Source organism: Aquibium pacificum, from assembly GCF_040839445.1.
Taxonomy (GTDB): Bacteria; Pseudomonadota; Alphaproteobacteria; order Rhizobiales; family Rhizobiaceae; genus Aquibium; species Aquibium pacificus.
This window is the reverse complement of the sequence record NZ_JBDPGJ010000001.1, coordinates 392,130-447,524: the sequence shown is the minus strand read 5'-3', so window position 1 is coordinate 447,524 and position 55,395 is coordinate 392,130. Positions and strand designations below refer to the sequence as shown.

At 65.1% G+C, this 55,395-nt stretch carries 56 protein-coding genes, 1 tRNA gene and 1 pseudogene (2 of these 58 running past the window's edge); 25 read left to right on the top strand and 33 right to left on the bottom strand.

The window, feature by feature from the left end:
* The 5 genes from ABGN05_RS02210 to ABGN05_RS02190 form a co-directional block, all read right to left on the bottom strand.
* On the bottom strand, positions 1-351 hold the 5' portion of the coding sequence (locus ABGN05_RS02210; protein ID WP_367952358.1) for a UPF0262 family protein. The gene continues 135 nt to the left of window position 1, outside the view; only the first 351 of its 486 coding nucleotides appear in the window; the start codon lies at positions 349-351; the stop codon falls past the left edge of the window.
* A 9-nt stretch (positions 352-360) separates the two neighbouring features.
* Positions 361-1,653, bottom strand: coding sequence for a histidinol dehydrogenase (gene hisD, locus ABGN05_RS02205; protein WP_367952357.1), 1,293 nt, complete (start codon positions 1,651-1,653; stop codon positions 361-363).
* A 4-nt stretch (positions 1,654-1,657) separates the two neighbouring features.
* Positions 1,658-2,092: a DUF2948 family protein gene (locus ABGN05_RS02200; RefSeq protein WP_367952356.1), complete on the bottom strand. Its 435-nt coding sequence runs from the start codon at positions 2,090-2,092 to the stop codon at positions 1,658-1,660.
* Between the two features lie 105 nt (positions 2,093-2,197).
* Positions 2,198-3,487, bottom strand: coding sequence for a UDP-N-acetylglucosamine 1-carboxyvinyltransferase (murA, locus tag ABGN05_RS02195; protein WP_367952355.1), 1,290 nt, complete (start codon positions 3,485-3,487; stop codon positions 2,198-2,200).
* Between the two features lie 155 nt (positions 3,488-3,642).
* Positions 3,643-3,834 carry a hypothetical protein gene (locus tag ABGN05_RS02190; protein WP_367952354.1) on the bottom strand — a complete coding sequence of 64 codons (192 nt, stop codon included), beginning with the start codon at positions 3,832-3,834 and terminating at the stop codon, positions 3,643-3,645.
* Between the two features lie 95 nt (positions 3,835-3,929).
* On the opposite strand from ABGN05_RS02190, the gene ABGN05_RS02185 reads away from it, so the two are divergent.
* Together ABGN05_RS02185 and ABGN05_RS02180 are read left to right on the top strand one after the other, a co-directional pair.
* A tRNA-Thr gene (locus ABGN05_RS02185) sits at positions 3,930-4,004 on the top strand.
* Between the two features lie 364 nt (positions 4,005-4,368).
* On the top strand, positions 4,369-4,785 hold the full coding sequence (locus ABGN05_RS02180; protein WP_367952353.1) for a DUF7282 domain-containing protein: 417 nt from the start codon (positions 4,369-4,371) through the stop codon (positions 4,783-4,785).
* 138 nt (positions 4,786-4,923) lie between these two features.
* Here ABGN05_RS02180 and ABGN05_RS02175 read toward each other — a convergent pair whose 3' ends face one another.
* The gene (locus ABGN05_RS02175; protein WP_367952352.1) at positions 4,924-5,115 is read right to left on the bottom strand and encodes a hypothetical protein; all 192 of its coding nucleotides are present in this window, start codon (positions 5,113-5,115) and stop codon (positions 4,924-4,926) included.
* A gap of 247 nt (positions 5,116-5,362) precedes the next feature.
* On the opposite strand from ABGN05_RS02175, the gene ABGN05_RS02170 reads away from it, so the two are divergent.
* A complete protein-coding gene (locus ABGN05_RS02170) occupies positions 5,363-6,841 on the top strand; it encodes an OpgD/OpgG family glucan biosynthesis protein (RefSeq protein WP_367952351.1) in 1,479 nt (492 codons plus the stop codon).
* Positions 6,838-9,048 carry a glucans biosynthesis glucosyltransferase MdoH gene (mdoH, locus tag ABGN05_RS02165; RefSeq protein ID WP_367952350.1) on the top strand — a complete coding sequence of 737 codons (2,211 nt, stop codon included), beginning with the start codon at positions 6,838-6,840 and terminating at the stop codon, positions 9,046-9,048. The genes ABGN05_RS02170 and mdoH overlap by 4 nt, the downstream gene beginning before the upstream one ends.
* Positions 9,049-9,156: 108 nt before the next feature.
* Here mdoH and ABGN05_RS02160 read toward each other — a convergent pair whose 3' ends face one another.
* The 9 genes from ABGN05_RS02160 to guaB form a co-directional block, all read right to left on the bottom strand.
* Positions 9,157-10,617, bottom strand: coding sequence for a GMC oxidoreductase (locus ABGN05_RS02160; RefSeq protein ID WP_367952349.1), 1,461 nt, complete (start codon positions 10,615-10,617; stop codon positions 9,157-9,159).
* Between the two features lie 6 nt (positions 10,618-10,623).
* Positions 10,624-10,860 carry a hypothetical protein gene (locus tag ABGN05_RS02155; RefSeq protein ID WP_367952348.1) on the bottom strand — a complete coding sequence of 79 codons (237 nt, stop codon included), beginning with the start codon at positions 10,858-10,860 and terminating at the stop codon, positions 10,624-10,626.
* Positions 10,861-10,936: 76 nt separating this feature from the next.
* Positions 10,937-11,305, bottom strand: a complete 369-nt coding sequence (locus ABGN05_RS02150) for a DUF1622 domain-containing protein (protein ID WP_367952347.1) — start codon at positions 11,303-11,305, stop codon at positions 10,937-10,939.
* 390 nt (positions 11,306-11,695) lie between these two features.
* Positions 11,696-13,321, bottom strand: coding sequence for a chaperonin GroEL (gene groL, locus ABGN05_RS02145; protein WP_367952346.1), 1,626 nt, complete (start codon positions 13,319-13,321; stop codon positions 11,696-11,698).
* Between the two features lie 53 nt (positions 13,322-13,374).
* Positions 13,375-13,689, bottom strand: coding sequence for a co-chaperone GroES (locus ABGN05_RS02140; protein WP_367952345.1), 315 nt, complete (start codon positions 13,687-13,689; stop codon positions 13,375-13,377).
* A gap of 251 nt (positions 13,690-13,940) precedes the next feature.
* Positions 13,941-14,159, bottom strand: a complete 219-nt coding sequence (locus tag ABGN05_RS02135) for a hypothetical protein (protein ID WP_367952344.1) — start codon at positions 14,157-14,159, stop codon at positions 13,941-13,943.
* 124 nt (positions 14,160-14,283) lie between these two features.
* Positions 14,284-15,276 carry a UDP-glucose 4-epimerase GalE gene (galE, locus tag ABGN05_RS02130; RefSeq protein ID WP_367952342.1) on the bottom strand — a complete coding sequence of 331 codons (993 nt, stop codon included), beginning with the start codon at positions 15,274-15,276 and terminating at the stop codon, positions 14,284-14,286.
* A gap of 123 nt (positions 15,277-15,399) precedes the next feature.
* On the bottom strand, positions 15,400-16,566 hold the full coding sequence (locus ABGN05_RS02125) for a pyridoxal phosphate-dependent aminotransferase (protein WP_367952341.1): 1,167 nt from the start codon (positions 16,564-16,566) through the stop codon (positions 15,400-15,402).
* 61 nt (positions 16,567-16,627) lie between these two features.
* Entirely contained in the window at positions 16,628-18,130 is a 1,503-nt protein-coding gene (guaB, locus tag ABGN05_RS02120) for an IMP dehydrogenase (protein ID WP_367952340.1), read from the bottom strand.
* A gap of 316 nt (positions 18,131-18,446) precedes the next feature.
* Here guaB and ABGN05_RS02115 point away from each other — a divergent pair, with 316 nt between their 5' ends.
* Positions 18,447-19,862, top strand: a complete 1,416-nt coding sequence (locus tag ABGN05_RS02115; protein WP_367952339.1) for an MFS transporter — start codon at positions 18,447-18,449, stop codon at positions 19,860-19,862.
* A gap of 10 nt (positions 19,863-19,872) precedes the next feature.
* Here ABGN05_RS02115 and ABGN05_RS02110 read toward each other — a convergent pair whose 3' ends face one another.
* Together ABGN05_RS02110 and ABGN05_RS02105 are read right to left on the bottom strand one after the other, a co-directional pair.
* Positions 19,873-20,586: an RlmE family RNA methyltransferase gene (locus tag ABGN05_RS02110; RefSeq protein WP_367952338.1), complete on the bottom strand. Its 714-nt coding sequence runs from the start codon at positions 20,584-20,586 to the stop codon at positions 19,873-19,875.
* A complete protein-coding gene (locus ABGN05_RS02105; RefSeq protein WP_373695889.1) occupies positions 20,583-22,049 on the bottom strand; it encodes a Ppx/GppA phosphatase family protein in 1,467 nt (488 codons plus the stop codon). Before ABGN05_RS02105 ends, ABGN05_RS02110 begins: the two co-directional genes overlap by 4 nt.
* A gap of 149 nt (positions 22,050-22,198) precedes the next feature.
* Between ABGN05_RS02105 and ABGN05_RS02100 the strand changes: the two genes are divergently transcribed.
* The 8 genes from ABGN05_RS02100 (at position 22,199) to ABGN05_RS02065 (ending at position 29,098) form a co-directional block, all read left to right on the top strand.
* Complete coding sequence (locus ABGN05_RS02100) at positions 22,199-22,843, top strand: TetR/AcrR family transcriptional regulator (protein WP_367952335.1); 645 nt, start codon at positions 22,199-22,201, stop codon at positions 22,841-22,843.
* Positions 22,844-22,871: 28 nt separating this feature from the next.
* On the top strand, positions 22,872-23,939 hold the full coding sequence (locus tag ABGN05_RS02095; RefSeq protein WP_367952334.1) for a C4-dicarboxylate TRAP transporter substrate-binding protein: 1,068 nt from the start codon (positions 22,872-22,874) through the stop codon (positions 23,937-23,939).
* Between the two features lie 63 nt (positions 23,940-24,002).
* A complete protein-coding gene (locus ABGN05_RS02090) occupies positions 24,003-24,533 on the top strand; it encodes a TRAP transporter small permease subunit (RefSeq protein WP_367952333.1) in 531 nt (176 codons plus the stop codon).
* Positions 24,530-25,843, top strand: coding sequence for a TRAP transporter large permease (locus tag ABGN05_RS02085; RefSeq protein WP_367952332.1), 1,314 nt, complete (start codon positions 24,530-24,532; stop codon positions 25,841-25,843). Before ABGN05_RS02090 ends, ABGN05_RS02085 begins: the two co-directional genes overlap by 4 nt.
* A 10-nt stretch (positions 25,844-25,853) precedes the next feature.
* The gene (locus ABGN05_RS02080; RefSeq protein WP_367952331.1) at positions 25,854-26,630 is read left to right on the top strand and encodes a cyclase family protein; all 777 of its coding nucleotides are present in this window, start codon (positions 25,854-25,856) and stop codon (positions 26,628-26,630) included.
* Positions 26,631-26,641: 11 nt separating this feature from the next.
* Positions 26,642-27,580 (top strand): 3,5-dioxohexanoate:acetyl-CoA acetone transferase, encoded by a 939-nt coding sequence (gene kce / locus ABGN05_RS02075; RefSeq protein ID WP_367952330.1) that lies wholly within the window; start codon positions 26,642-26,644, stop codon positions 27,578-27,580.
* Positions 27,580-28,074 carry an OsmC-related (seleno)protein gene (locus ABGN05_RS02070; RefSeq protein WP_367952329.1) on the top strand — a complete coding sequence of 165 codons (495 nt, stop codon included), beginning with the start codon at positions 27,580-27,582 and terminating at the stop codon, positions 28,072-28,074. Before kce ends, ABGN05_RS02070 begins: the two co-directional genes overlap by 1 nt.
* Position 28,075: 1 nt before the next feature.
* A complete protein-coding gene (locus tag ABGN05_RS02065; RefSeq protein WP_367952328.1) occupies positions 28,076-29,098 on the top strand; it encodes an SMP-30/gluconolactonase/LRE family protein in 1,023 nt (340 codons plus the stop codon).
* Between the two features lie 71 nt (positions 29,099-29,169).
* Here the strand turns inward: ABGN05_RS02065 and ABGN05_RS02060 are convergent, their stop codons facing one another.
* The 8 genes from ABGN05_RS02060 to ABGN05_RS02025 form a co-directional block, all read right to left on the bottom strand.
* The gene (locus ABGN05_RS02060) at positions 29,170-29,376 is read right to left on the bottom strand and encodes a hypothetical protein (RefSeq protein ID WP_367952327.1); all 207 of its coding nucleotides are present in this window, start codon (positions 29,374-29,376) and stop codon (positions 29,170-29,172) included.
* Positions 29,377-29,549: 173 nt separating this feature from the next.
* The gene (locus ABGN05_RS02055) at positions 29,550-30,314 is read right to left on the bottom strand and encodes a tyrosine-protein phosphatase (RefSeq protein WP_367952326.1); all 765 of its coding nucleotides are present in this window, start codon (positions 30,312-30,314) and stop codon (positions 29,550-29,552) included.
* Positions 30,314-31,132 carry a carbohydrate ABC transporter permease gene (locus ABGN05_RS02050; RefSeq protein ID WP_367952325.1) on the bottom strand — a complete coding sequence of 273 codons (819 nt, stop codon included), beginning with the start codon at positions 31,130-31,132 and terminating at the stop codon, positions 30,314-30,316. Before ABGN05_RS02050 ends, ABGN05_RS02055 begins: the two co-directional genes overlap by 1 nt.
* A complete protein-coding gene (locus ABGN05_RS02045) occupies positions 31,122-32,057 on the bottom strand; it encodes a carbohydrate ABC transporter permease (protein ID WP_367952324.1) in 936 nt (311 codons plus the stop codon). The genes ABGN05_RS02050 and ABGN05_RS02045 overlap by 11 nt, the downstream gene beginning before the upstream one ends.
* A gap of 73 nt (positions 32,058-32,130) precedes the next feature.
* Positions 32,131-33,435 (bottom strand): ABC transporter substrate-binding protein, encoded by a 1,305-nt coding sequence (locus ABGN05_RS02040; RefSeq protein WP_367952323.1) that lies wholly within the window; start codon positions 33,433-33,435, stop codon positions 32,131-32,133.
* A 29-nt stretch (positions 33,436-33,464) separates the two neighbouring features.
* Entirely contained in the window at positions 33,465-34,313 is an 849-nt protein-coding gene (locus ABGN05_RS02035) for a metallophosphoesterase (protein WP_367952322.1), read from the bottom strand.
* A complete protein-coding gene (locus tag ABGN05_RS02030; RefSeq protein ID WP_367952321.1) occupies positions 34,283-35,428 on the bottom strand; it encodes an ABC transporter ATP-binding protein in 1,146 nt (381 codons plus the stop codon). Before ABGN05_RS02030 ends, ABGN05_RS02035 begins: the two co-directional genes overlap by 31 nt.
* A gap of 123 nt (positions 35,429-35,551) precedes the next feature.
* Entirely contained in the window at positions 35,552-36,178 is a 627-nt protein-coding gene (locus ABGN05_RS02025; RefSeq protein WP_367952320.1) for a TetR/AcrR family transcriptional regulator, read from the bottom strand.
* A 533-nt stretch (positions 36,179-36,711) separates the two neighbouring features.
* Between ABGN05_RS02025 and ABGN05_RS02020 the strand changes: the two genes are divergently transcribed.
* From ABGN05_RS02020 to ABGN05_RS01970, 11 genes and pseudogenes are all read left to right on the top strand, one after another.
* Complete coding sequence (locus tag ABGN05_RS02020; protein WP_367952319.1) at positions 36,712-37,533, top strand: GntR family transcriptional regulator; 822 nt, start codon at positions 36,712-36,714, stop codon at positions 37,531-37,533.
* Positions 37,469-38,503 carry a BMP family lipoprotein gene (locus tag ABGN05_RS02015; RefSeq protein WP_367952318.1) on the top strand — a complete coding sequence of 345 codons (1,035 nt, stop codon included), beginning with the start codon at positions 37,469-37,471 and terminating at the stop codon, positions 38,501-38,503. Before ABGN05_RS02020 ends, ABGN05_RS02015 begins: the two co-directional genes overlap by 65 nt.
* A gap of 68 nt (positions 38,504-38,571) precedes the next feature.
* Entirely contained in the window at positions 38,572-40,053 is a 1,482-nt protein-coding gene (locus ABGN05_RS02010) for an ABC transporter ATP-binding protein (RefSeq protein ID WP_367952317.1), read from the top strand.
* Positions 40,050-41,102: an ABC transporter permease gene (locus ABGN05_RS02005; RefSeq protein ID WP_367952316.1), complete on the top strand. Its 1,053-nt coding sequence runs from the start codon at positions 40,050-40,052 to the stop codon at positions 41,100-41,102. Before ABGN05_RS02010 ends, ABGN05_RS02005 begins: the two co-directional genes overlap by 4 nt.
* The gene (locus ABGN05_RS02000; RefSeq protein ID WP_367952315.1) at positions 41,099-41,998 is read left to right on the top strand and encodes an ABC transporter permease; all 900 of its coding nucleotides are present in this window, start codon (positions 41,099-41,101) and stop codon (positions 41,996-41,998) included. The genes ABGN05_RS02005 and ABGN05_RS02000 overlap by 4 nt, the downstream gene beginning before the upstream one ends.
* Positions 41,998-42,561, top strand: a complete 564-nt coding sequence (locus ABGN05_RS01995) for a cysteine hydrolase family protein (protein WP_367952314.1) — start codon at positions 41,998-42,000, stop codon at positions 42,559-42,561. Before ABGN05_RS02000 ends, ABGN05_RS01995 begins: the two co-directional genes overlap by 1 nt.
* Positions 42,558-43,436 carry a carbohydrate kinase family protein gene (locus ABGN05_RS01990; protein WP_367952313.1) on the top strand — a complete coding sequence of 293 codons (879 nt, stop codon included), beginning with the start codon at positions 42,558-42,560 and terminating at the stop codon, positions 43,434-43,436. Before ABGN05_RS01995 ends, ABGN05_RS01990 begins: the two co-directional genes overlap by 4 nt.
* Position 43,437: 1 nt before the next feature.
* Entirely contained in the window at positions 43,438-44,196 is a 759-nt protein-coding gene (locus tag ABGN05_RS01985) for a nucleoside phosphorylase (RefSeq protein WP_367952311.1), read from the top strand.
* A gap of 35 nt (positions 44,197-44,231) precedes the next feature.
* Positions 44,232-45,002: a sugar isomerase domain-containing protein gene (locus ABGN05_RS01980; protein ID WP_367952310.1), complete on the top strand. Its 771-nt coding sequence runs from the start codon at positions 44,232-44,234 to the stop codon at positions 45,000-45,002.
* A 5-nt stretch (positions 45,003-45,007) separates the two neighbouring features.
* On the top strand, positions 45,008-46,462 hold the full coding sequence (locus tag ABGN05_RS01975) for an aldehyde dehydrogenase family protein (RefSeq protein WP_367952309.1): 1,455 nt from the start codon (positions 45,008-45,010) through the stop codon (positions 46,460-46,462).
* A 98-nt stretch (positions 46,463-46,560) separates the two neighbouring features.
* Positions 46,561-46,834, top strand: a pseudogene (locus ABGN05_RS01970) (IS481 family transposase); the annotation flags it as partial.
* On the opposite strand, the gene ABGN05_RS01965 reads toward ABGN05_RS01970, so the two are convergent.
* From ABGN05_RS01965 to ABGN05_RS01930, 8 genes are read right to left on the bottom strand one after another with little or no spacing between them, the layout of a single operon-like run.
* Positions 46,797-47,288, bottom strand: coding sequence for a RidA family protein (locus ABGN05_RS01965; RefSeq protein WP_367952308.1), 492 nt, complete (start codon positions 47,286-47,288; stop codon positions 46,797-46,799). The pseudogene ABGN05_RS01970 and the gene ABGN05_RS01965 overlap by 38 nt on opposite strands.
* A 51-nt stretch (positions 47,289-47,339) precedes the next feature.
* On the bottom strand, positions 47,340-48,305 hold the full coding sequence (locus ABGN05_RS01960; RefSeq protein WP_367952307.1) for an ABC transporter ATP-binding protein: 966 nt from the start codon (positions 48,303-48,305) through the stop codon (positions 47,340-47,342).
* On the bottom strand, positions 48,302-49,294 hold the full coding sequence (locus ABGN05_RS01955; protein ID WP_367952306.1) for an ABC transporter ATP-binding protein: 993 nt from the start codon (positions 49,292-49,294) through the stop codon (positions 48,302-48,304). The genes ABGN05_RS01960 and ABGN05_RS01955 overlap by 4 nt, the downstream gene beginning before the upstream one ends.
* Positions 49,291-50,412: an amidohydrolase family protein gene (locus tag ABGN05_RS01950; RefSeq protein ID WP_367952305.1), complete on the bottom strand. Its 1,122-nt coding sequence runs from the start codon at positions 50,410-50,412 to the stop codon at positions 49,291-49,293. Before ABGN05_RS01950 ends, ABGN05_RS01955 begins: the two co-directional genes overlap by 4 nt.
* A 9-nt stretch (positions 50,413-50,421) precedes the next feature.
* A complete protein-coding gene (locus tag ABGN05_RS01945; protein ID WP_367952304.1) occupies positions 50,422-51,270 on the bottom strand; it encodes an ABC transporter permease in 849 nt (282 codons plus the stop codon).
* Complete coding sequence (locus tag ABGN05_RS01940; protein WP_367952303.1) at positions 51,263-52,183, bottom strand: ABC transporter permease; 921 nt, start codon at positions 52,181-52,183, stop codon at positions 51,263-51,265. Before ABGN05_RS01940 ends, ABGN05_RS01945 begins: the two co-directional genes overlap by 8 nt.
* 11 nt (positions 52,184-52,194) lie before the next feature.
* Positions 52,195-53,799: an ABC transporter substrate-binding protein gene (locus tag ABGN05_RS01935; protein WP_367952302.1), complete on the bottom strand. Its 1,605-nt coding sequence runs from the start codon at positions 53,797-53,799 to the stop codon at positions 52,195-52,197.
* Positions 53,800-53,855: 56 nt separating this feature from the next.
* Positions 53,856-54,872: a pyridoxal-phosphate dependent enzyme gene (locus ABGN05_RS01930; protein ID WP_367952301.1), complete on the bottom strand. Its 1,017-nt coding sequence runs from the start codon at positions 54,870-54,872 to the stop codon at positions 53,856-53,858.
* On the opposite strand from ABGN05_RS01930, the gene ABGN05_RS01925 reads away from it, so the two are divergent.
* Positions 54,846-55,395, top strand: the 5' portion of a protein-coding gene (locus ABGN05_RS01925) for an IclR family transcriptional regulator (protein WP_367952300.1). The gene runs 416 nt beyond the window's last position; 550 of the gene's 966 nt are visible here — the first part of the coding sequence; the start codon lies at positions 54,846-54,848; the stop codon falls past the right edge of the window. The genes ABGN05_RS01930 and ABGN05_RS01925 overlap by 27 nt on opposite strands.

Sequence of the window (55,395 nt, the reverse complement as noted above, 5' to 3'; positions counted from 1 at the left end):
GATCGCCTCGATCTGGGAGGGAGTGGAGGAACGGATTGCGTCGTAGTAGCTCTCGCAGATCATGAAGTAGTCCTTCACGATGCGCCGGAACGGGGTCAGCGACAGGATGTGGGTCACCACCGGTGCGCCGTCCTCGCGGCTGATGGCGAAGACGAGCCGCGAATCGGAGAGCGAGAGCTTCAGCCTGTAGGGTCCGTCGCCCTCGTCCCCGACGGGACGGAAGCTGTTCTCCTCGATGAGATCGAATATAGCGACCGCGCGCTCGTGCTCGACGTCCGGCGTGGAGCGGCCGATCGTCTCGTCCAGTTCGACGTCGATCAGCGTCTGCCTGCGATCGCGGTCGTGCCCCACCCGCGCCTCTCACATGTTGAGCCGGATCGTCACGGAACGCGCATGGGCGGCGAGACCTTCCGCCTCTGCGAGCGCGACGGCCGCGGGCGCCAGCATGCGCAACTGGTCGGGTCCGAGCTTCAGGATCGAGGTCCGCTTGACGAAATCGAGCACCGAGAGCCCCGACGAAAAGCGCGCCGAACGCGCCGTCGGCAGCACGTGGTTCGAGCCTCCGACATAGTCGCCGATGACTTCGGGCGTATGGCGGCCGATGAAGATGGCGCCCGCGTTGCGGACGCGGCGGGCGAAATCCTCCGCCGCGTCGAAGGCGAGTTCGAGGTGCTCCGGCGCTATCCGGTCGGCGAGCGGGATGGCGGCTTCGAGGTCCGGCACGACGATCAGTGCTCCGAAGTCGCGCCAGCTCGCCGACGCGGTTTCCGCACGCGGCAGCGCCTGGAGCTGTCTCTCCACCGCCGCCGCGACGGCCTTGGCGAAACCGGCATCGTTTGTCATCAGGATCGACTGCGCGGCGGTGTCGTGCTCAGCTTGCGCCAGGAGGTCCGCGGCGATCCAGTCGGGATCGTTGTCGCCGTCGGCGATGACCAGCACCTCGGACGGGCCGGCGATCATGTCGATGCCGACAGTCCCGAAGACCTGCCGTTTCGCTGCCGCGACATAGGCGTTTCCCGGGCCGACGATCTTGACTACCGGGCGGATGGTCTGCGTGCCATGGGCGAGTGCGGCGACTGCCTGCGCGCCGCCGACGCGGTAGATCTCGGACACGCCTGCGAGCCGCGCGGCGACCAGCACCAGCGGATTGAGAATGCCGTCGGGCGCGGGCACCGCGATGACGATGCGCTCCACCCCCGCGACTTTCGCCGGCACGGCGTTCATCAGCACCGAACTCGGATAGCTGGCCGTGCCGCCGGGCACGTAGAGCCCCACCGATTCGATCGCCGTCCAGCGGGAACCGAGCTCGACCCCGATCGCATCGCGATAGCGGTCGTCGACGGGCTTCTGGCGTTCGTGATGCGAGGCGATCCGGTCGCGCGCCAGCGTGAGCGCCTCGACGGTACGCGGATCCGCGCCTGCGACCGCCGCCTCGATCTCTTCGGCGGGCACTGCGAGTTCGGCCGCCGATAGGGCGTTCCTGTCGAAGTGGTTGGTGTATTCCACCAGCGCCCTGTCGCCCTCCGCGCGCACCCGGGCGATGATCTCACGCACGGTCTGGTCGACGTCCTCCGACACCTCGCGCTTCGACGCGAGCAAGGCCGCGAAGCGGGCTTCGAAGTCCGGAGCGTCGTGATGCAGCGTCAGGGCCATCGGCCTACACCCGGTGCGCCGGACGGGAGGTTGCCTCCCAGGCTCCGCCCACATCCGCGAGCCTCGCCTCGATACATTCCACATCGAGACGGATGGTGGCGTCTCCCGAAAACAGGAGGTCGACGAATCCGGCCGGAGCTTCGGTGGCGGTAAACTCCATCGCGAGAAGCGACAGGACCTCGTCCGGCTTGCTCCGGTCGATGCCGGCGGTCCTGATCCCCATCACGCGGTCGAAATGCAGGACGCTGCGGCGGCGTTCGTCGTGCCTGCGGAAAAGCCGGCGAGGCGCCTCCCAGACGAAGCGGTTCATCGCCAGGACTATGCGCTTCTCGGCCGGCCGGTAGTCGATGTCGGCCACGCGCAGGACGGCGTCCTGCACGTGTGCGGAGACGACCCGAAGGTCTTCATCGTCGAGGGCCAGCAGTTTCAGCGGCGGCATTGGGCTGCTCGGATCCGGTGCGGTTCGGCGTCGGGCCTGTGTTAGGGGCTATCGGCTGACAGCGCAATGCAGCAATCAGCCAGGCGCTGTCAGGTTCCGTGACGCTCAGCCGGAAATCCGCTCGATCGTCGCCCCGCAACGGGAGAGCTTCTCCTCGAGCCGCTCGAAGCCCCTGTCGAGATGGTAGACCCGGTTGACCGTTGTCTCGCCGTCGGCCGCCAGGGCGGCGATGACGAGCGACACCGATGCGCGAAGGTCGGTGGCCATGACCTGGGCGCCCTTCAGCCTCGGAACGCCGTCGACGATCGCCGACTGCCCGGCCAGGCTGATCTTGGCGCCGAGCCGCGCCAGTTCCTGCACGTGCATGAAGCGGTTCTCGAAGATGGTCTCGGTGATCTTCGATCGACCGTTCGACATGGTCATCAAGCCCATGAACTGCGCCTGGAGGTCGGTCGGGAACCCGGGGAACGGCTCCGTGGTCACATCGACCGGGGAAATTCCGGCACCGTTGCGCGCGATGCGGATGCCTTCGTTGGTCTGGGTCACCTGCGCGCCGGTCTGCGCCACGATGGCGAGTGCCTTGTCGAGAAGGTCCATGCGCGCGCCTTCGAGAAGGACGTCGCCTCCGGTCATCGCCACGGCCATGGCGTAGGTGCCGGTCTCGATCCTGTCCGGGATGATGCGGTGCCGCGCGCCCGAAAGCGCCGTGACGCCTTCGATCGTGATCGTCGACGTTCCCGCGCCGGAAATCCGCGCGCCCATGGCATTGAGGCAGTCGGCCAGATTGACGACCTCCGGCTCTCGGGCGGCATTTTCCAGGATCGTCTCGCCCTTGGCCAGCGAAGCCGCCATCATCAGCACGTGGGTGGCACCGACCGATACCTTCGGGAAGACGAATCGGTTTCCGACGAGCCCCCTGGGCGCCTTCGCGACCACGTAGCCGCTCTCGATCTCGATCTCCGCCCCGAGCGCCCGCAAGCCGTCGATGAAGAGGTCGACGGGGCGCGTGCCGATGGCGCATCCGCCCGGCAGGGACACCTTCGCCTCGCCCATGCGCGCCAGAAGCGGCCCGATGACCCAGAAACTCGCCCGCATCTTGGAGACGAGCTCATAGGGCGCGACGGTGTCGACGATGTTGCGCGCGGTGAAATGGATTGTCCGGGAATAGCCGGCATCCTGCCGCTCGCGCCGTCCGTTCACCGAATAGTCGACCCCGTGATTGCCCAGGATGCGGATCAGCTGCTCGACGTCTGCCAGGTGCGGCACGTTCTCGAGCGTCAGCGTGTCGTCGGTCATGAGCGACGCGATCATCAGCGGCAGCGCCGCGTTCTTGGCGCCGGAGATCGGGATCGCGCCGCGCAGCTCGTTTCCCCCGACGATCCTGATCCGATCCATAGAAACCCTTTTCCGGCCGAGAAGCCGTTCGCGCGTGGAATGGTTGGCCGGCTCACCGCCGGAACCGGCAGCTCCTAGAGCAATGCCGGGCTTCATTCAAGGTTGACGGGTCCCCGCATCCATCCTGCCCATCAAAGCGGCGGAAATCTGGCCGCTCATTCCGGCTCGCCGCCGGTTCTCGCGTCGATTCCCTGCCTCTGATCGGCCTCGCCGGCCCGGCGCGCCCTCGACTGCTGCTTGCGCCGCTGCAAATTGGCGCGCAGCTGCTCTGCGAGCCGCGCCTTGCGCGCAGTCTCGGTACGGCTCTCCAGAGCCGGTTTCCCGCTGTTTCCGCCGTTCCGGGCCATGCCGTCCGATCCCCGATCCGCTTCCGTCCCAACATGCCATACTTCGCTTGCGCTTCGAAGTCCGATATGTCAGAAGACCGCCGCATCCGAGGCACGCTGCGGTAGCTCAGTGGTAGAGCACTCCCTTGGTAAGGGAGAGGTCGAGAGTTCAATCCTCTCTCGCAGCACCATCGTTTTCTCCTGCGAAATAGACGGCCACGAGCCTCCTTCGCGCTCGCCCCCGTTCGTACGTTACATGTTGGCTGTGGATTAGTCGGCAGGATGCAGCATATCGACGCCGGGCGTCCGCGAGGTATAGAGGGTTAGGTCGCTTGACGCGAACCGCCTGCATCTGGGCGAGACGGCCCTCAGGCAGTCGCGAGGACAAACTTTCAAACATGTCTTGAGAATGCCTTTGGCATCCGAAGGCGCGGCGTCCGCCGGTCACGCTCCACTCACGCATCCGTGTTGAAGCCATCCTCCCCACTTGCCGTTGACCCTTTGCCAAGGGACGAAACAATCACAAGGAAGGGAAATTTCCCAATGCTTAAGTATATGACCGCTGCCGCGTTGATCGCGATCTCCGGCACCGCGATCGCCCAGAACTCGAGCAAAAACGGCGATGGCACCAACGCGCCGAAGATCGACGCGACGAGCGCGATGATCGAAGGAAACAAGATCACGAACGTTTCCGCTTCGATCGATAAGCCCGGCTATATCGTCATACACAGCGAGGGTGCCGGCGCTCCTCCAGCTTCTCTGGGAAACCTGCGCCTGGAGCCGGGTATGACGGGCGATCTCAGCATCGAAGCAGACGGCCCGCTGGATCCAGCGACCAATCTTACGTTGATGCTGCACTACGAGACCAACGACAATGATACGTACGATTTCGGTCCCGGCATGACCGATGTCGACACGCCGGTCTCCGTCGGCGACGCCGTCATCAGCGTTCCGGTGAAGGCCGGCATGTAGTGAACTGGCCGACGCGAAGCGCGCGCTACGGCGCCCGCCTTCTTCTCGGCACGAATTCGCAGCCCCGCCTGGCAACTGTCGGCGGGGCTGTATCCGTTTCGAAATAAGGTGCGGATCGGACCGCGAGGAGATTCCCGGTCAGAACCTGACTGACAGCGTCGCCGACAGGGCATGCCCCATGGTGTCGGACGTGATGGTCCTGCTGAAAGGAAAGCCCACACCGCCGGGCCCGATCGGGTCCGCGAATATCAGCTTCCTCTCGCCCCCGATCAGCGCGAAATAATCGAGCCCCAGTGAGACCTTCTCGGTCATGGTGAGAGGAACGGCCAAGTCGTCGCCGATCGCTACCCGCCCTAAAATTTGCCTACTTTCGCTCCTTCTACCGGACCGAGGACCTGACGAACGACAGGGAACAATTTTCCTTCCGCTGCGTTTGTCCCGCGCTGCAACAATCCCGTAGTGCGTCGCAACAAAAACCTCTAGACATAGGACATCCGGCTGAGGGTGCGAAATCGTGGTGATTGATAGGCGTGCGTTCATTGGCTCCGTCATTGCGGGAGCCGTCGCCGGAAGAGGATTGTCAAGCGAGGCCTTCGCGCAACAGCAGCCGGAGGATTCCGCAGCCGCGAACTTCTCGTTCGACCAGGTCGTGGCCGAGGCGAAGCGGCTTGCGTCCGTCGCCTATGAGCCGCCGCCGGATACGCTTCCAAGCTTCTACGAGGACCTCAGCTACGATCAGTATCGGACGATCTGGTTCGATCCGAAGGCGGCGATATGGTCTGACGCGCCGACCGATTTCCGGCTCGATTTGTTCCATCCAGGCTTCCTCTACAAGCACCCGGTCTCGATTTCGCTGGTCTCGGATGGCAAGGCCGTGGAGCTCCCCTTCTCGGCGGATCTGTTCGAATACGGGGAACCCGAGCTGCGGCCCCAGAACACCGAAGGAATGGGTTTCGCAGGGTTCAGGGCACGCTATCCCATCAACTCTCCCGAAGCACATCAGGAGTTCCTGGTGTTTCTCGGCGCCAGCTATTTCCGAGCCGTTGCTCGCAACCAGGTCTATGGCCTGTCCGCGCGCGGGCTGGCGATCGACACGGGCGAAATGAGCGGCGAGGAGTTCCCGGCTTTTCGTCGATTCTGGATCGAGCAGCCCGGTCCCGGTGACGACACTCTCGTCATCAACGCCCTGCTCGACAGCAACTCTGTCGCGGGCGCGTACCGGTTTGCTGTCACTCCCGGCGCCGAAACGACCACCGAAGTGACATCGGAGCTTTTCTTTCGGCGAAGTTCGATGAAGGTCGGGCTCGCGCCTTTGACTTCGATGTTCATGTTCGGCGGAATAAATCGCGGCGCTTTCGACGACTATCGCCGCGCGGTCCACGACACGGAAGGCCTCCAGATGCTGACTGGCATGGGCGAATGGATCTGGCGGCCGCTCGACAATCCTGCACAACTCCAGATCTCCGGTTTTGCGGATGTCGATCCGCGCGGATTCGGGCTCATGCAGCGTTCGCGCGCATACGAGGACTATTTGGACGCGGAAGCCAAGTACGATCGGCGACCCAGTCTCTGGATCGAGCCGATCGGCGACTGGGGACAAGGCTCGGTCGAACTGGTCGAGATCCCAACCGACACGGAGTTCAACGACAACATCGTCGCATACTGGCGGCCAGCCGCGGAGGCGAAGGAAGGTGGCCACTGGACGTTCGCCTACCGGATGCGCTGGACCAGCGATGTGACGCCCGGACCGGAAGTGCTCTACGTCGCCTCGTCGCGGGCTGGAAAGAACCTCCGGCAGGAACGGCCTCTCTTCGTGCTCGATTTCGGATCGAGCGGCGAGGCTGCGATTTCCTCCGACGGGATGGAACTCCAGGTTTCGGCTTCGACGGGCAAGATCTTGAACCCGATCTTCCATGCCGGCCAGCCGACGGGCTTGTTGCGCGTCTCCTTCGAACTTGATCCCGAGGGTGCGGAACTTTCCGAACTGCGGCTTCTTCTCACCAAGGCCGGGAAGCCGGCGAGCGAGACGTGGCTCTACAGATGGACCAGCGAATGACACTCTTTTCCGCCATGCCCAGCTATCCGGGCATGCCTCCCGAGCAGGGATTGGCGACACCGTCGCAAAACCTGCGCCAGGCGCCCGCGCGCCAGCCAGCGGCAACGCCCCACTCCGTACACCTTGCACGCCTCCTGGCCTTCGGCGGGGCATTGGGACTGGGGGCATTTGGCACCTACGAGATGACGCAGGTGGTCTCCGCCGGCGGTACGACGGTGCTTGAAGGTATCATCACCGCCCTCTTCGCGATTACCTTCACCTGGATCTCCTTTGCCGCGAGCTCGGCGATCACCGGCGTATTGGTGCGGCCCGACCGGCGGATGCCGACGGACAGGGGGGCGCCGGAACTCTCCAGGCGTACCGCGCTCGTCATGCCGGTCTACAACGAGAACCCCGTGGAAATTGCAGCGGCCCTACGCGTCATGGGACGCGGGCTCGCCGAAGCCGGCCGCAAGCGCAATTTCGAAATCGTCATCATCTCCGACACGTCCGATCCCGACGCATGGGTGGCCGAGACGACCGCGGTCGATCAACTGCAGCGCGCTCTGGCGGGCCTCATCCCGGTCTGGTACCGCCGCCGGTGGAACAATGACGGCAAGAAGGCCGGAAACGTCCGCGAGTTCATCGAACGGTGGGGCGGTCGCTACGACCACTTCATCGTGCTCGACGCAGACAGCCTCATGGCGCCCTCGACCCTGATCGAGCTCGCCGCCGCGATGGAAAGCGACCCACAGATCGGCATCCTCCAGACGGTCCCAACGCTGGCCGGGGGACGCACGCTGTTCCAGCGGATGCAGCAGTTCGCAAACCGCATCTACGGCCCGGTCGTCGCCAACGGCCTTGCCGCCTGGCAGGGAGGCGACGGCAACTACTGGGGCCACAACGCCATCATCCGCACATCTGCATTCGCGCAGTGCTGCGGACTGCCCGACCTCCCCGGCCGGCAGCCGTTCGGCGGCCAGATCCTCTCGCACGATTTCGTGGAGGCCGCGCTCATGCGGCGCGCCGGCTGGAAGGTGGAGATCGCGACGGATCTTCCCGGTTCGTGGGAAGACAGCCCTCCCTCGCTGGTGGACACCGCGGTGCGCGACAGGCGCTGGGCGCAGGGCAACCTCCAGCATCTGCGCATCATCGGCGCCAAGGGCCTGGCCTGGCCGAGCCGCGTCCATTTCTTCGCCGGCATCATGAGCTATTGCGCATCGCCGATCTGGCTCCTGCTGATCGTCGCCGGCTTCGCGCTCGCCTTGCAGGCGCATTTCGTCAAGCCGGAATATTTTCCGGACGGGTTCCAACTGTTTCCGACCTGGCCAGTCCTCGATTCGGAACGCATGATTCGCCTCTTCGTGCTGACGATGGCAGTCCTTCTTCTGCCAAAGTTCATCGGATTAACCCGCGCGCTGCTGTCTTCCCATCTCCGGCGCAATTGCGGCGGCGGGCTGGCGCTCGTGGGGAGCGCGCTAGGCGAACTGGTGCTGTCGGCGCTCTACGCGCCGGTCATGATGGTCGTCCACAGCCGGCACGTCTTCGAGATACTGGCTGGCAGGGACGCAGGCTGGGCGCCGCAGCGGCGCGGCCATGGCGCCATGACCTGGAGCGATGCTGTCCGCTACCATTATGGGCACACGCTGATCGGACTCGGAACCGCCGCCGTGGCATGGATGCTCTCTCCCGGGATCCTCGCCTGGCTGGCACCGACGCTCGCGGGTCTCGTCTTGTCGGCCCCGCTGTCGTTTGCAAGCGGGAGCGAGGCGGCCGGGCGAACTCTGCGCCGGTTCAACCTGCTGCTCACGCCGGAGGAGCGATCGCCCTCGCGTATCCTGAGGGAGCATCGCGCCGCGATCGTGGACATAAATCGGCCGCTGCACGGCATCGTGGCGCTGGTACGGATGGCGTCGGTGCGCGAAGCGCACATGCGCTGGGCACACGAGGCGCCGAGGCGGCGCGGAAATCCGGACGCCGCCCAGCTCACTGCGACCCAGAAGCTTTCCGAAGCCGAGACTCTGGAAGAAGCCCTCTCCTGGCTGGACAAGCGCGAGCGCATGCACGTCATCAGCCAGCCGACGCTGATAGGACGGCTGATCGATCTCGATGCCCGCACGGCCCTTCGCTTTCCTGAAGCTCAGCGATCCCTGCCCGCTCAGGTCCCTTCGGCGGATTCGCAGCGCGACGACCGCGCGCTCGAGGAACTCGTCGCTAGTCCCGCCTGAAGCGTGTCCCCCGAGAGAGGCTAGCCAGTTTCGGGCCCTGCGACATACGCAAACACACGAGCCTGACGCGCGGCAACCGAATCCGATCGATCGCGCCGCGCGCTAGGTCTAGGTGTTGCCCCTCAGGTGATCGCCGAGCCTCAGGGCAAGCTGCACGATCGTGTAGGTCGGGTTGGCATGTCCGCTCGTAGCGAAGACGCTGCTTCCGCCCATGTAAAGATTGTCGAGCCCGTGGACCTTGCAGTCGGCATCAACGACGCCGTGCCGCGGATCGGCGCTCATGCGCGTCGTACCCATGTGGTGATTGCCGCCCCAGACGTGGTCTACGCCGGGCGGTTCGCCATTCGACACCCAATCCGCCAGCCTCATGCGACCGATGTCATAGGTGGCCATGTCCTCTGCCGCCTTCTTGGCGGCGGTGGTCAGCGTGCGCACGTCCATGTCGGACAGCCGCCAATCGAGGGCGATGCGTCGCCAACCGAAGCGGTCCTTCTCGTCGATCAAGCGCACCCTATTTGCCGGATCGAGGGACTGTTCGCAGGCGACCATGACGTCGACGACGAGCCCGGGACATGGTGCCGGGCTTCCCGCGACCTGCGCTTCCAGCGCGGTTTCGAAGTCCACGCCGCATGCCGGGGAGGGATCGAACGCGCCGGTGAATTCGGGCGCGTTCCACTGGTCGAAGTACCCGATCCGCAGCCCGAAATTGAGGATCTTGCGCGACCGCATCATATCGGGCGTCGGCGAATAGACGAGCATAGAGGGCGGCGCCGCGCGCAGCAGCGCGCTGCCGACCGGCGCGTGGGGATGCTCCAGGAAGTAGCGTCCCACCAGATCGTGTTCGTTACCCAATCCCGCCGCGATCTGCGAATTCGCGTTGAGCAGCGCCCGGGGGTTTTCAAGTCCGCCGAGGCAGAGGACGAAGGTGCCGGCGCGGACCGTGAACGGCTCGTCGCGACCGTAGGTCCGGAAATTCGCCTCGGTCACGCGCTTGCCGTTCTCGTCGATCCGCAGGTCGACCAGGTTGGCGTTCAGGTAGGTCTCGATGTTGGCCGAGCTTTCGAGTTCTGCCCGGTACTTCTCGCCGAAGCGGGTCGTGGGGCGGCTGAAGCGAAAGAGTTGGGGCCGCAGGTCACTTCGGTCCGGGAGAACGTCAGGCGCGGCGGTTGTGGCCGGAAGGTTCAGGATGTCGTCCGCTTCGCTGGCGTACGGGTCGAGATCGGCCTTCTTGATCGGCCAGCCACTGAGCGGATTGTGCGGGCGGAGTTCGAAATCGTCCGCTTCGAGTGCGCGCGTCCATCCTCCCCAGTGGTTGGACGTGCCGCCGAAATAGCGCAGCCTGCAGCCATCCAGCGGATAATAGGGCTGGCCGGCGGTGATCCCCTCGTAGACCTCTTGCGAGGCCGGGTCGTAGTCGAAACCGCCGGCTTCGAACAATCCAACCAGCTTGCCGGCCGCGCCGAGGCGCCGCGCCAGCGTTATCCCGGCGGGACCAGCCCCCACAATGCAGACGTCGAACGTCCGGTCCCCGAATGCGCCGGCTTCGGCAGTTTCCGCGTCGCGGATCATGACGGGTTACGCTTTCCGAAGATCGCTTGCGCGCAGGACCCAGCCGTCGCGCATTACCAGCTCGATCTGCTCGTCGGCGAAGCTTGGCAGCGCGGTGAAGGCAACAGGGACCACCGCGGCCGAAATCAGGAGCTGGCGCCGGGTCAGTCGTCCCTCGCCTCCGTCTGTCGAATGTGCGGGGTGGATAGCTTGGTATGTTCGATCGGGATTCATGTCGGTGAGCTCTTGGTTGCCGACGCGCATATTAGCGCCCGCCGATCGGCACGTACATCGCAATCAGCAAGGCGCCGTTCGCGTCCGGGCGCTGCGCGAACCGTGCCTACGCTCCCTTCTCTGCCCGATGCTGCTGCCACGGCCACCGGCCCTCGATCTCGACCTCGAGCGAGAAACTAAGGAACGTCCTGATCACCACGATCCCCGCGAGAACCGCAAGGCTGTCCAGGGTCGGATCGATCGCCACGGTGTTGATGATGTCGGCGGCGACGAGGAACTCCAGGCCGAGGAGGATCGCGCGGCCCACGTCGGCCCGGTAGTTCGCAAAGCTGTTGTCGGTTCCGTCGGGATGGAGGCGGCGCAGCAGGAAACGAGCGGTCGCCCAGGTGATGCCGAGCACGATGACGAGGATCCAGGCAACCTCTACCGCGCGGGTGGTCCAGTGCAGCATCAGCCCCAAGACGTCCTCTTCCATCGGGAGTTCCCTTTCCTTCTACGGTCGCGTCCGCCGATCCTGCGCACTCTTCCTATCGTACCGCCGATGCGGCCGCGATCATCCCACACGCCGGGGTCGAGGTAGCCGCCGGGGCGAACTTGCCAGCCGGAACGGCGCCTCTACGATATCCTCGGCCAATGGGCGAGGACCTCCCCGGTTCCCGCACTTCAACCTGCGCTGAAAACGCCAAGCGGTCCGCAGGCCAACCCGTGTCTCGCCATGTCGAACTCCGGTTAATCCGCGTTCCCAATACACCAGGCGCCGCGATGTTCCGGAATGCAGCGCGCCGCGGCGGTAACCATTCCCGGGAACAAAAAGCCCGCGCTCCTCGCGGAGCGCGGGCGATCTTCAGGCCGGTGAAATGCGGTTTTAGAAGTCCATGCCGCCGGCCGGCATCGCCGGTGCGGCTTCCTTCTTCGGCTTCTCAGCGACCATTGCCTCGGTCGTCACCAGAAGGCCGGCGACCGACGCGGCGTCCTGCAGCGCGGTTCGCACGACCTTGACCGGGTCGATGACACCTTGCGCGAACAGATCGCCGTATTCGCCTGTCTGTGCGTTCCAGCCGTAGCCGAACTCGGTCTTCTCGCGCAGCTTGCCGACCACGATCGATCCTTCGGCGCCGGCATTTTCCGCGATCTGGCGCACCGGGGCCTCGATGGCCTTGCGCACGATCTCGATGCCATGTTTCTGGTCCGGATTGTCGGTGGCGACGCCGTCGAGCGCCTTGGCGGCCCTGAGCAGCGCCACGCCGCCGCCCGGCAGCACGCCTTCCTCTACCGCCGCGCGCGTTGCATGCAGCGCGTCGTCGACACGGTCCTTCTTCTCCTTGACCTCGACCTCGGTCGAGCCGCCGACGCGGATCACCGCGACGCCGCCTGCGAGCTTGGCGAGACGCTCCTGCAGCTTCTCGCGGTCATAGTCGGAGGTGGTCTCCTCGATCTGCGCCTTGATCTGGGCGACGCGGCCCTGGATCTCTTCCTTCCGGCCGGAACCGTTGACGATGGTGGTGTTCTCCTTCTCGATCACCACCTTGCCGGCGCGGCCGAGCATCTGGAGCGTCACGTTCTCGAGCTTGATGCCGAGGTCCTCGGAGATGGCGGTGCCGCCGGTGAGGATCGCGATGTCCTCCAGCATGGCCTTGCGACGGTCGCCGAAGCCCGGCGCCTTGACGGCCGCGACCTTGAGGCCGCCACGCAGCTTGTTGACGACGAGCGTGGCGAGCGCCTCGCCCTCGACGTCCTCGGCGATGATCAGGAGCGGCTTGCCGGACTGCACGACCGCCTCGAGCACGGGAAGCAACGCCTGCAGGTTGGAGAGCTTCTTCTCGTGGATCAGAACGTAGGGCTCCTCGAGCTCCACGCGCATCTTGTCCTGGTTGGTGATGAAGTAGGGCGAGAGATAGCCGCGGTCGAACTGCATGCCCTCGACCACCTCGAGTTCGGTCTCGGCGGTCTTGGCTTCCTCGACGGTGATGACGCCTTCGTTGCCGACCTTCTCCATCGCCTCGGCGAGGAAGCGGCCGATGTCGGCGTCGCCATTGGCCGAGATGGTGCCGACCTGGGCGATCTCATCATTCTTGGTGACCTTGCGGGCATTGCCCTTGAGCTCGGCCACGACGGCCTCGACGGCCTTGTCGATGCCGCGCTTCAGGTCCATCGGGTTCATGCCGGAGGCGACGGCCTTGGCGCCTTCCTTGACGATTGCCTGGGCAAGAACGGTCGCGGTGGTCGTGCCGTCGCCGGCCAGGTCGTTCGTTTTCGACGCGACCTCGCGCACCATCTGCGCGCCCATGTTCTCGAACTTGTCCTCGAGTTCGATCTCCTTGGCGACGGTGACGCCGTCCTTGGTGATGCGCGGTGCGCCGAAGCTCTTGTCGATGACGACGTTGCGGCCTTTGGGACCGAGGGTCACCTTCACCGCGTTTGCGAGGATGTCGACGCCTCGCAGCATCCGCTCGCGCGCGTCGGCATGGAATTTGACTTCCTTGGCAGCCATGGGTTCACTCCTTCTCTAGGCAGCTTTCATTGACTGTTGGTCTTGCGAAGCCGTCAGGCGGCCTTCTTGAGCGAAGCGGCAGCTTCGATGATGCCCATCACGTCGCTCTCCTTCATGATGAGCAGGTCCTCGCCGTCGAGCCTGATCTCGGTGCCGGACCACTTCCCGAACAGGATCCGGTCGCCGACCTTGACGTCGAGCGGCTGGACCTGCCCCTTATCGTCGCGCCCGCCGGGACCCGCGGCGATGACCTCGCCTTCCATCGGCTTTTCCTTGGCGGTGTCGGGGATGATGATGCCGCCGGCCGTCTTCTCTTCGGCCTCGATTCGGCGGACCAGGATGCGGTCGTGCAGGGGACGGAACGTCATGTCTTTCTCCTCATGGGACAAACAGATTGAGAGGTTCCACCACTCCCGACACATGTGTCCGGAGCGGGGTGCGCGACCCTTCAGCGGCATCGCGCGCGGGTGATCTATTTTGAGGTTCTTCCACTTTCAAGAGGTCGCCGCGAAAATTTTGGCACTCTCGCGCGAGAGTGCCAAAGCACCCCTTGAAGGGAAGCAGGAATGGCCGGTTCGCTCGCGTTCGGCGCCGGCTTTCTCCGGAAAACGCTGCGCCTTCAGCGCTCCTCGACCGGCTCGTCCAGAAGCTCGATCAGGGTCGCCACACGTGGACCAGGCAACCGTCGTCCTTCGTTGACGAGAGCCTCGTCGTTGGCGAGCCAGGCTGCCGCTTCGCGCAATTCCTCGACACTCGCCTCCGTGGCGGCGATTTCGGCAAGAGTCGGCCGGTCGACCGGGCCGACGATCGAGATGATTTCTTCCTGGGTCAGGGCCATGGCGATATCCTCTGAAACCGGGGTTGCAGACCGCGTGGCGATCATCTCCCCAACTTCGCAGGACGCGAGCCGTTCCGTATTCGTCGCATACCCGCAAAATGCCTGGAACCGGCGGCGGAAGCGCCTATGCCGCCGAATTCTTCCTGGTAAGGCTCTCTTCCCAGGCGAGCGATGTCTCGATGATGTCGTCGAGCGCGTCGAATTTCGGTGTCCACGCGAGTTCCTTGCGCGCGCGCCCGGCGTTGGCGATGACGGAGGCGAGATCGCCCGGCCGACGCGGGGCGAAGTTGACGCGGAAATCGCTGCCCGTGAGCTTCTTGGCGCTGGCGATCACCTCTTGCACGGAATAGCCGTGGCCGTAGCCGCAGTTGGCGACCAGGTTCCCGCCGCCCGAGCGCAGCCTGCGAAGGGCGAGCTTGTGCGCCAGCGTCAGATCCGAGACATGGATGAAGTCGCGAATGCCCGTCCCGTCCGGCGTGTCGTAGTCGCTGCCGTAGACGTCGACATGGCCGCGCTTTCCCGCCGCCGCCTCGCAGACCACCTTGATGAGATGGGTGGCGCCCGCGGTCGACTGGCCGGTGCGTCCCTTCGGATCGGCGCCCGCGACGTTGAAGTAGCGCAGGACGGCGTAATTCAGCGGATGCGCGATGGCGACGTCCCGCAGCATCAGTTCGACCATCAGCTTCGACATGCCGTAGGGCGTCTGCGGCGCGATCAGCGCCTCCTCGTCCAGCGGCTCGGCGCCGCCGGCCGCGTAGATCGCGGCGGTCGAGGAGAAGATGAAATGCTTCACGCCGCACTCGACCGCATGGGCGATCAGCGCGCGCGACTTGCAGGTGTTGTTCTCGTAGTAGCCGAGCGGGTTCGCAATGGAATCCGGCACGACCACGGAGCCGGCAAAGTGAATGATCGCATCAACTTGGTGCTGCTTGATGATTCTGCGCACGAGGCGGCGGTCCGCGACGTCGCCCTTGTAGAAAGCGGCCTCGGCCGGCAGCGCCCATTCGAAGCCCGTCGACAGATTGTCGAGCACGACGACGTCCTCGCCCGCGTCGAGCAGTTCCCACACCATGTGGCTGCCGATATATCCGGCGCCCCCCGTGACAAGCACAGCCATCTGACCGCTTCCCGCCCTGTTTCGGTTACCGACACGTCCCGGTGCCGGAGTGAGCGCAGTATGGGCAGAATTGGTCTGAGGCGCGCTTAAGTCGTTCGGCGCAATTTTAAGTAAAAGGCCGATTCAGCGATTGCTGATCCACTCGCCGAGCCGGTTCGCGGCCTCTTCCAGCTGGTCGAGCCTGCGGTGGAAACAGAGCCTGAGATACCCGTCGCCTCCCGCGCCGAAGGCGGTGCCTGGTGCCAGCCCCACGTTGGCGCGGTCGACGATCTCGAAGGCGGCTGCCCTCGCGTCCGGCATGCCGTCGACGGCGAAAAAGAGATAGAACGCGCCCTGCGGCGCCGACAGCCGGACGCGCCCGGTATCGCCGAGGATCCTACACACGAGGTCTCGCGCCTGGGCTGCGCGCCGCACCTGTTCGGCGACGAACCCGTCGCCATGGTTCAAGGCCGCGACCGCGCCGCGCTGCAGGAATTGCGGCACGCCGGAGTTCGAGTACTGGATGAGGTTCTCGAACGTCTGTTGAAGTTCCGGATGAAGGCGCAACCAGCCGATCCGCCAGCCGGTCATCGCCCAGTTCTTGGAAAAGCTGTTGACGAACAGCACCCTGTCATCGGGCTCCATGACGTCGAGGAACGACGCGGCGCGCTGGCCGTCGTAGTGGAACAACGCGTAGATCTCGTCGGCGATGATCCAGAGCCCGTGCCTGCGAGACAGATCGAGGATCGCCTTCAGCGTTTCGCGATCGGCCGTCCATCCTGTCGGATTCGACGGCGAATTGACGAAGATCGCTCGGGTCTTCGGCGTGATGGCGGCGGCCAGCTTTTCCGGATCGAGCATCCAGCCATTATCGGAGAATTCGAGTTGGACGGGCACCGGCTTCGTGCCCACGATGCTGGCGGCCGCGGGGAAGTTCGGCCAGGCCGGCGACAGGTAGACCGCCTCGTCGCCCGCGTGCACAGTGGCCTGCAAGGCAAGCTGGATCGCATGCATGCCCGAGCCGGTGACCATGAACTCCTCCGGCTGGAAATCCCTGCCGAAGTGACGGCCGTGATAGTCGGCGAGCGCGGTGCGCAGTTCCGGGATGCCGCGCTGCCAGGTGTAGAAGGTCTCGCCGTTCCGCAGCCCCTCGATTGCCGCGTTCGAGATGAACTCCGGCGTGGCCATATCACCCTCCCCCGCCCACAACGGGATGATGCCGGGCCGCTCCCGTCCGTAGTCGATGATGGTCGAGATGCCGCTGTCGGGCGCCAGCCGCGCCTCGGCCGTGAGTTGGTCCAGAAGGGTCATGTGGAGAAGAGCGCCGATCGAGGTTGCGGTGGAAGATTGGCGGGTCGGTGGGGCCGTAACGTCAGGTCATGCCCGGATAGTTCGGGCTCTCGCGAGTGATCGTGACGTCATGGGTGTGGCTTTCGCGCAGGCCCGCGCCGGAGATGCGTACGAAGGTCGCCTTGGTCCGCAGTTCCTCCAGGTCTTTCGCCCCGACGTAGCCCATGGCGGCCCTCAGGCCGCCGGCCAGCTGGTGCAGGACACCGCTCACCGGCCCCTTGAAGGGCACCTGCCCCTCGATGCCTTCCGGCACCAGCTTGAGCGTGTCGCGTACCTCCGCCTGGAAATAGCGGTCGGCTGAGCCTCGCGCCATGGCGCCGACCGAGCCCATGCCGCGATAGGCCTTGAAGGAACGGCCCTGGTGCAGGTAGACCTCGCCCGGGCTCTCTTCGGTGCCGGCGAGCAGCGAGCCGACCATCGCAGCGCTGGCGCCCGCCGCGAGCGCCTTGGCAAGATCGCCCGAATACTTGATGCCGCCGTCAGCGATGACCGAGATGCCCTGCCGGTCCGCCGCCTCCACCGCGGCCATGATCGCGGAGAGCTGCGGCACGCCCACGCCCGCCACGATGCGGGTCGTGCAGATGGAGCCCGGTCCGATGCCGACCTTGACGGCATCCGCGCCGGCGTCGATCAGGGCCTGTGTTCCCTCGGCCGTCGCGACGTTGCCGGCCATGATGCGGACCGAATTAGACAGCGTCTTGGCCCGCGTGACGGCCTCGAGCACGCGCTGCGAATGGCCGTGCGCCGTGTCGATGACGAGAAGGTCGACCCCGGCCTCGATAAGCCGCTGGGCCCGCTCGAAGCCATCCTCGCCAACCGTGGTGGCCGCCGCGACCCGCAGCCGCCCCTGCGCGTCCTTGGCGGCATTCGGGTTGAGCTGCGACTTCTCGATGTCCTTGACCGTGATCAGCCCGACGCAGTGGCCGCGTTCGTCCACCACGAGCAGCTTCTCGATGCGACGCTGGTGCAGGAGCCGCTTGGCCTCTTCCTGGTCGACGTTTTCCGACACCGTGACGAGGTTCTCCTTCGTCATCAGTTCCGCGACCCGCTGGCTGGGGTCGGAGGCGAAGCGGACGTCGCGGTTGGTAAGGATGCCGACGAGCCGCCCCATGGTCTGGCCGCCCAGACCGCCGTCTTCGACCACCGGAATGCCCGAGATGCCGTGCGCGCGCATCAGAGCCTGCGCGTCGCCCAGCGTGGCTTCTGGTCCGATCGTCACCGGGTTGACCACCATCCCGGACTCGAACTTCTTGACCTGCCGCACCTCCTCGGCCTGCTGTTCGGGCGAGAGGTTGCGGTGGATCACGCCGATACCGCCGGCCTGGGCCATGGCGATCGCCAGTCGGGACTCCGTCACCGTATCCATGGCGGCCGAGAGGATCGGGACGTTGAGGTCGATGTCGCGGGCGATGCGGGTGCGCACGTCGGTCTGCCCGGGCATCACGTCGGAGTGGCCGGGCTGCAGCAGCACATCGTCGAAGGTCAGCGCTTCGGTGCCGGTTGCGGATACGATGATTCTCGCCATGGCCATTCCTTTAAAGTTGAAATCGGCGCCAGTCATTCGACCGCGCCGACTCTCCGGTTTCCCGTTGATGAATGGCGCTGGCTGGTACCATGGCCGCATGACAAAGAAAAGGCATTAGCGAGCATCTCCGGTTCCCAAATCCAGTCGATCGAACAGGTCCGCCAGAAAGGGTATCCACCGGCACGAGTACCTGCTCGCACGCGCTCTCAATCGGAACCGCCGCCCCTTCTCGATCTTTTGTGGCCGAATGCATTCTGCGGGACAGACCCCGCGAGCCCGTGTTAACGCCCCTCCAGGTCAAGAACAGGAACCTGCGTTGAACCGAACCATTCCGCTCGTGCTCGCTGTTGCCCTCTTCATGGAGCAGATGGACTCCACCGTCATCGCGACCTCGCTCCCGGCGATCGCCGCGGACATCGACACGAACCCGATTGCCCTCAAGCTCGCCCTGACAGCCTACCTCGTGTCGGTGGCGATCTTCATTCCGATCAGTGCCTGGATGGCGGATCGCTTCGGCGCCAAGCGGGTGTTCTGTACGGCGATCGGCGTTTTCGTTCTCGGATCGATCGCCTGCGCGACGGCGTCCTCGCTCGGCGGCTTCGTCCTGGCGCGGTTCCTTCAGGGCATGGGCGGCTCGATGATGACGCCCGTCGCCCGGCTACTGCTCGTGCGCGCGACGCCGAGGAGCAATCTCGTCTCCGCGATGGCCTGGCTGACAGTCCCGGCGCTCGTGGGGCCGCTGGTCGGACCGCCGGTCGGCGGCTTCATCACGACTTTCGTCAGCTGGCACTGGATCTTCCTCATCAACGTGCCGATCGGCGTAGCCGGAATCTGCGCAGCCTGGCTGCTCCTGCCGGAACTGGAGCGCGGCATCGCCGGGCGCATCGACTTCGCCGGCTTTGCGCTATCGGGAATGGCCGCCGCGGGCATCGTTTTCGGCCTCTCCGTCGTCAGCCTGCCCGCGCTTCCGCCGGTGTTCGGTTTCGCAACGCTCGCGCTCGGCATCTGCTCGGGCTTGCTCTACTTCCGGCACGCCCGGCGCGTCGAAAGGCCGATCCTCGACCTAGGGCTCTTCCGCAACCCGGTGTTCCGGGCAGCGATCAGCGGCGGCTCGCTTTTCCGCATCGGAGCCGGCGCGACACCCTTCCTGCTGCCGCTCATGTTCCAGCTCGGCTTCGGCCTCTCGCCTTTCCAGTCGGGTATGCTGACCTTCGCAGGAGCGTTCGGCGCGATCGGCATGAAGTTCTTCGCCAGCACAACCCTGCGCAAGGGTGGCTTCCGGACCGTGCTCATATCGACCGCAATTGCCGGCGGCATCTTCATCGGCGTCGCTGCGGCCTTCACGGCCGAGACTCCAGCCTGGATGATCATCGCCGTGCTCATCGTGGGCGGTTTCTTGCGTTCTCTCTTCTTCACCTCCGCCAACGCGCTGGTCTTCGCCGACATCGGCGACGACAAGGCGGGACAGGCCACCGCGATCGCTGCCGTCACCCAGCAGATTTCCATCGCGCTGGGCGTCGCGCTGGCCGGCGGCATCCTGGAGGGGGTGGCAATGTTCAGCGGCGACACGCTCGGGGCAACTGCATTCGCGATTGCCTTCGTGCTGGTCGGTCTCGTGACGTCCCTGGCCGCGCTTCCGTTCCTGGCGCTTCCGCCGGATGCGGGCAGCACCGTCTCCGGCCACCGCTCCGGCGGCGTGAATTCGCGCTCCCAGGTCGTGCCCGCGAAATAGGCGGCGGGATCTACTCCTGCTGCTCCTCGCGCTCAACGCGCCCCTTGAAGCCCTTGGCCAGGAGATAAAGCTCGACGGACTCTTCGCGTGAGGCCGGCGGCTTGACGTGATGGACGCTGGCAAAGCTCCTCTTGAGCATGTCCAGCACCTCGTTCTCCGTGCCGCCCTGGAAGGTCTTGGCGAGGAAGTGCCCGCCCGGCTTCAGGACGCTGACGGCGAAATCGGCGGCGACCTCGCACAGTTGCATGGTGCGGATGTGATCCGTCCGCCGATGGCCCGTGGTCGGGGCCGCCATGTCGGATATGACGACGTCGGGCGCGCCGCCGAGCGCCTCGATCAGTCTGTCGGGCGCGGCGGGATCGAGGAAGTCCATCTTCAGGAAGACGGTGCCGGGCACCGCGTCCATCCCGAGATAGTCGATCGCCACGATGGAAGGATTGTCGTCCGTCGAGCCTGTCCGCCGGGCGGCGACCTGGCTCCACCCTCCCGGCGCCGCGCCGAGATCGATCACCCTGGCACCCGGCTTCAGGAGCTTGTAGCGGTCGTCGATCTCGATCAGCTTGAACGCTGCGCGCGATCGGAAACCCTCCGCCTTGGCGCGGTGTACGTACGGATCGTTGAGATGCCGCTCCAACCACCGCCGCGACGAGTTCTTCAGGCCGCGCTTCTTCTTAATGCGCGTCTTGAGCGCGCGCGGTCCCGCGCCTCCGATTGGCTTCTTCATGCGCGCTGCTGCCGATGTTCGCGGCCGCGCCGCCAGGCCCCGTCCTCTGCCATGAGCTCGGCGAGGATGCCTTCGCGCAGCCCGCGGTCCGCCACCCGAAGCCGCTGCGAGGGCCAGACACGGCGAATCGCCTCCAGGATCGCGCAGCCGGCCAGCACGAGGTCGGCGCGGTCGGGTCCGATGCACGGGTTAGCCACCCGCTGGTCGAACTCCCACCCAACAAGATTGGAGACCATGCGGTCGACGTCGCCCGCCTCCATCCAGAGCCCGTCGACGCGGCGGCGATCGTAGCGGGGCAGTTCGAGGAAAATACCGGCAAGGGTCGTCACGGTCCCCGACGTGCCCAGCAGATGGAATCGGTCGCTTCTTGCGATCTCACCCAGCTTCTCCCGACCCTCGAATACATCGAGCATGGCCGCTACGTCCTCGACCATCGCGGCAAATATCTCGGGCGTGACGTGGCGGCCGCCGAATCGTTCGGAAAGCGAGACGACACCGACCGGCAGTGATGTCCAGGATACGATGTGGTCGGCAAGCCGCCCGGTGCGTCTCACGGAAATGTCGATGAGCGCAATCTCGGACGATCCGCCGCCGATGTCGAACAGCACGACCCCTTCCGTGTCTTTCTCGACAAGCGAGCCGCAGCCGGACACCGCCAGTCGCGCCTCCGTCTCGCGGTCGATCACCTCGAGGACCAGCCCGGTGCTCTCCGTCACCCGGGCCAGAAACTCGGCACCATTCGCGGCCGACCGGCAGGCTTCCGTCGCGATCAGCCTGGCCTTGCGGATGTCGCGGCTGGCGAGCTTTTCGGCGCAGTTCTTCAGGGCCTCGACGGCGCGGTGCATGGCGAGTTCGCCGAGCCGTCCGCTACCGGACAGTCCCTCCCCCAGCCGCACGATGCGCGAGAAGGCATCGACGACGCGGAACTGCCCCGGCCTGGTCGGCACCGCCACCAAGAGCCGGCAATTGTTGGTCCCGAGATCCAGCGCCGCATAAGCCGGCGCGCCACCTCCCGGCCGCCGCCACGGCAGCGCGGTCGGGTCCTGGGCGGCTGCTCGCGCGGAGGCGGCGGCAAGAGGAACTACCGCGGCGACCGGAGGAAGCGGACCGGCCAACGCGCTGCCGGACGGCTGCGGAGCCGCGCCACTTAGCGTCGGCGCACCGTCTCGCGCATACACCTTCCGTCCGCGGCGACGCTTTCGCCGCTTCTTGGTTCGCTGGTCCTGCGACGTGCCGTCCTGCTTCCCGGGGACCGCAGCGCCCGTGCCGTTCACCGGTGCGGCCTGCTTTTGCGCCGCATTGCGGTGTCGGCGGCGCTTCTTGGCCCTGACACCCTGGGAAGCCCCGGCGTCCGGCGGAGTACCGCCGTCTTCGAGGTTCTTCAAAAGTCCATCCTTCCGGCGCCGCGCTTCCTTGCGGATGCTGCAGGCGCGATACTCTTCGCGTTGCACGCAATGTAACAGCGGCGCGCCAAATCACAAAGGAATTTGGAGAACGCCGCATCAGCTCTTCGAACTCTCCAGTCGATTTCCGTGCCGACGTTTCCGATCCCTCTTGACTCCACCCGGCAACTAGTCAAACGTTTAATGAACAGGGAGGAGAACAAGCCGCCATGCTCGCGCAGGCACGGCCCGACAACGACGTCAGCACGGCGATACTGTACGCCGGCGAACGCGCATTCGCCGAGTATGGCTACAACGGCGCCTCCATGCGCGCCATCGCCCGCGATGCCGGCGTCAATCAGGCCATGATCGCCTACTATTACGGCTCCAAGGAAGGCCTGCTGCAAGCCATCATGCTTCGCCGCTCGACCTTCGTGAATTCCCAGCGTGAAAAGCGGCTCGGTGTGCTGTTCGCTGGCGGGCAGCCGACGGTCGAGCAACTGGTCGAGGCGTTTCTCGCACCGCTGATCGAACTCGGCACCGACGATCGGCTTGGCGGATATTCCTACGTGAAGCTGCTCGCGGTCCTCACCCACTCGGTGGACGACCTGGCCAAGCGCATCGTGGCCGAGAACTTCGACGGCATCGCGCGGCGTTTCGTCGATGCATTCAGAACGATCGAACCGGACATGAGCGAAAGCGACGCCATACGCGCCTACCTGCTCTCGCTGGGCGCCGGTATTGCATCCGTCGGCATCGAGGGGCGCGCCGGCCGCATGTCCGGGACCTACGACCACATTGCCACGCCGGAACTCGTCAGGTCCGTCGTCGCCTTCTCGAGCGCGGGGGTCCGTGCCCTGATGAAAGTCCACTAGACGCCAGATCGAACAAAGGGAGGTTTTTATGTTCGAGAACAGCAAGTTGAAGTCCTTGGTGGCTGCCGCGGCACTTGCCGCGTCCGCCGTCGCCGTCCAGGCGGAGACGATCGACGCCACGATCGTCGCCGGTCATCCGCCGGTGTTCCGCTGGGTCAAGCATGCCAGCCAGACCTTCATTCCCGCGGTGAACAAGGCACTGGAAGGCACTGACTACACGATAAAATGGGACGAGCAGTACGGCGGCTCGCTCGCCAAGGTGGGCGACGAACTGGAGGCTACCGAGGAAGGCCTCGCGCAGGTCGGTCTCGTCTCGTCCGTTTTCGATCCGGCGAAGCTATCGCTGCAGAACGTCAGCTACTACACGCCCTTCGTCTCGAGCGATCCGGCGCTCGTGGCCAACACGGTCGACAGCCTGCACTCTACCAACGCCAACATGAAGGCGACCTGGGAGGAGAACGGCCTCGAGTATCTCGGCGGACCGACGGCCATCGACGACTACCTGCTGATGACCACCTTCCCGATCAACTCCATCGATGACCTGAAGGGCAAGAAGATCGGCGCGCCCGGGCCGGCGGTGAACTGGCTGGCAGGAACCGGTGCGGTCGGCGTCTCCGGCAACCTCACCACCTACTATAACGAGATCAAGACCGGCGTTTACGACGGCGTCATCGTCTTCGCGACCGCCGCCCTGCCGGGCAAGCTCTACGAGGTTGCTCCCTACGTCACGAAGGTCGGCTTCGGGGCGCAGTATGCCGGCGCGATGGCGGCCAACAAGGACTGGTACGACGAGCAGCCGGAAGCCGTGCAGAAGGCTCTCAAGGCCGGTGGCGAAGCCTTTAAGGCGGCCTATCTGGCCGATCTCGGCGCAGCCGTCGAGGCCGGCCTGAAAGCCATGTCCGAACAGGGCGCGACGATCACCGAGGTGGACGACGAGTTCCGCCAGAAGTGGGCCGCCGGCATGGACAACGTCGCCCAGACCTGGGCCAAGCAGGTTGACGGCGAAGGCAAGGCCGGAACCGAGATCCTGAAGGCGTACATGGACGCCATCCGCGCGGCCGGCGGCAAGCCCGTCCGCGACTGGGACCAGGAATAGCCTCGAAAGTCTTATCCCATGTCTCTGGAAAGTTCGCCGGAGCCGCGTCGCGGCTCCGGTCCGATGAAGACAATCCGCCGGGTGGCCGACGCGATGTCGACGGCACTCAACGTGATCGGCACCCTGCTCATCCTCGGGTTGGTCATCCTCGTCAACGCCGACGTGATCGGTCGGGAGTTCTTCCTGTCGCCGATTTCGGGCGTACCGGAGATCGTCTCGATGTCCATCGTCGCCATCGTCTTCCTCCAGGTGTCGCAGGCATTTCGCATGGGTCGCTTTACGCGCACGGACGCCTTTCTCGACGCGGTTTCGCGCCGCTCGCCGCGCGTGCGCAGCGCAGTCGAACTCCTGTACGTGGTCGCCGCCCTCGCACTCATCTGGTTTCTCTTCTCGGCCAGCTACCCGCTTTTCGACAAGGCATGGCAGCGTGGCACCTATGTCGGGACGGTCGGCGACTTCACCGCGCCCGATTGGCCCGTCAAGCTCGTCATCCTCATCGGCAGCGTGGCGCTGATGGTCCAGATGGTCATTGCCGGCGTGATCGCCCTCCTCGGCGTCATCCATCCGGAAGACGTTCACGGAGACGGGCGATGAGCGCCTTCGAAATAGGGCTGGCGACGCTCGGCGCCATGATGGTGCTGGTCTATGCCGGTCTCTGGGTGCCTATCGCGCTCATGCTGTGCTCCTATGTCGGCGTCTGGATGATCAAGGGTTCGCCGCTGCTCGCCGGAAAGCTTCTGGCGCTGGCAGCATCCGAGACCATCTCCTCCTATTTCTTCGGCGTCGTGCCTCTCTTCGTCCTGATGGGGTTCCTGGTTTCGGTCACGGGGCTCGGCAGCGATGCCTACGACGTCGCGAACCAGCTCTTCCGACGCCTGAAGGGTGGTCTTGGCGTCTCGACCGTCGCCGCCAACGCCATCTTCGCCGCCATTACCGGAATTTCGATCGCCTCGGCGGCCGTCTTCACCCGCATCGCGGTCCCCGAGATGGTTCGCCACGGCTATACCAAGAAGTTTTCGGTCGGCGTCGTCGCCGGCTCCTCGGTGCTTGGAATGCTGATCCCCCCGAGCCTCTTGCTCATCCTCTATGGCCTGCTGACGGAACAATCGGTCGGCGACCTGTTCGTGGCCGGCGTCCTTCCGGGTATCCTGCTTGCGATCGTCTTCGCGACCGGTGTCGTCTGCATGGCCTATTTCTGGCCCTCCTTCATCGGCGAGAGCCTGTCCGAGGACACCGAGCACGATCTCGGCCCGCGCGAGATGATCGTCAAGGGCCTGCCGATCGCGGGGTTGATCGTGCTGGTCCTGGGCGGCATCTACACCGGCGCCTTCACGCCCATCGAGGCCGGGGCGGTCGGCTGCCTCGGCGCCATCATCATCGGCTTGTTCCGGCGTGCGCTCACGCCGTCGAACTTCTGGCAGGTGTTGACCGACACGGGTCTGGTCACCGCCTCCGTGTGCTTCCTCATCATCGCGGCGCAGATGTACTCGCGCATGCTGTCGCTTTCGGGCGTGCCCAACGAGTTCGGCGCCTTCGTGGCGACCGCCGACATCGGCTTCTGGGGCGTGATCATCGCCTACGTGGCGCTGGTGATCGTGATGGGCACGATCCTGGATTCCTCCTCGATCATGCTGATCCTGGTGCCTCTGATGCTGCCCGTCGTGCAGCCAATGGGCGTCGATCTCGTCTGGTTCGGCATCGTCACGGTGATTGCCGTGGAGATCGGCCTACTCACGCCGCCCTTCGGCATTTCCGTCTTCGTCATCAAGTCCACCCTGGACGACGACACAATCAGCCTGGGCGACATATTCCGCGGCGCAGCGCCGTTCGCCCTGATGATGCTCTTCGTGCTCGTCCTGGTCATGATCTTCCCGTCCATCGCCACCCTTCCGCTCGGCCGCTGAGGAGACACGAATGCCACGCCGTATTGTCGACCTGTCCGTCCCGCTGGAGATGGGGATCGCGTCCGACCCGCCGATGGCGCTGCCCAGGATCGACTATCTCGACCATCAGATGACGGTCGGCCAGATCCTGCCCTTCTTCCCGGGCCTGACGAAGGAACAGCTTCCGAACGGCGAGGGCTGGGCGGTCGAACAGCTCAACATCTCGACCCACAACGGAACCCATCTGGACGCGCCCTGGCACTACGGTTCGACCATGAGCGATGGCAAGCGGGCGATCACCATCGACGAGGTGCCGCTGGAATGGTGCTTCAATCCGGGCGTGAAGCTGGATTTCCGCGATTTAGACGACGGCTACGTCGCAACCGCCGCCGACGTCGAGGCCGAACTGAAGCGCATCGGCCACGAATTGCGGCCGCTCGACATCGTCGTCGTCAACACGGCCGCGGGCGCCCACTACGGCCAGCCGGACTACGTCTCCAGGGGCTGCGGCATGGGCCGCGAAGCGACCCTCTATCTCCTGGAGCGTGGCGTGCGCGTGACGGGTACCGACGCCTGGAGCTGGGACGCGCCCTTCGTCCACACGGCGAGGAAGTTCTCCGAAACCCACGATCCAAAGCTGATCTGGGAAGGCCACCGTGCCGGCATGGAGATCGGATACAGCCACATCGAAAAGCTCTCCAACCTCGAAGGGCTGCCGGCGACGGGATACGAGATCGCCTGCTTCCCCTTCAAGATCAAGGGCGCGTCGGCCGGCTTCACCCGCGCCGTCGCCATCTTCAACGACTGAGGAAACCAACCATGGCTCGCAAGAACGACAAGATCATCATCACCTGCGCCGTCACCGGCGGCGTCCACACGCCGACCATGTCGGACGCGCTTCCGATCACACCCGACCAGATCGCCCGGCAGTCGATCGAGGCGGCGGAAGCCGGCGCGTCGATCATCCACCTCCATGCGCGCGATCCCGAGACCGGCAAGCCGACGCCCGATCCGGCGGTCTTCATGCAGTTCCTGCCGCGCATCAAGCAGTCCACCGATGCCGTGGTGAACATCACCACCGGCGGCGGGCTCGGCATGACGGTCCAGGAGCGGCTGGCCGCGCCGCTGAAGGCCGAGCCGGAGCTCTGCTCTCTCAACATGGGCTCCATGAACTTCGCCCTGCATCCGCTCGCCGGCAAGTACAAGGAATGGAAGCATTCCTGGGAGAAGCCCTATCTGGAAGCGACGGACGACTACATCTTCCGCAACACCTTCCGCGATATCGCCTACATCCTGAAGCATCTCGGCGAAGGCTGCGGCACGCGCTTCGAACACGAGTGCTACGACGTCGGCCACCTCTACAACCTTGCCCATTTCGTCGACCAGGGGCTGGTCAAGCCGCCGTTCCTCGTGCAGTCGATCTTCGGCATCCTCGGCGGCATCGGCGCGGACGTCGAGAATGTCGCCTTCATGAAGCAGACGGCCGACCGCCTGTTCGGCGACGACTACGTCTGGTCGGTGCTGGCGGCCGGTCGCTTCCAGATGCCCTTCATCACCCACGCAGCCCTGCTCGGCGGCCATGTGCGCGTCGGGCTGGAGGATTCGCTCTACATCGGCAAAGGCAAGCTCGCGGGGTCGAATGCCGAGCAGGTCGCCAAGATCCGCAAGATCCTGGAGGAACTCGGCCACGGCATCGCGAGCCCCGCCGAAGCGCGCGAGATGCTGGCCCTCAAGGGCGGCGACCGGGTGGCGTTCTGATGAACGCCACCGTCCAGGACAAGGCGATCGTCCAGTTCGACTGTGTCGGCACGGCGGTCGGCAAGATGCGCAACGAACTTGCCGTCAAGATGTCCCTCCCCTTCCCGGAAGGACCGTTCGAACTCGCCACCGACGAGGGCTCCTTCCATGGCGGCGATGCCAGCGCGCCGCCGCCGCTGGCGCTCTTCGTCGGCGGACTGACCGGCTGCATCATGACGCAGATCCGCGCCTTCGCGAAACGCCTCGGCATGAAGCTCGACGACCTGAAGGTCGAGACGCGGGTGCAGTGGAACTGGGAGGCAGCCGGCCGGGTCTACGAGACCGCGCCCAGGAGCTTCGAGATCGACGTCCTGATCGACAGCCCCGATGCCGAGGACAAGGTGGTCGCGCTCATCGAGACCGCCAAAAAGGGCTGCTTCATTGAGCAGACGCTCGGTCGGCAGAACACGATCCGCCACCGAATGAAGACCGCCGGCGGCTGGAAGGAAGTCTGACATGGCAAACCCGATCGACGGCTTCACCGTCTCGCGAGACGACATCCGCTATGTGGGTCACGACCTGCAGCGCCCGGAATGCATCCTCGCCGAGCGCGACGGCAGCCTGTGGGCCGCCGATGCGCGCTCCGGCGTCATGCACATCCGCCCCGACGGGTCCCAGCACCTGATCGCGCAGAGCCATGCGAACGCCTTCGAAACCGCCACCGACGAAGCGAAGCGCTTCACGGAAGGAACGCTGCCCAACGGGCTCGCCTTTGCCCGCGACGGTTCGATCTACATCTCGAACTTCGGCACCGACTGTTTGGAGATCATGACCAGGGACGGCGAGACCAAGGTGCTGCTCGACCGGATCGACGGCAAGCCGATCGGCAAGGTCAACTTCGTGCTACGGGATTCGAAGGACCGGCTCTGGGTGACGGTGTCGACGCAGATCAGGAACTGGATGGAAGCGGCGAGCCGCCGCGTCGAGGACGGGTCGATCGTGCTCGTCGACGGAGACAATGTCCGCACGGTCGCCACCGGCATCGCCTTCACCAACGAGGTGCGGCTCGATGCCAGGGAGGAATGGCTCTACGTGGTCGAGACGACCGGCCGCAAGATCACCCGCTTCCGCGTTGCGGACGACGGCGCGCTCTCGGACCGCCAGACCTTCGGGCCGGAAGACCACGGCGCTTTCATCGACGGCATCGCCTTCGATTCGTACGGCAATCTGTGGGGCACCCACGTGATGACGGACCGCATCTTCGCAATCACCCCGGAGGGCGAGTTGCGCATCATCCTCGACGACGACAATCCCGAAGCCAGCAAGCGGCTTCTGGATGCCTTCGAACGGGGTCAATCCACGCCCGACCTCATGCTCGCCGCCGGAGGTACGATCGCCCCATGGTTCGCCAGCGTCACTTTCGGAGGTCCGGACCTGAGGAACGTCTATATCGGTTCATTGAGGGGGACGCGTATTCCGTGGTTCCGCAGCCCGGTGGCGGGGCTGCCGATGGTCCACTGGAACGACCCGCGGCCGTGAGTGCGTAGGCCGACCAGCGGTTTTTTTTGGATGTCGAAATGGATCGCGAGCCTCGGCGCGCGATCCATTAGCTATTCGGTTCGCGGTGATGCGGGTTCCGCCCGTGTGTCGTCCGCAGACGCGACATTTCGGTCGAAGAGGGGGCCGTCGGAGAACTCTCCACTGATCTCGATCACCTTCGCACGCGCGGTGTTCCAAGCTGCTTGCGAGTAGGCACCGCTGAAGTTGATCGCGTCGACTGCAAGGGCGAGGACGGCGACGAGAAGCAAGAGACGCATTTCGTGTGCTCCGGTTTGACCGACCGTAAACGTCCGCCGCGACCTCCGGTTCCTGTTCTTCTCGGCTCTTGTCTGCCTCGCCGGCACGGAGGGAAGAGCAGTATGTCTCGATGCGGCCGCGATCGTGCAACTGAAGGCCCCCCGCCGCACCGATAGGATGGGGCCTCGGACCCTCAGGCGATCTCGACTTGCCGCGAAACCAGCCGCTCGACCAGGCGGTCGATGTGGCCGTCCGATACGCCGGCCCAGGAGAGATACTGCGAAAAGCCGCCGTAGCGGTCCGCGACGTGGCCGAGGAAGACACGCATCGTTTCCGGTTCGCTCGCGAGCAGGATCGCGGCGGCTTCGGCGCTCAGGCCGCGCAGCAATGCGGCTTCGCGCAGACGCTTAATCAGCGACGCCGCGGTGCTCGCGGTGAGCGCATAGTCTTGCACGATATCGTCCCAGGGGACGCCGGCGAGCCCCAGCAACATCGCCGCCACGATGCCGGTCCGGTCCTTGCCGGCCGTGCAGTTGAACAGCACGATGCCCTCGCTCGCCTCCGCGATCGTCGTCGCAACCTTGCCGAGTGCGGGCCCGCAGATCTCGACGGCGCTGACATAGCGTTCGGCGAGGCTGAATGGCGTCGACGACGACAGCAGCGCATCGACGGGGGCAAGGCTGTCGAACAGCGGGATGTGGCGGTAGTCCACGGACCGGTGCCCGGCGAAGACGCTCGGGTGCCGCAGGAGTTCGAGATCGCTGCGCAGGTCGACGACCGTCGCCAGACCGAGTTCGATCAGCGTGCCTATGTCGGTCTCGGTCAGCGACTGAAGACCGTCCGCCCTCAGCACCGAACGCCAGCGGGTCGTGCCGCCGCCCGGCAATGCATAGCCGCCGAGATCGCGGACGTTGAACGCGCCGCCCAGGCGGATGTGACGTTCGAAGGTTGCGGGCATCAGCGGATTCCGGATTTCATGAACGAGTCGACCACCTGTCTTTGCAGGACGAGGTAGAGCGCGAGGATGGGCAGCGACGCAAGTGTGGCGGCTGCCATCAGCGGTCCCCAGTCGTTGCCCTCCTGCGTCATGAAGAACTGCAGCCCGATCTGGACGACCGAGTTTTCCATGCGCCGGATGAGGAGCAGCGGCCAGAAATACTCGTTCCACGCCGAGATGAAGCAGAGGATGGAAACGGAGGCGAGCGGCGCTCGAAGGTTCGGCAGGACGACTTCCAGAAGGATGCGCAGGCTGCCGGCGCCGTCCATGCGCGCGGCCTCGACGACCTCGCGCGGAAAGCCGCGCATCGCATTGTAGAGCACCAGCACCGCGAAGGCCGCCGCCGCGTTGGGGATGACGAGACCTGCGACCGAGTCCAGTAGCCCAAGCCTCGCGGCCAGCACGTAGTTCGGGATCATCACCACCTGGAACGGGACGAGCCAGGACAGCGCAATCAGTGATCGTGCCAGCGCACCGCCGGGAAATCGCCAGCGCACCAGCGCCCATGCGGCGAGGACGCCGGTGGCGACCTGCGCCAGGGTGGTGGCGCCGGCCATGACCACCGTGTTGCCGAGGATGCGCAGGATCGGCATGGCGGAAAGCACGTGGAGATAGTTCTGGAACGTCGGCGCCGACGGGAACAACCCGCCGGAGAATATCTCGTTCTCGGCGCGGAACGAGCTCTGGATCATCCAGTAGACCGGGAAGATCGCCAGGACGGAGAGCGTGATCATCACCCCGTGGGCCGCGACCCGTCCTATGCGCCGTTCATTCGTCATAGACGGCGAGCCTCCGCATGAGGGCCAGACAGCCGAGCGCGATGAGCCCGAAGACGACGAAGACCAGCATGCCCGCCGCCGTGCTCCAGCCGGCGGCCATGGTCTTGAAGCCGTATTCCCACATCACGTGGAAAACGTTCGTCGTCGAGCGCAGGGGACCGCCGCCTGTCAGCGCGTTGATGTAGACGAAGCTCCACTGCGCGCCGAACAGGATGGTCATCATCGTGATCAGGAGGATGGTGGGCGACATCAACGGCAGGCGTATGTCGCGCACGATCTGCCAGCCGCTGGCGCCGTCCATCCGCGCGGCCTCGATGTAGGTCGGATTGATCGCGCTGTCGGCGGCCGCGAAAAGCAAGGTCGAAAAGCCGATGAGCTTCCAGCCGGTGATCCATACCAGCGTCCACAGCGCCACGTCCGGATCGCTCAGGAAGCCGACCTTCGCCAGGCCGGCACCTGCGAGCCAGGCGTTGACCAGCCCATGGTCCTCGTTGAGCAGCCAGCGCCACAGGATTGCGGCGACAATCGGCGCGACGATCATCGGCACGAAGATCAGCGCACGGTAGAAGTTGCGAAGCGGACCACCGAGGTTTCCCGTCACCAGCGCGACAGCGAGCGGAATGCCGACCGAAAGCGGCAGGAGGCCGATCGTGTAGAGGATGGTGTTGACGACCGCCTGGCGCATGTCGGGCAGGCCGAGCAGGTTCCGGTAGTTGTCGAGGCCGACGAAGCGCGGCGTCGCGCGCGGCAGCATGTTCCACTGATAGAAGGACAGCTCGAACGCCTGCAGCAACGGCACATAGACCCAAAGTACCACGACCGCCAGCGCCGGCGCGAGATAGAGCCATGGCTCGACGGTCGAAAGCCGGATCCGCGGGATGGCCCGTGGCGGCGCGCCGGCGGCGAAGACGGTCGTATCTGTCATGATGGTTGCCGGAGCCGCCGTGCCGGGACGGGTTCTCCCGCCCCGGCGCGCGCGCTTCGTCCTCGATCCAGCATCAGTCCTGCGGCATCAGCGACTGCCCGAGGTCCTGCGCCTTCTTCAGCACCTCGCGCGGGTCGCCGTCGCCGAAGACGGCCTCGGTCACTGCCTCCTTCATCATGTTCTCGACCTGACGGTAGTTCGGACCGGGAAAGGCGACGTTCGGCGTCAGCCGGTCGAGTTGCGCGACGTTGGCCTTGAACTTCGGGTTGGCGGCGTACCAGTCCTTCAGGTAGCGCGGATCGTCCAGCGTGCCGAGACGCAGCGGCAGGTAGCCGATCTTCGAGGTGATCACCGAATAGGCTTCGTCGGAGGTCAGGAACTTCATCAGTTCCCAGGCAGCGCGCTGCTTCACGGGGTCCTGCGAGAACATGAAGATCGCCGAGCCGGAGTTCGTCGGCGCGGTCGGCTTGTCGCCGAACGCCGGCATCGGCGCGAGGCCGACCTCGAACTTGCCTTCCGCCGCCGTCTCGAAGCGGCTGAGCACGGCCGAGGTGAAGAGGAACATGCCCAGGTTGCCGGACGCGAAGGTGTCCATGTGGGCGCCGACGTCGATGCGGGCGTGCGCACCCGAATCCATCAGGTCGCGCAGCATGACCACGGCATCGGCCTGGTCCTTGTCGGCGAAGGTGAGCGTGTTTCCGTCGCGCACCTTGCCGCCGCCGTTCGACATGACGATCGCCTGGTAGACGAAAGTGCCGTCGATCGGTCCGTAGGCGCCCGGGAAGAAGCCGTGCTTGCCGGTCTTCTCGGCGATCTGCTTGCCTGCGACCTTGACCTCTTCCCAGGTACGCGGCGACTGGTCGGGATCGAGACCGGCCTCGCGGAACAGGTCGCGGTTCATGAACATCACCGGCGTCGAGAAGACATAGGCGAGACCGTAGGTCTTGCCGTCGACCTCGCCGAGCGCCAGCCCGTTCGGCACGAAACCGGCGGCATGGGCTGCGAGTTCGTCACCGGCCAAGTCCTCCAGCGGCTGGGCTCCGAGCTCGTTGGCCGCGTAGATCAGGTCGCGGAAGACGAGCTGCGCCACGTCGACCTCGATGCCGGCCACCATGTCGGCCTGCACGCGCGACAGCACCTCGTTTGAAGGGGCCGCGATGGGCTCGACGTGTACGTTCGGGTTGGCTGCCTCGAAGCGTGCGATCAGGTCGAGCGTGGCTTCGCGGCCGAGCCCGGCCGAGGCGAGATTGTAGTTGTAGAAGGTGATGGTGACGGGCTCGTCGACGCTCTGCGCCATCTGCGCCTGCGCGGAGGCTAAGAACCCGCCCGCCAGAAAGGCGGCCGAGAGCGCGAGCGCGAAAAAATGTCTGCGGATCATGGGATGGACCTTTCGTCGGGAGGGGAGGATCATTCGGCCGCCGTGGGGACGGGCATGGCGCGCTGCCGCAGGAGTTCCAGCGGGTAGACGTTGAGTTCGGCACGATCGGCCGGCAGGGGCACGAAGGCGACGGTCAGGCCGCTGGTGCGGATCGTGCCGATGGCGAAGGACGCGCCGCGCACCATGCGCAGGATGTCGGCGCGTAGGATGTCGGTGGCCGCGTGCTGGCCCATGCCCACGACGACGGGAATGCCGTGCCAGGAAGACACCCGGTCGTGGTGGATGTGACCGGAGAGGATGCCGACAACGTTTCGGCCCTTCAGCATGCCGGCGAGCCGCTGCGACTGGTCGAAGTCGACCGTGCGCCAGTGGGCGATGTCCGGTCCATCGCCGAGCGCCGGCGGATGATGCGACACGATCAGCTTCGGCAGGTCGCCGTGACGATCGAGGGCGGCTGCGAGCCAGTCGAATTGCGCCTCCTCTATCGTGCCGCCGATGAAGCCCGGCGTGCTGGAATCGAGGCTGATGACGTGGATGCCATCGATCACCGCATCATGATCGTAGGGCGCGTCGAGATCATCCTCGCGGCCGAGCATTCCGCGGTAGAAACCCTCGCGGGTGTCGTGATTCCCGAGCGCGTAGACGACCGGCACATCCAGCGCCGACATCAGCTCCTTCAGCACGCCGTAGCTCTCCGCGTCGCCGCGGTTCGATAGATCGCCGCTCGCCACCACGAACCTCGGCTTCGGGTCGACCGTGCCGACAAGGCGCAGGATCTCGGCCAGCGTCGTGCGCGTGTCGCTGAAGAGATGATCGTCGCGGTCCGGATCGCCGATATGCAGGTCGGTCAGGTGAATGAAAGTGACAGGCTGCGCCATGCGGCTTCTCCGGATTCGTGTGCTGGGGGATTGGAACGAGCGCGCGGTTCGACGCGCCGGCCGTCTTCCCGACGGAAGGCGTGGACGGCGCCGGGCGCGGCACGCAGCCCCAGGCGACCAGCCGGAACAAGCGTCGCGGCCGGCAGGGCTACGGCGAAGGATATTTCCCCGATGCTTCCGTGCAGGTGGAGTTCGTTGCCGAGATCTTCGAGAATTTCCGGATCGAACGGCAGCACGTCGTCCGCCCCGGCCTGCGCGACAAGACTGAGATCGCCCGGACGAAGGCCGATCTCGATTGCGGCGCCGGACGGAAGATCGAAACACAGCTCGGGCCACGGCACGTGTCCACCCTCGACCACCGCCCTGCCCCGCCGGTCGATCGCCGCGGGAAGGAAGTTCATCGGCGGAGAACCGAGGAAGTTGGCGACGAAGCGGCTCACCGGATGACGGAACACCTCGGCCGGGGTGCCGACCTGCTCGATCAAGCCCTGGTTCATGACGACCAGCCGGTCGGCGAGCGTCATCGCCTCGACCTGATCGTGGGTGACGAAGACGCTCGTGGTCTTCAGTTCGCGGTGCAGGCGCTTGATCTCGAGCCGCATCTGGATACGCAGCTTGGCGTCGAGGTTGGACAAGGGTTCGTCAAAAAGGAAGATGCCGGGCTCCCGCACCATCGCACGGCCCATGGCGACACGCTGCCGCTGCCCGCCGGAAAGCTGCGCGGGCTTGCGCTCCAGGAGATCGCCGAGGCCGAGCGTTTCGGCCACGCGGGCGACGCGGCGGGCGCGCTCCGGCTGGCGGATGCCGGCTACCTTGAGCGCGTAGCCGACGTTCTCGGCAACGGTCATGTGCGGATAGAGCGCGTAGTTCTGGAACACCATCGCGCAGCCGCGGCGTCCCGGCTCGATGTCATTGACGACACGCCCGTCGATGGCGATCTCACCGGCGGTGATGTCCTCCAGGCCGGCGATCATGCGCAGGAGCGTGGACTTGCCGCACCCCGAGGGGCCGAGGATGACGAGAAAGCTGCCGTCCTCGACCGACAGGTCCAGTCCGCGGACAGCCGGCGTCCTGCCATAGACCTTGTGGACGTTCGTGATGTCGATCGAGGCCATGTCGCCGCCGGTTCGTTTGCACCGAAGCATGAGTAGGCTGCTGCCATTGCCGCGACATGACAGGTTTCGGACGCCGTTCGAATTCGCACCGGACAGGCCTGGTCGAGAGCAGACTCCGCACCCTCAGGACAGGCGGCGGAACATCGGCGCCACCACCTCGACGATCCGCGCGATGACCGCGTCGGGATCGGAGAAGTCGATCGCATGGTCAGTCAGCACCTCGTTGCGCACGCGGCTCCGCGTAACCTGAGACCGGATGCCGAGCGCGCAGCTCATGCGCCAGCCGATCCCGGCGTCATCGAGCCAGGGCGCGAGCTGGCGCAGATAGACCATGAAGGCCCGATGGTGCTCGACACCCTCGATGATCGCCCGGTAGATCTCCGGATCGCGGCTGCGTTGCGACATCGAGTTGAAATGGGCAAGGACGCGGTATTTCGAGGTCGGCTCCAGGCTCCAGCGTACGGAGGGACCGACCAGCGCCGCGATCACCTCCTCGATCAGCGGCGGCTCGGGATGGCGCCGCTGCACCGCCCGGTTGAGCAGATTCATGCGCTCCTGGTTCAAGCGCCGGTAGACGCGCTCGGCGGTGGCGACGATCAGGCGCTCCTGGGAGCCGAAATGATAATTGACGGAGGACGGCGTCACCCCCGCTTCCCTGGCGAGCCGGCGCACGGTCAGATCGTCGACACACTCGACCTCGCAGAGCATCCGCTCGCAGGCATCGAGCAGCCGGACGGATGTGTGGTTCATGGCGGAGCCCTTCAGCCGATCAAACGCCGCGACAGGCTACGCCCCCTGCTTGAAGCCTGGATGACCTAAGGACGGAATGGCAGGAATGGCTCGCTTTCGTTGTCCAGGGACGCACCGCTGCAAACGGCGAATTCGCCGGCGCAGCTGGCTCGCAAGCCACACGGGAAGCCCAATCGGCTGCAGAATCGCCGGCCGCCGGCTTGGCCGACAAGCGCCGGACCTTGTCGTAGGCTGGAGCGGATGAAGGAGATCGTACCCTCCAATACAGCTTGGGAAGCTGGCGCTTTCGCAGCGAAACCCGCTCCATAGATGTAGAACCCCAAGCTACATCGATCAATTTTCTCGAATGTTTTCAATGCTCGCGCAGAACGATCGAACGACGGCAGAGCGCCCTTGCCGGTGGTGTCGTTCCCATTCCAAACCTCTTTTCTTCGGCAGCCATCCAAGAGGGGAGATCGCTCCAAGGGTGAGATAGCGCTTGCTGTGGCACCGAAAATCTGCTCAGTTGACTGGACAACTTCAGAAGGTTGCGGATGTCGAAAGCGCGCGCCAGCTTGGGACCGCTCTACCTGCAGATCGCCGAGGGTCTGAAGGTCCGGATCAGCGACCTCGGGCCCGGAGCGCGCCTTCCCAGCGAGCCCCAACTCGCAAAGGACTGGGGTGTCAGCCGGTTCACCGTCGCCAAGGCGGTCGAACAACTGGTTGACGAAGGCCTTGTCACGCGCCGCCAGGGAAGCGGGTCGTTCGTCGCGGAGGCGCCTCTGCGTCGGGCCCCCGGTTACCTCCTCAGCTTCACCGAGGCGGTGGAAGCCGCGGGCCACAAGGCGTCGCATCGTCTTCTCGCTTTCGAAGCCGCGGACTGGAACGACTCCCTCCCCTATGCCTACGGAACGGACCTCATGCTTCTCGATCGGCTCCGACTTGTCGACGGACGTGCCGTGGCGCGTCACCGGTCGTGGCTCTCGGCGGATCTGGTTGCCGAGACCAGTCTGTCCCTCGACGTCGCGAACCAGCCGTCCTTTTCCCTCTACCGTCATTTCGAGCGCCAGGGTCTGACGGTTGCGAGCGCAACCGAGAGGTTGTTTGCCTGCAGCGCGGATGAAGAGGATCGAAAGCTGCTCGGGCTGCCGAAGGACGGCGTCGTCGTTTCCGTCACCCGGCACTCCTTCGCCGCCGATGGCCGTCTGCTCGACGCCGTCAGCGCCATCTATGACGCCCGCCGGTATTCCTACGAGGCACGCCTCTTCCGGCGGCATCATTCGGGGAACCACCAGAAACAGGAGCACCACAATGAACAGACTGGCATTGATCAGCGCGGCTTCCTTGGCCCTCGCCTCGGGCCTTGGAGCAACTGAGGCATCGGCGCAGGACAAGCGCGCGGCTTTGATCGTCGCGCAGGGCGGATTGGGCGACCAGTCCTACAACGACCTCGCCAACTCCGGCTTCCAGCGCGCCATCGAGGAAACCGGGATCGAGGGTCGCGCCGTGGAGTCCGACGACGTCGTGGCACAGGCCGCCGAGATCCTACGCCGCGCATCCGATGCAGGGTTCGGTCTCATCGTCGACCTCGAATACTCCCATGGCGAACCGATGGTCGAGGTGGCCCCGGATTACCCGGACACCGACTATGTCATCCTCAACCAGGTGCGCGAGGGAGACAACATTGCCTCGGTCCTCTTCCAGGAACAGGAAGGCTCCTACCTGGCCGGCACGCTCGCGGCCCTGGTGACGATCGACGACTCCATCAAGGGCATCAATCCCGAGCCGATCATCGGCGTGATCGGCGGCACGAAGTCGGCCGGCATCGACAAGTTCATCGCCGGCTATATCGAGGGCGCCAAGGCGGCCAATCCCGACGTCGAGGTAAAGGTCGCTTATTCCAACAACTTCGGCGACCCGTCGATCGGGCTCCAGATGGCGAAAGCCATGTTCGAGGAAGGCGCGGACATCGTCTACCAGGTCGCCGGCGGCACCGGAATGGGCGTCATTCAGGCCGCGAAAGAGGAAGGTCACTATGCGATCGGCGTCGACACCGACCAGGACGGCATCGCTCCGGGCGCGGTTCTCGCCAGCATGATCAAGCGCACGGACGTTGCCGTCGAGGAAGTCGTCAAGGGTTATGCCAAGGGCGAGTTCCCGGGCGGCGAAACCATCACCTTCGGGCTCAAGGAGAACGGCGTCGGCCTCTCCGAGATGAAGCACACGAAGGACATCATCCCGGCCGAAATCCTGGAAAAGGTCGAACAGGCCAAGCAGGACATTCTCTCGGGCAAGGTGAAGGTGTGGAACGTCGTGGATCAGGGCTATCCCGACTATCTCAAGTAAGTTCAACCCGCCGAATGACTGCTCAGCGACAAGCTCCGGCATCGCCGAACCGCCTGGGTGCGCGTGGCGTGACCAGGCGGTTCGGACCGGTCGTTGCCAATGACCGCATCGATTTCGACGCCAGGCGCGGCACGGTGCACGCGATCGTCGGCGGCAACGGAGCCGGCAAGTCCACATTGATGCGCATTCTTCAGGGCCTCGACCGGCCGGATGGGGGCAGCGTTCTCGTGGACGGGCAGCCCGTCACATTCGCCGGTCCGGCCGATGCGTTCGATCACGGGATCGGCATGGTCCACCAGGAGTTCATGCTCGTTCCCGGCCTGACCCTGCTCGAGAATCTCGTCCTGTCGCACGAACCGACCGACCGGCTGGGAAGGATAGACCGCGCACAGGCCCTCCGAGCCGCCCGCGAACTCGAACGCGAAGCGGGCGTCGCGCTCGACTGGGACATGATCGTCGACAACGCGCCGGTCCACGTTCGCCAGATCGTCGAGATCCTGCGCCTGCTCTATCGCGGCGCGGACGTGCTGATCCTCGACGAGCCAACCGCCGTCCTCGCACCTGCCCAGGTGCGGGAACTGGTTTCCCTGCTGCGCAAGCTACGTGACGAAGGCCGCACCATCATCTTCATAAGCCACAAGCTGGATGAAGTAATGGATGTGGCCGACGACATCACCGTCATCCGCAACGGCCGGAAGGTGGCGAGCCTTCCATCGTCGGAGGCCAGCAAGGATATCCTCGCCGAAATGATGATCGGCGAGGTGCTCACCCAGCCAAAGGCCCGGGACGGAAAAGCCGGGCCTGTGATCCTAGAGATCAAGAGTCTCACGGCGCGGGATGTGGCAGGCAACGAACGGCTACGCGATCTCGATCTCGCGGTGCATGCCGGGGAGATCGTGGGGATCGCCGGCATTGCCGGAAATGGACAGGACGAGTTGGCTCTCGCGATCACCGGCCTCGGTGAAGTGAGCGCCGGGAAAATCAGCCTTGGCGGTACCGACGTCACGCAGCTTTCGCTGACGGAGCGTCGCAGGCGGGGTCTTTCCTACCTGAGCCCCGACCGGGCAGCCGAAGGGCTCTGCCTTTCCGCACCGATCCGCGAGAATGCGATCGCCGGCCACCATCGCTGGCCCGAGTTCTGCGGTTCCGGCGTCCTCAAGCGCAAGGCGATCGCGCGCCATGTGGACGACCTTCTCGACCGCTACAACGTCAAGCGCGCTTCGTCCGACCTGCCGGCGGGAAGCCTGTCGGGCGGCAACCAGCAGCGTGTCGCCGTTGCGCGCGAACTCGACGGCGATCCAAAATTCCTTTTGGCCTGCCAGCCGACGCGCGGCGTGGACATCCATGGCATCGCCTTCATCCACCAGTGCCTGCTCGACTTTCGCGATCGCGGCGGCGCCATCCTGGTCATCTCGGAAGAACTCGAGGAACTGATCGCATTGTCCGATCGCATCGTCGTCCTCTATGGGGGTCGCCGTTCGGGCGAGGTGACGCGCTCCTCCGCGAGGATCGAGCAGATCGGCCGCCTGATGCTGGGCAGCACGGCATGAGCACTCCCGCGGTCGCAGCATCCGGCGGGGTCGCGCGCGGGCTGGCGGGCGCCCTTCTCCCCCTCCTCATCGCCGTTCTGGCCGCCGCGGTCATTCTGGCACTGGCAGGCCACAATCCGTTCGACGTCTACAGGCTCCTCGCGATCGAATCCTTCGGCGGCGTCAAGCGGATCGCAGCCACCCTCGCCGCCTCTACTCCGTTAATACTGACCGGGCTGGCGACGGCCATCGCCTTCCGCGCCGGCGCCTTCAATGTCGGGGTGGAAGGCTGCGTCTTCGTCGGCGGCCTGGCCGCCGCCTATGTGGGATTCACATTCGTGGGGCTGCCCGCGGCGGTTCTCGTCCCGTTCGCTCTGGCCGCTTCGGTGGTGATCGGGGCGCTGTGGATGCTGCTTCCCGGCGTACTGAAGGCGCGGCTGGATGTGGATGAAGTCGTCACGACGCTGATGCTCAACTTCATCGCGATCAGCCTGACGGCCTATCTTGTGAACGGACCGCTGCTCGCGCCGGGTTCCGCAAATTCCGCGACGCCCATGGTCGACGCGGCCGCGCGCCTTCCCAAGCTGATGCCGCCATCCACCCTGAACGCAGGCTTCCTGATAGCAATCGCGCTGCTCGTCCTCTATTGGCTGTGGGATCGAAGCACGGCCTCGGGTTTCGAGACGCGCATCGCCGGCCTCAACGCGCGCTTCGCGATCGCGTCCGGTATCGATGTTCCCATGCTGATCATCAAAATGATGCTTCTCTCGGGCGCCATTGGCGGCATCGCCGGCGGCATCCACGCGCTCGGCACCGTCGGCCGCTTTGTGTCCGGCTTCTCGCCCGGATACGGCTTCACCGGCATTGCCGTCGCCCTGCTCGGACGCGGTTCGGCGGTCGGCATCCTTCTCGCCGCCATCCTGTTCGGAGCGCTCGCGACGTCGGGGGCGACGATCCAGCTCTTCTCCGACGTTCCGATCGAAATCGTGAACGTGCTGCAGGGCATGGTGATGATCTTCGCCGTGGCGCGGTTCGGCTGGATCTTCGCACGCAGGAAACCTGCGGCATGATCGACAATATCATCCACGCGGCGATCGTCATGACGACGCCACTGCTGCTCGCAGCCCTTGGCGGCCTGATCAACCGCGTCGGCGGCATCGTCAACATCGGCCTGGATTCCATGATGCTGGCAGGCGCGCTGGTCGGCTTGATCGTTGCGTCCGAAAGCGGCAGCTGGATGGCGGCGCTCGTCGGCGCCGCGGCCATCGGCGCCTTGCTCGGCCTCCTGATGTCCCTGGCGGTGACCCGTCTGGAGGCGAACGAGATCATCGTCGGCCTGGGCTTCAACATCGCCGTCGCGGGGCTGGTGCGTTTCTTCCTCAAATCGGCCTACGGAACCTCGGGCACGCTCAACCTACCCGACGTCGCCCGCCTGCCGGAGATCGTCATCCCGGGTGTGGCAGACGTGCCGATCCTCGGCGCCGTGCTGTCCGGACATGATCCTCTCACCTGGGCTGCGTGGATCATGGTTCCGGCGACCGCCTGGTTCCTTCGCCGCGTCCGGCTCGGGCTGCGCTTGCGCGCGGCGGGAGCTGCGCCTCAGGCGGCACGCGCCCTCGGACTGGCGCCCCTTGCCCTGCGCGATGCCTCGACCGTTTTCGCCGGCGCGATGTCCGGACTTGCCGGGGCCTACCTATCGATCGGCGTTGTCGGGATATTCAACGAGGGCATCACCGCGGGCCGAGGCTTCATTGCACTCGCCGCTTTCTATTTCGGCCGCAGTCACCCTTGGCCGACTGCGCTCGGCGCGCTCCTGTTTGGCTTCTTCGATGCCTTCCAGATCAGGATGCAGGGCCGTGGCGTGCCGGCCGAACTGGTGCAGATACTCCCCTACGCCATGGTCATCGTCGTTCTGACCGCGATGGCCATCACAATGCGCCGTTCGCGCGCGAGAGGAAGGTCGTGATGGCCAAACCGGACAAGACCGCGCTCATCCTGGTGGATGTGATCAACTCCTTCTTCGAGGTCGGACACCCCAATCATTATCCTGGCGTCGAGGACGTGCTCGAACCCATGCGCGCCCTGCGGGATGCCGCGCGCCGATCCGGCGCGATCGTGGTTCATGCCGTCGAGCGGCACCGGAAGGGGTTCGAGGATTTCGAGTGGCGCAAGCTGCCGATCCACCATCTGGAAGGAGCTCACGACGCGGCGTTCTTCGACGACTTCGCCCCGCACGGGCCGAACGAAACCGTGGTCTACAAGCGCCGCTTCAGCGCCTTCTTCGCGACCGACCTCGCGCTCTTCCTGCACGAGCAGAATGTCACCCGCGTCGTCATCGCGGGCGTCAAGACCAACGTCTGCATTCGAGCCACGGCGCAGGACGCCTTTGCCAGCGGTTTCGAACCGGTCGTTCCGCGCGAAGCGACCAACTCCAACCGGCCGCATCTCGCGGAAGCCTCGCTCGAGGACATCGACCGCTACATGGGCCGTGTCGTCCCTCTTGATGAGGCAGTGGAGCTGTTGTCGTGAACGCAACGGTCGCCATCACGGGATATGCGAGCCTCGATCACGTCGCGATGCTCGACTCCGTGCCGACCCCAGGCCGGACGTCGACGATCGTCTCGCGAAGCGAGGACGCCTGGCCGCGGCTTGGCGGCAGTCCCGCCTATGTCGCCGCCGCGCTGGTGGCCGGGGGGATCGTCAACGCCGTTCCGGTCAGCTGGGTTGGCGACGATCAGGCTGGTGAGCATTACGTCGAACAGCTCCGATCCAGGCACATTCCGACGGGCGGTGTAGAGATAGTCTCCGGCGCGCGGACGCCCATGGCCATTCTTGCCTACGATCCGCATGGAGGCTGTTCCTGCCTTTACGAACCGGGCATGCCGGCGGACCTGACGCTCTCCGCGGCGCAGACCCGGCTTATCGTGGAAGCCGGCTGGCTTTGCGTCACGATCGGCCCGATCGGAGCCACGAAAGCGGCGCTGGAGGCACTCCGGCCGGAAACCAAGCTCGCCTGGATCGTCAAGAATGATCCGCGTGCGTTGCCACCGGATCTCGCCTCCCGGCTCGCCCTGCGCGCGGACCTGGTCTTCCACAGCCAGGCCGAGAAGGGATTTCTCGCCACCGCGCATGCCGGCGCATCGAACATCCGCGCCGGGCAGATCGTCCTCGAGACCCAAGGCCGTGGCGGCGCCGTCCTGAAGCGGAACGGCGTCATGACGAGCGTGTCCACCTCACCCATCGAATGCTCCGACCCGACCGGCGCGGGCGACACCTTTGCCGGCGGCGTGATCGCGGCTCTGGCCAAGGGAGAGACGGACATGCGCGCTGTGGTGGAGGCCGGTCATCGCGCGGCCGGCGCCCTGTTGGGCGCGCGGCAGACAAACCTCATGGAAAGTGCCTAGCATGACGAAAGAAGAAACATCGGATCGCGCCTGGTATATCGGCGTCGGCCGCGAGGACGTGGGCGACGCCGCCATCCTGATCGGCGATCCAGCGCGGATCGCGCGCATTGCCGATCACCTGGAGGATCCAGTCTTCCTGCCGGAGAACCGGGGCCTGCGCACGGTGACAGGCGTGCGGGCAGGCCGGCGCGTTACGGCCACGGCCTTCGGTATGGGAGCGCCGATCGCCACGATCGTGCTGCACGAGCTCTACGCACTCGGCATTCGCACCTTCCTGAGGATCGGCACGGCCATGGCCATTCCACCCGCTGCGGTCGGAGAGTTCGTGCTGGCAGACGGCGCGCTTCGCGCGGATGGAACCTCCGATACCTACGCCCCGCTCGGATATCCGGCCATAGCCGACTTCGCCCTGAACACCGCGCTGCGCAAGCGGCTTGGCGAAGGCTCGCGTCGTTGGCACGCCGGCATCTTCGGCACCTATGACGGCTTCTATACCGAGATGTTCGGGCTTTCCGGCGCGCGGCGCGAGATGATCGGCAGCCTGAAGAAGGACATCGAGCGCATGGGGCTGATCGGCACCGACATGGAGACGTCCGCCTTGCTGGTCGCCGCGCGGGTTCTAGGCGCGCGCGCCTCCACTCTCTGCGTTGCCACCGTCGACGCGCACACGCAGGTAAAGATCGGCGAGAGCGCCATGGCCGAAGCCGAGGTCGAACTGTTCGAAGTCGCGCTCGACACGCTCGCGGCGCTGCCGGCCTGATCATCTCCAGGAACATTCAGAAGAAGGAACGCGAAATGTCATCCTCGCTCCTCGATCGCTATTTCGGATCCCTCGCCGAACGGCTGGAGACAGTCCGCAGCACGCAAGCCGAAGCAATCGCGCAGGCTGCCGAGCACAGCGCCGCCAGCATCGCCTCCGGAAAGCTCGTCTTCACCTTCGGGACAGGCCACGGCGCACTGCCGGCGCTGGAGACCTTCCCGCGCACCGGCACGGTCGTCGGCTTCCGGCCGATCGTCGAGAGCACGATGATCTCGTTCCACCACGTGTGGGGCGACATGGGCGCGCGGCAGTATCGCTTCATCCATGCCCAGGAGGGCTACGGCAAGGCCATCATGCGGTCGCACCAGGTCGATCCCGCCGACACGATGATCCTCTTCTCCCATTCCGGCATCAACGCCGTGATCATGGACATCGCTCTGGAATGCAGGGAACGCGGGATGAAGGTGGTCGGCGTCACGTCCATTCCCCACTCGTCCAGCACACCCTCCCGCCACTCGTCCGGCAAGCGGCTCTTCGAAGTCGCCGACGTCGTGATCGACACCGGCATACCCAAGGCCGACGCCGCCCTCGAGATCGACGGGCTGGAGCATCCCGTCGGAGCGAGTTCGACCAGCGTCACCATCGCGATCGCGCACGCGATCGTCTCCCTGACCGCCGAGAAGCTCGTCGAGCGCGGCGTCAAACCCTACGTGATGGTCAACCCGAACACGACCGGCAAGGAAGCCGCGAACCGCCAGAACGACGAGAACTACGAAGAACTGTGGCGGCGGCTGAAGGCACGGTGAGCGAGATGGAACGCAGACTCTACATCGACGGCGCATGGGTCGACGCGGGCGACGGCCGGCAGGTCGTCATCAACGATCCGGCGACGGGCGGGAAGGTCGGAACGAGTGCGATTGCCGATCGCGCCGACGTCGATCACGCCGTTGCCGCGGCTGGAAAGGCGCTCGCCGGCTGGGCCGAGACCCATGCCGACCAGCGCGCGCGCATCCTGCACAGGGCAGCCGATCTCATTGCGGAGCGAGTCGATGCCATCGCAAATCTGCTGACGCGCGAACAGGGCAAGCCAGTCCCCGACTCGAAGAAGGAGATCCTGTTTGGCGTCGAGGTGATCCGCTACTACGCGGAGGAAGGGCGCCGCCTCGGCGGAACGATACGCCCTTCGGCGAGGTCCGACATCCGCAGCCTCGTCACCACGGCGCCCGTCGGCGTCGTCGGTGGCATCGTCCCGTGGAACTATCCCGTCGATCTCTATGCCTGGAAGGTCGGACCGGTGCTTGCGGCCGGCTGCACGCTGGTGGTGAAACCGCCGCACGAGACGCCGCTCGCGATCGGACAGGTCGTCCAGTGTTTCGCCGACGCGGGTCTGCCGGCGGGCGTACTGAACGACATCCCCGGCACGGGACCGGAAGTCGGAGCCGCGTTGGCCGAGCACCCGGACATCCGCATGATCACCGCGACGGCATCGGTCCCGGCCGGTCAATCCATCATGCGCGCGGCCGCGTCAAACCTGAAGCGCCTTTCGCTGGAACTCGGCGGTCAGTGCCCCTTCATCGTCCTGGACGACGCCGATCCCGTGGAGGCCGCTGCAGCGGCAGCGCGACGGTCTTTCTCCAACATGGGCCAGATCTGCATTGCGGTGAATCGGATCCTGGTGTCGCGTGGAATTCACAAGGCCTTCGCGGAGGCGCTCTCCGAAGAGACCCGCAAGATCAGGCTGGGTCACGGCGTTGAACCGGGTGTTCTCTATGGTCCCGTTCTGAATGAGAGTGTCCGGACGCGAGTGAGGAACCATCTCTCCGACGCCGTCCGGCGTGGAGGAAAAGTTCTCGCTGGCGGGCACGCACCCGACGGCGATAGCTACGACAAAGGCTACTTCTTCGAACCGACCTTGGTCGACGACGTGCCCGACGATGCGCTCGCCCTCACCGAGGAAACCTTCGGACCCCTCGCCGCGATCCGTCCGGTCGAGAACGACGCCGAAGCCCTGCGGGTCGCGAACGCCCTCCCTTTCGGTCTCGCTGCCTATGTGTATTCCGGCGATCTCGAACGAGCCTGGAGCATGGCGGAGCGGATCGAAGCGGGAGCCGTGGGCGTGAACGTCAACGACACCAGCGAGCTTCAGGCCCCCTTCGGCGGCTGGAAGATGAGCGGGATCGGCCGCGAACTTGGACGCGAAGGTATCGAGGCTTTCCGCGAATCCAAACACATCAAGATGCGCGTTCGTGACCGCCAATCCGTATGAAATTGCTGACGTCTGCCGTACCGAAGGGTTAACGGCAGTCATGTTTGATCCCGGAATTTGATGGTGCACTCTTGTCCCAGGAATGGTGGGGATGCACTTTGGCCAGGTTCTACACGGCGATCCGTCGAGCGATACTGCATAGTCAAGAGAGCCTGAGAGCCTTGGCGTAGCGCTACCGCATCAACCAGATGACCGTGGCAAAGTGGAAGAAGCGGTCCTCGGTCCCGATCTGGCGACAAGGCCGAAGGAGCCATACTCAACGGTTCTGTCGCCGGAAGACGAGGCCGTCATCGTTGCCTTTCGCGGGCAACTTTGCTGCCGCTGGAAGACTGCGTCAGTCACGAACAGCGACCACCGCCTCGATCTCGACGGTGATATTGCCTGGCAACGAACCGACACCGACCGCCGACCGGGCGTGCTCGCCACGGACGCCCAATACGTTCACGAAGAGATCGGAGCAGCCATTGATCACAGCGGGATGATCCCCGAACTCCGGCACTGCGTTGACCATTCCGAGCAGCTTGACGACGCGCTTGATGCGGCCTAGGTCGCCAAGAACGCTCTGCATGACGGACAGCAGATTGATGCCGGTGATCCTGGCATGGTCATACGCCTCCTCTACAGTGATATCCGCGCCCACCTTGCCGGTGTGCAGGTACCCATTCGCCTCCCGCGGCCCCTGGCCCGAGAGGAAGATGAGATTGCCTTCGCGCACATGGGTCAGGAAATTCGCGATCGGCGGCGGCGGCGGCGGAATCACGATGCCGAGCCGCGCGAGCCGGTCCTCGGGTGAAGACCCGGGCTCCTTATGATCAACGACACTCATGCAATGCTCCAGTCTAAGACGTTCGGCACCGACCTATTCGTGTCGGAATGATCAGTCGGCATGATGGCAGGCGGCGTCGGCGCCCGAGGCTACGCGGCGTAGCGCTGGACGCTCGGCACGGCAGATGTAGGTCGCGATCGGGCAGCGCGGATGAAAAGTGCAGCCGGACGGAGGATCAAGCGGGCTCGGCACCTCGCCGCGTGGCACCTTGATGCGACGGTGCCGGCGCGCGGGATCGGGCCGCGGCACTGCCTCCATCAGCGTGCGGGTGTAGGGATGGCTCGGCCGACTGTAGATAGCGGCCGTATCGCCGACCTCCACGATCCGGCCCAGATACATGACGGCGACCCGATCGCTGATGTGCTGGACGATGCCGAGGTCGTGGGCGACGAACAGATAGGCGAGACCGAATTCCCTCTGGATGTCCGCCATCAGGTTGACGACCTGCGCCTGGATCGAGACGTCGAGCGCGGAAACCGGCTCGTCAGCCACGATGAGTGACGGGTTCAGCGCCAGCGCACGGGCAATTGCCAGCCGCTGCCGCTGCCCCCCCGAGAACTCGGACGGCACGTTGCTCATCTGGTCCGGCCGAAGGCCGACGCGCGAGAAGAGGTCCGCCACCTTGGCCCTGCGTTCCGAGCGGCCGCCAAGACCGTGAACGATCAGGGGCTCCTCGACGATGTCGCCAGAGCGCTGGCGCGGATCCAGCGAGCCGTTCGGATCCTGGAAGATCATCTGCACCTTGCGCCGCATCGGCCGCATGGCGCGGTGCGAAGCGTGCGCGATGTCGGTGCCGTCGAACAGGACCTGTCCCTCGTCGGGCTCGAGAAGCCTGACGATCATCTTGCCGACGGTCGACTTGCCGCAACCGCTCTCCCCTACCAAGCCCAAAGTCTCGCCCGGCGCGATCGCGAACGAGACATCGTCCACCGCATGCACCGTCGCTGGTCGGCCGCTCATGCCGCGTGGGACGGTGAAGCGCTTGGATATGTTTTTGACGTCCAGCAGCACCGTCATTGCTCCGCCTCCACCGGATACCAGCAGGCTGCGCGGTGACCCGGCGCCATCTCGGCCAGAGGCGGGCGGTCGCGAGAACAACGATCGCGAGCGCGAGGGCAGCGCGGTGCGAAGGCGCAGCCAGGCGGCAGCGCCCACAGCGCGGGAACCATCCCTGGAATCTCGAGAAGCGGCTGGCGCAAATGGGTCCCTGCCGCCTCCGAGACGTGCGGGATCGACCGGAGCAAACCGTTCGTATAGGGGTGGTGCGGCGTAGCGAACAACTGCTCGGTGGTCGCTTCCTCGACGATGCGGCCGGCATACATGACGGCGACGCGATCGGCGGTCTCGGCCACGACCGCCAGATCATGCGTGATCAGGATCGTCGCGGCGCCGACGGAAGCCCGGAGATCGCGGAACGTCTCAAGGATCTGCGCCTGCGTCGTCACGTCGAGCGCCGTCGTCGGCTCGTCTGCAATCAGCACATCGGGATCACAGGCGAGAGCCAGAGCGATCACCACACGCTGGCGCATACCGCCCGACATCTGGTGCGGATAGTCGTCATACCGCCGCCTTGGGTCGGGAATGCGCACCAGTTCGAACAGTTCCTCGACGCGCTGGCGCGCTGCCGTTGCGTTGAGCCCCTTGTGCAGCCGCAACACCTCCGCCACCTGCGGGCCCACGCGGATCGAGGGATTGAGTGAGGTCATCGGCTCCTGGAAGATCAGGCTTATCCGGTTGCCCCGGATCTGCATGAGGCTTGCCTCGGTGGCGCTTGCCAGATCGTCATCGCCAAACAGGATCTGTCCCGAGACGATCTCGGCGATCGGTTCCGGCAGCAGCCGCATGATGGCCAGCGCCGTCATGCTCTTGCCCGAGCCGGATTCTCCAACCAATGCCAGCACCTCGTTGCGCGAAACGTCGAAGGTTAGGTCGCTGACCGCCTCGAAGCTGCGCTCCGCGGTGCTGAGTTCGACGGTCAAACCCTGGACAGAGAGCAGCGGTGTCATCGCAGGTCGGCAGTCTGGCGAAGTGCAGGGATCAGAGCCACCGCGTTGTCGCGCAGAATAGCCCGACGGTCGCCATCCGACAGGTAGTCGCTGTATTTCGTGAAGTAGGTCAGCGACTGGGCGTAGGTGCAGTAGCGATCGACATTGGGCGCGTCCGAGCCCCACAGGAAGCGCCCTGCGCCGAACCGGTCGAGCAACTGGCGAATGTGAACGTGCGCCTGCCGATACGGATACTCCTGCCGTCCACCCCAAGCGATGGGATAAAGGATCTCGGCCGAGACCGGCGCCTCGGTGAGCAGCATGTCGAGGATTGGCGGCAGCGTCAGTCGATCGTTCTCGTCGGAATAGAGAGCGGTCGGGACGCCGTGGACCAGGACGTGCCGAATCCGGGGAAAGCGCTCGACGATGCGCGCAAGGTGCCGCATCTCGTCTTCGTACGTCCCGACCGGTGAATTGCCGGATTGCACCCAGAATACCGGCAGTGCACTCCGCTCCACGAGCGACCAGTAGGGATCGTAGGCGGGATCTGAGTGCAAAGGGTTGTAGCCGCTGCGGAACAAGCCCGTCGTCGTGAAGTAGAAACCTGCCACGCCGAGCCGCCCGATCTCGTCGTCGAGGCGCTCGAGTTCCGCGTCGGTATAGGCGAACGCTTCCTCGACCTGCGCCAGGCCGACGAAGCGGCCGGGATGCGCCTTCGCGGCGGCTGCAAAGTCCTCGGCGAGGTTGCCGTAGATGTGCTCGTTCTGGAGAACCGCGGTCGCCACTCCGGCATAGTCCATGTAGGCGAGCAGCGTTTCGGCCGGCATCTCGAGGCCGCTCATCCACGGCGCGAGGAACTGCACGTATTGATCCTCGCCGTCGACGGTCCACTCATAGCGACCATGCGTGCCGACCCGGAAGTTCACGTCCCGACGACCGGCCGGCGAGGGATCGGTCGGATCCCACAAAGGCCGCTCCGTCACGAGAGAGCGGTCGCGCAACCGGCGATACGGCTGGTTTCCATGCACGTGCATGGAGCGCTGCTGATGGAGGAGATGCGTCGCTACGTCCGGAAAGCCGGCAGCGGTCGCCGCGGGCGGGAAGATGTGGGCGTGACAGTCGATGATGTCGTAGTCCATGATGGTCCGTCAGTTTCTCGAAGCGGGATCGAAGACGTCGCGAAGCCCGTCGCCAAACGCGTTGAAGGCGAGCACGAGGAGCGAAATCGCAATACCGGGCGCGATCACCAGATGCGGGGCGATGGTCAGATATTCGCGGCTGGCACCCAGCATGGTGCCCCATTCCGGAGCCGGCGGCTGGACTCCAAGGCCCAGGAAGCCGAGCGCGGAACCGATCAGCACCGCCTGCCCGGCATTGAGGCTGAGTTCGATGATGATGACCGTGGCGGCATTCGGAAGGATGTGCCGCAGCAGGATGCGCGTATGGCCCATGCCAACGGTGATGGCCGCTGCCACGAAATCCTCCTCGCGCAGTTCGATCACGCGGCCACGCACCAGGCGTGCCAGCGGCGGGATGAAGCTTGCCGTGATTGCAATGGTCAGCCCGGTGGCCGACGCCCCGGCGACCGAGGCGATCGCGATCGCCAGAACGATGTTGGGCACCGTAAGCAGCAGGTCGATGATGCCGGTAACGATGCGATCGGTCAGCCCGCCGAAGTAGCCCGCGATCGAGCCGAGGGCGATGCCACCGATGCCTGCAAAGAAGACCGAGGCCAGAGCAATCGACAGGGTGAACCGCGTCCCCACGATAATGCGCGAAAAGATGTCGCGACCGACATTGTCGGTGCCGAGCAGGTGTGCCTCCGACGGCGCCTCCAGCATCGCAAACAGATCCTGCGCCGTGGGATCATAGGGAGCGATCCGCTCGCCCAACATGGCGAGCGCCGCAAAGCACACGAGGAATGTGGCGCCAAGCCAAAGAAAGAGATTGATCCGGCGCGCTCCGCGGCGCCTTCGGCGGACAATGGCCTCAGGCATAGCGCAGTCTCGGATTGACGAAGCGGTAGATCACCTCGACTGCGATGTTGATGACAAGGAACGACACGACGAAGATCAGGACGATCGCTTGCACCAGGGTGTAGTCGCGAACCGACACCGCCGTCAGCAGCAGGTCGCCTATGCCTGGCCATGCGAACAGGCGCTCGATGACCACCGACCCGCCAAGCAGGTAGCCGGCTTGCAGGCCAATGACGGTGACGGTGGGGATCATGACGTTGCGCAGCACGTGACGACGAAGCGCCAGTCCCTTCGAAAGGCCCTTGGCGCGCGCGGTGCGCACGTAGTCCTTGCGCAGTTCCTCGATCACGACGCCACGCGTCATTCGCGCCAGGAGGGCAATCAGCCGCGCCGCGAGCGCGATCGTCGGTATAACAAGCGAGGCTGGGCCACTGGCACCGAAGCTCGGCAAAACGCCCAGGCCCACCGACAGCCAGGCGATCAGGATCATGCCAAGCCAGAAGTTGGGAATCGCCAGCAGTCCCACCACCGACAGCGAGATCAGGTAGTCCGGCAGCCTGTTGCGGTAGGCAGCGGCCACGACGCCTGCGGGAATGCCGACGACGATCGTGAGCAGGATAGCAGCTGAAGCCAGCGCCAGTGTCGCCGGTAGCCGGTTGAGAACATGCGGGAGCGGATTGCCTCGGAACGTTGTCGAGTAGCCGAAGTCCCCGACAACCAGCCCCGAGACGTGTTTTGCGTATTGCTCGAGAAGCGGCCGATCGAGGCCGAGCTGAACGCGCACGGCCTCGATCTCTGCTTGGGTGGCCGTGGCCCCGGCGACGAAGGCCGCCTCGTCGCCGGGAACGGACTTGAAGATGATAAACAGGATCGTGACGACGCCGAGCACCACCAGTGGGATGGTCGCGAAGCGCTTTGCCAGGAATCCGATCATCGATACGCGCTTCAGGCCTTGGCGGCGTTGCGTAGATTGGTGAAGACGATCGGCATGACGGTCACGCCGGTCACCGGCTTGCGGACGGCAGAGACATTCTCGTTGATCTGCAGCCACAGGTAGGGCGCGTCTGCCCAAACCAGCTCCTGCGCCTTGCCGAGCGCTTCCATGCGCGCCGACTCCTCCGGAGCGCTGTCGGCGACGTTGAGCAGTTCGTCAACCTCGGCGTTGCGATAGCGGCCGATGTTCCAGACGTCGGGCTTGCCCTCGTCGTCGGCGTTGGACTTGAACAGAGAGGCCAGGTGATAGGTGCCCGACGCGTTGGAGGGATTGAAGCCGAACATCGCCAGATCCCATGCCAGGTTTGCCTTGTCCTGCCGCAGGTGGTCCCAGTAGGCGCCCTTCTCGATTTTGGTGATCTGGGCGTCGATGCCGACCTGCTTGAGCGAAGCCGCAACGATCTCCGCGACGGAAACATCGCCCGGAAAAAGGCCCTCCGGTGCGAAGAGCGAGAGGGTGAGCTTGGCGCCATCCTTGGCGAGCACTCCATCTGAACCGGCCGTGTAGCCCGCCTCCGCCAGCAGTGCCTTGGCCTTCTCCTGGTCAAATACGGTCTCGCCGACCGACTTGTGACCGATCGCATCGAAGGCAAGCGGAGAATCCGGCGCCTTGGCGAAGCCGAAGAACACCTTTTCCGCAATGGTGGCGACCGGCACGGCAAGGTTCAGCGCTTTCCGCACCTTGATGTCCGCGAGCGCCGGTCGTGTGAGGTTCATCGCGAGACCGATCGGCCGCAGGCCCGGCTTGCGGACCACATCGACATCCGCGTTGCCTTCGAGCTGGCTGACAAGCTGCACCGGAACTGAGTCGATGACGTCGACAGCTCCGGTAGTGATGGCGTTGATGCGTGTCGCGGGCTCGGCGATGAACTTGAAGACCACGCCGGACGCGCCGGGCTTCTCACCCCAGTAGCCGTCGAAGGCCTTCAGCGTCAGTTCCTGCCCGGCATTGAATGCCTCGACCATGTAAGGGCCCGCGCCGACGGGGTTCTGCGCGAAGCCGTCTTCGCCGAACTTCTCGATCGCGGCCGGCGACACGATGGCGCCGGAACCATGGGCCAGCGTGTTGGGCAGCTGCGCGAACGGGGCGGAGGTTCTGATTACGACGGTCGTATCATCGACCACTTCGGCTCCGGAGATCGGGTTCCAGAGTGGACGGTTGGTCGTGTTGATTTCCTTGTTCATCATCCGCTCGATGTTGAACTTGATCGCTGCTGCATCGCACGGCGTACCGTCATGGAAGGTTACACCACTGCGAAGCTTGATCTCGCACGACTGGAGGTCGTCGCTCATCGTGAACGCCTCCGCCAGCTGCGGCACGATCGTCATGTCGGCATCGAAGTCCAGCAAGCGGTCGAAGATCAACAGCGCCGCCTCGTAGCCGCCCGGATAACCGGTAAAGGCGCCGTGCGCCGGGTCGAGCGTCAGCACGGCCGTGCTCTGTCCGTAGGTGATCACACCGGAAGCGCTCTGCGCGAAGGCGCGTATCGAGCTGACCGGCAGCGTGGAGAGGAGGGCCGCGCCTGCTGCGCCCGTGAGGAAGTGCCTGCGTTTCATGTCGTTTCTCCCATTTTCGTGTTGAGCGCTCTCGGGCGCGGCAAACCTCTGCCGCGTCAGATCCAAAGTTCGTTCCATGTGAAGATCGCCGGCGTGCCGCCGGTGTGCACGAAGACGACCACGTCGTCGGGTTCGAAGCGTCCTTCCTGGATATGCGCGATCAGACCGGCGGCCGCCTTGCCGGTGTAGATAGGATCGAGAATGATTCCTTCAGTGCGCGCAAACAACCGGACGGCCTCGTCGCCGGCATCGCTCGGTATGCCGTAGCCCTTGCCCACGAAGGCTTCGGTGTTGATCACCTCGTCCTCGGCGACCTCGATGTCGAGCCCGAGAGCAGCAATCGTCTCGTTGGCGATCCTGGCGGTGCGGGACGGCAGGTCGAACTCGGCGGTCGCGCAGATCGCCTGCATGGTGAAATCCGCCCCGAGCAACTTCTTCGCCAGCATGATGCCGGCCGAGCCCTTGCCGCTCGAAGACATGTAGAAGTAGTCTGGCTTGAGGTCGCGGGCCGCGAGTTGCTCGATAACCTCGAGCGTCACCTCGAGATAAGCCACTGCCGAAGCAACATCGAACATCGGGTTGTCGTTGAGAATGTGGGGGCGCCCGCCGCTCGTGCGCACCTCCTCGGCCAGACTGTCGAGCATCGCCCGCTGCTCTGGCTGGTCGGCAGCGAAGTGCACGTCCGCTCCGAGCAGATAGTCGACGAGCAGATTGCCCTGGACGTTGTTGGGCCGCCTCCCCTCCAGGACGAGGATTGTCTTCAGGCCGAGCTTGTTGCAGGCGCCGACGGTTTGCCGGGCGGAATTCGACTGCAGGTCGAGCCCGACGATCAACGTGTCCGGGTCGTCCTTCATCGCATGAGCGAGACGGAATTCGAGATTGCGCAGCTTGTTGCCGCCGAGAGCCACCCCCGTAAGGTCATCGCGTTTCACGAAGATGCGCGGCCCGCCGAGCGTCCGCGACAGGTTGCGCGCCTCCTCGAGCGGAGTGTTCTTCAAGGCAATGTCGAGCCGCGGCAGGGTCGCGATCCGCTCGCGGATCTGCTGGTGGCTCATGACCGCCGTCTCATTCATTGCGATAGCCTTCCCCTCTTCCGAAGACATGCTTCGAAAGCGTTAGCGCCATCTGCCGATGCGCCATCCGATGCGCTTTGCTTTAAAATGTCCCGTATACAGGACACTTGTCTTGTGCTAGAGACAACATACCAGCCCCTCCGAATTGCGCAAGAGACAGCTTTCATGAATGCGACTCCGCTTGCCACGAACGAGACGACGCAGCGCCGCGAGCGCAGCGTCGACCGGATTTTGCAGATCCTCGAATTTCTTCATGCGCACGGCGAGGGCATCAGCATCGGCGCGCTTGCCAAGACGCTGAACGCGCCGCGTTCATCGACCTACACTCTGGTCAATGACCTCACCCAGGCCGGTCTGCTCGAGACATCGCCGGACGACGGGCGCATCTTCTTCGGCAAGCGGATGTATCTCTACGGCTTGAACTACATTCGGGAGAACTCGCTCGCCAAGCGCGCGCGCATGGAGGTCGATCGGCTCGCGAAGGAAACCGGCGAAACCAGCGAGTTCTGCATGCTGCAAAACG

What these genes read in the sequence shown, in the direction of transcription:
- hisD (WP_367952357.1), bottom strand. Translation starts at nt 1,653, where the DNA reads ATGGCCCTGACGCTGCATCACGACGCTCCGGACTTCGAAGCCCGCTTC.
- ABGN05_RS02200 (WP_367952356.1), bottom strand. Translation starts at nt 2,092, where the DNA reads ATGCCGCCGCTGAAACTGCTGGCCCTCGACGATGAAGACCTTCGGGTC.
- murA (WP_367952355.1), bottom strand. Translation starts at nt 3,487, where the DNA reads ATGGATCGGATCAGGATCGTCGGGGGAAACGAGCTGCGCGGCGCGATC.
- ABGN05_RS02190 (WP_367952354.1), bottom strand. Translation starts at nt 3,834, where the DNA reads ATGGCCCGGAACGGCGGAAACAGCGGGAAACCGGCTCTGGAGAGCCGT.
- ABGN05_RS02180 (WP_367952353.1), top strand. Translation starts at nt 4,369, where the DNA reads ATGACCGCTGCCGCGTTGATCGCGATCTCCGGCACCGCGATCGCCCAG.
- mdoH (WP_367952350.1), top strand. Translation starts at nt 6,838, where the DNA reads ATGACACTCTTTTCCGCCATGCCCAGCTATCCGGGCATGCCTCCCGAG.
- ABGN05_RS02160 (WP_367952349.1), bottom strand. Translation starts at nt 10,617, where the DNA reads ATGATCCGCGACGCGGAAACTGCCGAAGCCGGCGCATTCGGGGACCGG.
- ABGN05_RS02155 (WP_367952348.1), bottom strand. Translation starts at nt 10,860, where the DNA reads ATGCGCGTCGGCAACCAAGAGCTCACCGACATGAATCCCGATCGAACA.
- ABGN05_RS02150 (WP_367952347.1), bottom strand. Translation starts at nt 11,305, where the DNA reads ATGGAAGAGGACGTCTTGGGGCTGATGCTGCACTGGACCACCCGCGCG.
- groL (WP_367952346.1), bottom strand. Translation starts at nt 13,321, where the DNA reads ATGGCTGCCAAGGAAGTCAAATTCCATGCCGACGCGCGCGAGCGGATG.
- ABGN05_RS02140 (WP_367952345.1), bottom strand. Translation starts at nt 13,689, where the DNA reads ATGACGTTCCGTCCCCTGCACGACCGCATCCTGGTCCGCCGAATCGAG.
- ABGN05_RS02135 (WP_367952344.1), bottom strand. Translation starts at nt 14,159, where the DNA reads ATGGCCCTGACCCAGGAAGAAATCATCTCGATCGTCGGCCCGGTCGAC.
- galE (WP_367952342.1), bottom strand. Translation starts at nt 15,276, where the DNA reads ATGGCTGTGCTTGTCACGGGGGGCGCCGGATATATCGGCAGCCACATG.
- ABGN05_RS02125 (WP_367952341.1), bottom strand. Translation starts at nt 16,566, where the DNA reads ATGACCCTTCTGGACCAACTCACGGCCGAGGCGCGGCTGGCGCCCGAC.
- guaB (WP_367952340.1), bottom strand. Translation starts at nt 18,130, where the DNA reads ATGGCGAGAATCATCGTATCCGCAACCGGCACCGAAGCGCTGACCTTC.
- ABGN05_RS02110 (WP_367952338.1), bottom strand. Translation starts at nt 20,586, where the DNA reads ATGAAGAAGCCAATCGGAGGCGCGGGACCGCGCGCGCTCAAGACGCGC.
- ABGN05_RS02100 (WP_367952335.1), top strand. Translation starts at nt 22,199, where the DNA reads ATGCTCGCGCAGGCACGGCCCGACAACGACGTCAGCACGGCGATACTG.
- ABGN05_RS02095 (WP_367952334.1), top strand. Translation starts at nt 22,872, where the DNA reads ATGTTCGAGAACAGCAAGTTGAAGTCCTTGGTGGCTGCCGCGGCACTT.
- ABGN05_RS02090 (WP_367952333.1), top strand. Translation starts at nt 24,003, where the DNA reads ATGAAGACAATCCGCCGGGTGGCCGACGCGATGTCGACGGCACTCAAC.
- ABGN05_RS02085 (WP_367952332.1), top strand. Translation starts at nt 24,530, where the DNA reads ATGAGCGCCTTCGAAATAGGGCTGGCGACGCTCGGCGCCATGATGGTG.
- ABGN05_RS02080 (WP_367952331.1), top strand. Translation starts at nt 25,854, where the DNA reads ATGCCACGCCGTATTGTCGACCTGTCCGTCCCGCTGGAGATGGGGATC.
- kce (WP_367952330.1), top strand. Translation starts at nt 26,642, where the DNA reads ATGGCTCGCAAGAACGACAAGATCATCATCACCTGCGCCGTCACCGGC.
- ABGN05_RS02070 (WP_367952329.1), top strand. Translation starts at nt 27,580, where the DNA reads ATGAACGCCACCGTCCAGGACAAGGCGATCGTCCAGTTCGACTGTGTC.
- ABGN05_RS02065 (WP_367952328.1), top strand. Translation starts at nt 28,076, where the DNA reads ATGGCAAACCCGATCGACGGCTTCACCGTCTCGCGAGACGACATCCGC.
- ABGN05_RS02060 (WP_367952327.1), bottom strand. Translation starts at nt 29,376, where the DNA reads ATGCGTCTCTTGCTTCTCGTCGCCGTCCTCGCCCTTGCAGTCGACGCG.
- ABGN05_RS02055 (WP_367952326.1), bottom strand. Translation starts at nt 30,314, where the DNA reads ATGCCCGCAACCTTCGAACGTCACATCCGCCTGGGCGGCGCGTTCAAC.
- ABGN05_RS02050 (WP_367952325.1), bottom strand. Translation starts at nt 31,132, where the DNA reads ATGACGAATGAACGGCGCATAGGACGGGTCGCGGCCCACGGGGTGATG.
- ABGN05_RS02045 (WP_367952324.1), bottom strand. Translation starts at nt 32,057, where the DNA reads ATGACAGATACGACCGTCTTCGCCGCCGGCGCGCCGCCACGGGCCATC.
- ABGN05_RS02040 (WP_367952323.1), bottom strand. Translation starts at nt 33,435, where the DNA reads ATGATCCGCAGACATTTTTTCGCGCTCGCGCTCTCGGCCGCCTTTCTG.
- ABGN05_RS02035 (WP_367952322.1), bottom strand. Translation starts at nt 34,313, where the DNA reads ATGGCGCAGCCTGTCACTTTCATTCACCTGACCGACCTGCATATCGGC.
- ABGN05_RS02030 (WP_367952321.1), bottom strand. Translation starts at nt 35,428, where the DNA reads ATGGCCTCGATCGACATCACGAACGTCCACAAGGTCTATGGCAGGACG.
- ABGN05_RS02025 (WP_367952320.1), bottom strand. Translation starts at nt 36,178, where the DNA reads ATGAACCACACATCCGTCCGGCTGCTCGATGCCTGCGAGCGGATGCTC.
- ABGN05_RS02020 (WP_367952319.1), top strand. Translation starts at nt 36,712, where the DNA reads ATGTCGAAAGCGCGCGCCAGCTTGGGACCGCTCTACCTGCAGATCGCC.
- ABGN05_RS02015 (WP_367952318.1), top strand. Translation starts at nt 37,469, where the DNA reads ATGAACAGACTGGCATTGATCAGCGCGGCTTCCTTGGCCCTCGCCTCG.
- ABGN05_RS02005 (WP_367952316.1), top strand. Translation starts at nt 40,050, where the DNA reads ATGAGCACTCCCGCGGTCGCAGCATCCGGCGGGGTCGCGCGCGGGCTG.
- ABGN05_RS02000 (WP_367952315.1), top strand. Translation starts at nt 41,099, where the DNA reads ATGATCGACAATATCATCCACGCGGCGATCGTCATGACGACGCCACTG.
- ABGN05_RS01995 (WP_367952314.1), top strand. Translation starts at nt 41,998, where the DNA reads ATGGCCAAACCGGACAAGACCGCGCTCATCCTGGTGGATGTGATCAAC.
- ABGN05_RS01985 (WP_367952311.1), top strand. Translation starts at nt 43,438, where the DNA reads ATGACGAAAGAAGAAACATCGGATCGCGCCTGGTATATCGGCGTCGGC.
- ABGN05_RS01980 (WP_367952310.1), top strand. Translation starts at nt 44,232, where the DNA reads ATGTCATCCTCGCTCCTCGATCGCTATTTCGGATCCCTCGCCGAACGG.
- ABGN05_RS01975 (WP_367952309.1), top strand. Translation starts at nt 45,008, where the DNA reads ATGGAACGCAGACTCTACATCGACGGCGCATGGGTCGACGCGGGCGAC.
- ABGN05_RS01965 (WP_367952308.1), bottom strand. Translation starts at nt 47,288, where the DNA reads ATGAGTGTCGTTGATCATAAGGAGCCCGGGTCTTCACCCGAGGACCGG.
- ABGN05_RS01960 (WP_367952307.1), bottom strand. Translation starts at nt 48,305, where the DNA reads ATGACGGTGCTGCTGGACGTCAAAAACATATCCAAGCGCTTCACCGTC.
- ABGN05_RS01955 (WP_367952306.1), bottom strand. Translation starts at nt 49,294, where the DNA reads ATGACACCGCTGCTCTCTGTCCAGGGTTTGACCGTCGAACTCAGCACC.
- ABGN05_RS01950 (WP_367952305.1), bottom strand. Translation starts at nt 50,412, where the DNA reads ATGGACTACGACATCATCGACTGTCACGCCCACATCTTCCCGCCCGCG.
- ABGN05_RS01945 (WP_367952304.1), bottom strand. Translation starts at nt 51,270, where the DNA reads ATGCCTGAGGCCATTGTCCGCCGAAGGCGCCGCGGAGCGCGCCGGATC.
- ABGN05_RS01940 (WP_367952303.1), bottom strand. Translation starts at nt 52,183, where the DNA reads ATGATCGGATTCCTGGCAAAGCGCTTCGCGACCATCCCACTGGTGGTG.
- ABGN05_RS01935 (WP_367952302.1), bottom strand. Translation starts at nt 53,799, where the DNA reads ATGAAACGCAGGCACTTCCTCACGGGCGCAGCAGGCGCGGCCCTCCTC.
- ABGN05_RS01930 (WP_367952301.1), bottom strand. Translation starts at nt 54,872, where the DNA reads ATGAATGAGACGGCGGTCATGAGCCACCAGCAGATCCGCGAGCGGATC.